This is a genomic window from Rothia sp. P100, from assembly GCF_023712425.1.
GTDB classification, from domain to species: Bacteria; Actinomycetota; Actinomycetes; order Actinomycetales; family Micrococcaceae; genus Rothia; species Rothia endophytica.
This window is the reverse complement of sequence record NZ_JAMAYG010000001.1, coordinates 804,719-862,389: the sequence shown is the minus strand read 5'-3', so window position 1 is coordinate 862,389 and position 57,671 is coordinate 804,719. Positions and strand designations below refer to the sequence as shown.

Below are 57,671 nucleotides of genomic sequence, written 5' to 3'. Positions count from 1 at the left end.
CTCTCTAACGCCCGGTGCGTGAAACCTACCTTTTTCCCTCAAACTCGGCCCATTTTACTTTGTTGGCGAACGCAGTTCATTCCCTGGCGAACAGCCCCCCGTTCCCTTGCAAAGACGCGTAATCTTTGGGGTAATAATACGTTTCCAAGGAGTGTTCAATGTTTGAACGGTTTACTGACCGCGCTCGCCGAGTAATCGTGCTTGCTCAAGAAGAAGCACGCATGCTCAACCACAATTACATCGGTACTGAGCACATTCTGCTCGGTCTAATTCATGAGGGCGAAGGCATTGCTGCCCGCGCACTGGAATCACTGGGAGTGAATCTGACGGCTGTCCGGGAGCAGGTGCAGGAAATCATCGGTTCTGGCCCCCAGGCATCCAGCGGGCACATTCCCTTCACTCCGCGCGCCAAGAAGATTCTCGAGCTGTCCATGCGTGAGGCTATTCAGCTCAACCACGGCTACATTGGCACCGAGCACATTCTGCTGGGCATGGTGCGTGCCAATGAAGGCGTCGCCAACCAGATTCTGTCGAAGCTGGGTGCTGAGCCTGCTAAGGTGCGCCAGACCGTTATGGATCTCATCTCGGGATACCCTGGCAACAGCTCTGAAGGCAACAAGGAAGCTGCCGGTGTTGGGGCGGGTAACTCACGCGAAGGCACTCCCGCCGGTTCAGCTATCCTGGACCAGTTCGGCCGTAACCTGACTGCTGCTGCACGCGAAGGTAAGCTTGATCCCGTTATTGGGCGCTTCAAGGAGATGGAGCGCGTCATGCAGGTGCTCTCCCGCCGTACCAAGAACAACCCCGTGCTGATTGGCGAGCCCGGCGTGGGTAAGACCGCTGTCGCTGAGGGCCTGGCTCAAGCTATTGTTGCTGGGGACGTCCCCGAAACCCTCAAAGACAAGCACCTCTATACCCTGGATTTGGGTTCTATGGTGGCAGGTTCACGCTACCGTGGTGACTTTGAAGAGCGCATGAAGAAGGTACTCAAGGAGATCCGCAACCGCGGTGACATCATCCTCTTCATCGACGAGATTCACACCCTGGTGGGTGCTGGTGCCGCCGAGGGCGCTATCGACGCTGCTTCTATTCTTAAGCCTATGCTGGCTCGCGGTGAACTGCAGACCATCGGTGCAACCACCCTAGATGAATACCGCAAGCACATTGAGAAAGACCCGGCTCTTGAGCGCCGTTTCCAGCCTATCCAGGTGGACGAACCGGCTCCAGAAATGGCTATTGAAATTCTCAAGGGCCTGCGCGATAAGTACGAGGCGCACCACCGCGTCACTATCTCCGATGAGGCCATTGAGACCGCCGTTAACCTGGCTCACCGCTACATCTCAGACCGCTTCTTGCCTGATAAGGCAGTTGACCTGATTGATGAGGCCGGTGCTCGCCTGCGTATCAAGCGCATGACCACTCCGCCTGAGATTAAGGTGCTTGAAGAGCGTATCGCAAAGATCAAGGGCGAAAAAGAAGAGGCTATCGCCGCTAACGAGTTTGAGAAGGCAGCAGACCTGCGCGATAAAGAGCAGAAGCTGATTGCGGAGAAGGACGAAGCCGAGAAGACCTGGCGCAATGCCGGCGACGCCTTCGGTGAGGTTACCCCCGAAGTTATCGCCGATGTCCTGGCTGCCTCTACCGGTGTGCCTGTCTACAAGATTACCGAGGAAGAGACCAGTCGCCTGCTCAAGATGGAAGACGAGCTACACAAGCGCGTCATCGGTCAGGAGAACGCTATTAAGGCGCTCTCCCGCTCCATCCGCCGCACCCGCGCTGGTCTGAAAGACCCCAAGCGTCCCGGTGGTTCCTTCATCTTCGCCGGCCCCACCGGTGTCGGTAAGACCGAGCTGGCTAAGGCCCTGGCAGAGTTCCTCTTCGGCGATGAAGATGCCCTCATCACCTTGGACATGTCTGAATACCAGGAGAAGCACACCGTTTCTCGTCTCTTCGGTGCCCCTCCCGGGTACGTGGGCTACGAAGAGGGCGGCCAGCTGACCGAGAAGGTGCGCCGCAAGCCCTTCTCCGTGGTGCTCTTCGATGAGGTTGAAAAGGCTCACGCTGACCTCTTCAACTCACTGCTGCAGATTCTTGAGGACGGTCGTCTGACCGACTCTCAGGGTCGCGTGGTGGACTTCAAGAACACCGTTATCATCATGACCACCAACTTGGGTTCACGTGAGATGGCGCGCCGTGTGCCTGTCGGCTTCCAGCAGGTGGGCGATGACGCCGGCTCCTACGAGCGCATGCAGGGCCGGGTGATGGAGTCGCTCAAGGAGCACTTCCGCCCCGAGTTCCTCAACCGTGTGGATGATATCATCGTCTTCCCGCAGCTCTCAGAAACCGAAATTCTGCAGATCGTTGACCTCTTTGTCGCCCGCCTGGCTGAGCGTCTGCGTGAGCAGGACATGTCCATTGAGCTGACCGATAAGGCCAAGGTTCTTATGGCGACCAAGGGCTATGACCCCTCGATGGGTGCCCGCCCGCTGCGCCGTGAGATGCAGCGCAACCTCGAAGATCCCCTGTCAGAGAAGATTCTCTTCGGCGAGATCAAGCACGGTGAGAAGATTACCGTGGACGTTGAGGGGGAGGGCGAGTTGCAGAAGTTCGTCTTTTCTTCAGCGCCCCTGGGTGAGTTGGACAGTGCCAGCTTTGAGAAGGCTTTCAAGCAGAACGAGGCTGAGGAAGTTCCCGCAGTTCCCGAAGCTGAAATCGCCAACAAGGTTGCCGAGCAACAGGTTGAGGCTGAGGACGCCCGCGAAGCTGACGAAAGCTAAACCCACGGTGTAAGCCTTTGGCCGCCTGCTGGCCTTCCCTTTACCTCAGGATAGGGAAGACCGGCAGGCGGTTTTTGTTCCTTTGAGGGGGCTGGGTTGAGGTTTTAGAGCGCACTAGTGCTGAGTGGCGGTGCTGAACATCCGAAAAGATATCAAACCTTAACCAACCTCTCAGGTAGTGCCCAGCTTCTTTAAACGACAGCCCAAGGGTAGTGCGCCATACTTAAGTCATACGGTTCGAGAGAGCCCCTGGAGAGTTTTAGTGTGTATGGCTCAAAAGGACAAGAAGATTCTTGTGTGTATGTGTGTGTAATGATGTAAATCAGCCCCGCAGCTTAGGCCGCGGGGCTGATTTATTATCTCTGCTCTAGACTTAGACTATGACTCAACTGCTTGTTCGCGCCGCAACCGTAAAGGACGTCCCCGCTATTCAAGAGTTAGTGCGGCCCCTTGCGCTCGATGGGATACTGCTGGACAAGGAAGCGGTGACCTACTTTGAAGCCATTCAGGAGTTCTTAGTGGCAGAAGTAGACCGCGGCGCCGGGTCTGAACTGGTGGGGTGCGGGGCGCTGCACGTGATGTGGGAGAACATCGCAGAGATTAGAACTTTGGCTGCAGCACCGGATGCCCGCGGGCTAGGAGTGGGGCACCAGTTAGTGACCGCCCTCTTGGATCGGGCGCGTAAGCTCATGGTGAGCAGCGTCTTCTGCTTGACCTTTGAGGTGGACTTCTTCAGGCGCCAGGGTTTTAGAACCATGGAAAATCAGGAGCAGCTAGACCCTGAAACCTATATGGAGCTCCTTCGCTCCCGAGACGAGGGTGTCGCCGAGTTCCTGGATCTTGCGCGAGTGAAGCCCAATACCCTGGGTAATACCCGCATGATTATTGATCTCTAAACACGGCAGTTCTCACTCTGACCTGGGCCACATAAGTCTAGATGCCATTCAGCGACGCTAGGGCTATAGCTCATAGAACGCGCAGGGGTAGGTTAGAGCGAGACCAGCCCGGCTTTTTCTTGGGCCAATCCGTCTGCCAAGAGCCCCGCGTAGCAGCGGTCAATCTGCTCTGAGGATGAGTTGAGTGCCGCGAGGGCGCGGACGGCGGGTGCCAGCTCTGCGGGGTAGGCGAAGTCCGGTTTTCCACCGCTGGTCAAGAGTTCAGGGCTTACGCCTCCGCTAGCTGCACGGAGCACCGACAACATAGCACCGCGCAATTGGCGGTCAGTGCCAGCCCATGCCTGACCTTTGGGTTGGTAGTCAGCTTCGGGTTTACCTGCGGCCACCCAGGCACAGCGGTCAAACACCGGGCACTGCTCACACGAGGGAGACTTGGCGGTGCAGATGAGGGCGCCCAGCTCCATAACCGAGACGTTCCACAGGTTTGATTCTGCAAGATCTTCTGGCATCAGTGCTTCAGCCAGCCGGGTTTCAGCGGCGGTGAGAGCCTTGGACGGCAGTGCCTTGCCTGAGATAAGCCGGGCGTGCACCCGCCGAATATTGGTATCAATCACCGTGGCCCGGCGTCCAAAAGCAAAAACTGAGATAGCGGCGGCGGTGTAGCTACCTACCCCGGGCAGAGCCAGTAACTCTTCGTAGCTGGCGGGTACCTTGCCGCCGTGACGCTCCAGGACGGCAACCGCAGCAGCATGCAGACGCTGAGCGCGGCGGGGGTAACCTAGCCTGCCCCAGGCGCGCACTGCTTCACCCGGCTCCTCAGCCGCTAGATCAGCGGGCGTAGGCCAGCGCTCCAGCCAGGTTTCCCAGACCGGCAGCACCCGCTTGACGGGGGTTTGCTGCAGCATAAATTCGCTCACCATCACCTCCCAGGGGGTGTTAGCTCCGGTGCGCCAGGGCAGGTCACGGGCATGCTGCAGGTACCACTGGTTAATACGGTCGTGCAGCAAATCTATATCGCGGGCTGAGGGGAGGGCAGAAATCTGAGAGGAAGGCACCTCAACACTCTAAAACACCTGCTCATAAACCCGCTAATACGGTACATAAATTTTTCTGACCCGTACTAAACCCGGTACTCTAGTCTTATGTCAGAAAACGTTGATTCACATGGGGGCGTAGCTTCGCCCGAGGTTTACCGTCGCCGCCGCATCATTGCGCTTCTTGTCCTAGTCTTGGTGCTTCTGCTGGGCATTAGCCTGGTGAGTTGGCTCGTAGGTCGAGGCGGAGACTCTGAGCCCACGGCCGCTACCTCGTCAACCTCAGCTAGTGCCGAGGCTTTTAGCGATTTTAGCCAGCGCGCTACCGAATCAGCAACTGCCAGCCCCTCAGACAGCGAGAGCGCTGACCCCTCTGCTAGCTCTGATGAATCCGAGAGTGCAGAGCCTACTGAGTCTGCCTCCCAGGAGCCTAGTGAGTCGGCAGAACCCACTGAATCAGCGGAGCCTACTGAAGAGGCTACCCCTGAGCCCACTGAAACTCCCGCGGTAGTTGCTGCCTGCACCCCGGCTGACCTGCAGGTAAGCCTTACCGCTGACCGTACCAGCTATGCTGCCGGCCAGAACCCTGCCCTTGCGGTGGTCTACACCAACGCTTCGGATAACCCCTGCCTGGTCACCGGCGGCGTTGCTAACGTGGATATTAACATTACCTCTGGCCCCGCACAGGTCTTCAACTACGCCCAGTGCCATGCTGCACCCGCAGAGGACGCTCAGGTTGAAGCCGGCGCCACCAACACTACCTCGCTGAGCTGGGATCGTTCACTCAATGTATTGGGTTGCGGCACCAGCGCTAAAATTCAGCCCGGGCATTACTGGGCCACTGCCAGCGTTAACGGTGTGAACTCACAGCCGATACGTATCGTCGTTACTGGCTAAGGCGACGCAGTCTTTAGATGGGGAGTGCCCTCTTGTAGGGCGCTCCCTTTTTATATGCGCTGCTGGCCATCGCAGGCTGGGATGAGTTGCCGGGTAGACTACCATTGAACATGTGCTGACAGCTTATAGTGACTCCCTACTAAAAACCCTTGCCCAAATTGCTCCCGGGACGGAGCTGCGCGAGGGGCTAGAGCGCATCCTGCGTGGCCGCACCGGCGCCCTGATTGTGCTGGGCACTGACAAGACGGTTGCCGCGATGTCCTCCGGTGGCTTCGCTATTAACACCGCTTTTTCAGCCACACGCGTGCGGGAGCTTGCCAAGATGGATGGCGCTATCGTCTGCGATAAGGACGCCTCTACCCTGTTGGCGGCTGGCGTTCAGCTTCTACCGGACCCCAGTATTGAGACCAACGAATCTGGCACCCGCCACCGCACCGCTGAACGCGTAGCCAAGCAGACTGGCTTCCCGGTCATTGCGGTCAGCGCCTCAATGTCCCTCATCTCTGTCTATGCCGAGGGCATCCGCTACACAGTAGAAGACACACAGTCACTGATGAGCCGGGCCAACCAGGCGATTCGTACCCTGGATAGCTACACCGAACGTCTGGAGCAGGTGCTTCAATCCCTCTCGTCCCTAGAGATAGAGGCTAGCGTGACTATGCGCGATGTAGTCAGCACCCTCCAGCGCATGGAAATGGTGCGACGCATCTCCGTCGAGGCCGGGCACTACGTGGTGGAACTGGGCACTGTGGGCCGCCTAGTAGCCCTACAGCTTGAAGAACTCATCGCCAACGACCTTCCCGCCTCCTGGGTGGTCTTGCGCGACTACCTGCCAGCAGAAACCCCCGCTGAGACCCTGCACGGTGCCATAGCAGATCTTGAAGCCTTGGACGACAAAGAAATCGTAGACCTGCACGCCATCGCACAGGCCGTGGGTTTCAAAGATCACTTAGAAGCCCCCATGCACCCCCACGGGCACCGCCTACTGGCCGGAATTCACTCCATGCCCGGCGCCGTTGCCGACCGCCTGGTCTACCACTTCGACGGCTTGCAAGCACTGATGGCAGCCAGCCTGGATGACCTCCGTGCGGTTGAGGGCATCGGCGAACAGCGCGCCCGCGTGATCCGCGAATCCCTTTCCCGCATGGCAGAAAGCTCCTTGCTAGAACGCTTCATGTAAAGCCGTGTTCCCTACGTAGGTCTCTGCCGTGTGCCTCGCTGTGAGCTGACGCCGCTAAAAATGTCAGCCCGCGGCTCTATGCTGGTTTTATGGCTACTCGTAAGACTTCTCGCTCCCGCTCCGCTAACGCTTTTCGCTGTACTGAGTGCGGGTGGACGACCGCTAAGTGGGTGGGGCGCTGCGGTGAGTGTCAGCAGTGGGGCACCGTTGAAGAAGTTGGGGGAGCCGTTACCGCTAAAACCACGGTAGCTTCCAGCGTGCAGAACCCGGCTCGGCCCATTGCTGAGGTGGACTCGCGGGTGGCGCAATATATGAGTACCTGCAACCCGGAGTTTGACCGTGTGCTGGGCGGTGGCCTGGTGCCCGGTGCGGTGATTTTGATGGCGGGGGAGCCCGGCGTCGGTAAGTCCACCCTGCTGCTTGATGTGGCGGCTACTTTTGCCCGTGGGCAAGGGGCTACCGGGGGAGCAGCGGCTAAACCCCACAATGTGCTTTACGTGACCGGTGAAGAGTCAGCGGCGCAGGTGAAGTTGCGGGCTGACCGTATCAATGCTGTTGCTGACACCCTTTATTTGACCAGTGAAACCGATTTGGGCACAGCTCTAGCGCATATTGAGCAGGTGAACCCATCCTTACTGGTGGTGGACTCCGTGCAGACTCTGGCTTCTAGCGAGGTGGAGGGCAGCGCCGGTGGTGTCACCCAGGTGCGCGAGGTCGCGGCGTCCATTATTGCAGCAGCCAAGAGCCGCAATATGTGCACCCTATTGGTGGGTCACGTGACCAAAGAGGGCACTATCGCCGGCCCACGCCTCTTGGAACACCTGGTCGATGTGGTCTGCCAGTTTGAGGGTGATAAGCACTCACAGATTCGCATGCTGCGCGCCATTAAGAACCGCTTTGGCCCCACTGATGAGGTGGGTTGCTTTGATATGCATGAGGACGGCATCGCCCCGGTGACTGACCCGTCTGGGCTTTTTGTATCGCGTACTCCGCACCCGGTGGCAGGCACGTGTGTCACCGTGACCATGGAGGGCCGCCGCCCCCTGCTAGCTGAGGTGCAGGCGCTGCTGGATCAGAGCGCTACTCCGCAGCCGCGCCGTGCCACCAGTGGGTTGGACGGCGCGCGAATTTCTATGTTGCTGGCAGTGTTGCAGAAGCGAGCCGGCTTCAACGTGGGCAAACTGGACTGCTATATCTCAACGGTGGGCGGCGCTAAAATTTCTGAGCCTTCCGCCGATCTTGCCTGCGTGATCGCACTCGCTTCAGCCGCTCAAGATAAACCCCTGCCCCGTAAGCTAGCCGTTTTTGGTGAGGTAGGTCTAGCCGGTGAGGTGCGGGCGGTGCCCGGCATTCGTCAGCGCATTGCCGAGGTGGGAAGGCTAGGCTTCACCCACGTCATCGTGCCAGCCTCGCCTGCCGGGGTGGGTGAGGTACCTGCTGGTGTCTCAGTACGTGAGGTCGCTTCGCTAGCTGATGCTCTTGCTCTGCTTTTCCCCGGAGCAGGTAGCTAGAGGCCTACCTTTTTTTGGAGCTGAACTCCTCTTCGATGATGGTCAGCTGGGCGGTGTTGAGCTGTCGTTGTTTCTCTACCCGCTCGGCATAAGGAGCTCTGCTCGTAGCTACTGAGGCTTGGTTGATTTGTTGTTGGGGCAGTTCTGAGGTTGCTGTACTTTTATCTTTAGCGCGCAAAACGGCAGTCAGTTGACGGGTATCAGCCCGGTGCTTATCTGACTGATTAGGCTGCTGGGTGGGGATAGCGCGAGTCTTGGGGGCATGCTCGGTAATGGAGTCGTCCAGCGGCACCAGCATAGAGGCCGCCTCGTCGTGGGTCAGCCCCGAAGCTTCAAGTAAGTCAACCACCAGGGGGCGGAGCATCAGCACCAGCGCCTCAGCTTCAAGGGAGCGAACCCCCATGATGTGGGGCTCCAGGCGGCTTGCGAGCAGGGACAGCTCGCGGCGTGCTTCTGCGCGGCTGGCTCGGCGCACATCGGCTTCGGGCTGAGACATTCCCCGCCCCAGAGCGTCAATAGCGGTGCTCACGGTACGCAGGGCATCGGCCAAGGACTGGGCAGCTTCAGAGGAGATGTGTACGTTGTTGATGGTGGACGCCATGCGCCGGTTGAGCACGCGGGTATTGCGGATCGCGTAGTCAATCTTGGTGAGGGTCTGCTGGTAGCGGTCAAGCTCCTGCATGTGGTTACGCCCCGTCCACGCAAGTTTTGCCATGCCCTTTGAGGTGATGATGTCCCGCTCGCAGACGTTGTAGAGGGGTTGTAAGCGGCGGGCGCTAGAGAGCGCGTGCCAGGCTTCCGTGCCGTCATAATGTTCCATGGCAAGGGCGGCATCGCTAAAGACCTTAGCGAAAGATTCCATGAGGGTGCTGGCGTTCTCTCGCGGTGTGCGTCGGGGGTCCTTGGGGAAGAGGAACATGAGCAAGAAAGCAAAGAGGCCACCGATGATACCGTCCAGACTGCGTGAGAAGACACCATCTGTATTGGGTGGTAGTAGAACCACCAGAGCCGATTGCAGGCCCATCTGGATGGTGAAAAGAATGCCGTTATCGAGGAAGCGTGCCAGCATGATGGAGAGGAACATCACCACTCCGGCTTGCCAAATACCGCGCCCTAGAGCCAGCATCATGAGGTCGCCCATGAGGATGCCCAGGGTCACGCCTAGAGAAACTTCGAGGATGCGGCGGGCATGGGTTGCGCCGGTGATGTAGCCCAGGGAGACGATAGCTGCGGTGGCAGCGAAGATGGGTTCTGTGTGCCCCAGTACCTTCTCGGCAAAGAGGTAGGCGCCGATGCCAGAGACCACGATTTGCAAGGACTGGAAGAAACCGTCCTGCATACGCCTGACACCTTCGTGTACGCGTGTGCGTGCACCGGTTTGTATTTTCTTCACGTTCTGCCCATAACCCATATCTACCAGTTTAGCCGGGTTAGGTAAGTGAGACCGGCCGGGAGGGGCAGCTTCCTTATGATTGGGCTGCTGGTGGATTTCTCTTATCAATAAGCCGTCTAGTGTTCACCGCTCGTTCACTTGTTTCTAGCCCTTTTAATACCTAGGTTCTCTAGAGTCAGATGCGTTAGACCACGGTTTCCTGCGCCGTCCACCACCTCTCCGGTGGGCATACAGGACCTATGAAAAGGACATACATTTGAAGGCTAAGTCATTTACCCGTTTGGGTGCTCTCACATTTGTTGGCGCACTGGCGCTGACTGCTTGCGGTTCAGATAACGCAACCGGCACCGCAGATGGTGGCTCCAACAGTGGTTCTGGCGACTCATCCTTGCCCTCCACCCCGCTGACCGGCGTTGGCGCCTCCTCGCAGCAGGCAGCAATCACCGCTTGGGAATCAGGGTTCTCAGATCTCGGTGGCCAGGTTCAGTACTCACCCGATGGCTCCGGCGCTGGCCGTGAAGCTTTGCTGGCTGGTGGCGCTCAGTTCGCTGGTTCAGACCGTGCGCTTAAGACTGAAGAGTGGGAGCAGTCCAAGGAGGTCTGTGGCCCCGAAGGTGCAATCAACATCCCCGTTTACATTTCCCCGGTAGCCGTTGCCTTCAACCTGCCCGGCATTGATTCACTCAACCTGGATGCTGAGACCATCGCCAAGATTTTCAAGGGTGACATCACCACCTGGAACGATGAAGCTATTGCCTCTCAGAACGATGGCGTGGACCTGCCTGACACCAAGATCACCGTGGTTCACCGTTCAGATGACTCGGGTACTACCGAGAACTTCACCGAATACCTTGAAGCTGCCTCCAACGGCGCTTGGGATGTTGAAGCAGATGGCAACTGGCCTTCACAGTACGCCGGTGAATCCAACAAGGGCACCAGCGGTGTTGTCTCCACCACCTCATCCACCGAGGGTGCTATCACTTATGCAGACGCCTCAGCTATCGGTGACCTGGGCAAGGTCAGCGTCAAGGTAGGCGATGACTACGTTGAGCTTTCAGCAGATGCAGCAGCTAAGGCCGTTGAGCTTTCAGAGCGCACCGGCGGTATGAACGAGAACGACATGGCGATCACGCTCAACCGCACCCCCGAGGACTCCAGCGCCTACCCGGTTGTTCTGGTTTCCTACCACATCGTGTGCTCCGGCTACTCAAGCCAGGACAACGTTGATCTGGTGAAGGCCTACGAAAGCTACGTCGTCAGCAGCGAAGGTCAGCAGGCAGCAGCAGACGCTGCCGGTTCAGCTCCTCTGACCGATACCTTGAGCTCAGATGCCAAGACCGCTATCGACGCCATTGAAGTAACCCAGTAAGAGATCCTGATGCAAGGAAGCGGTGCGGCCGGCACATTGGGCCGGTCGCACCTTCTCTTGCCTAACGTTCAAAGGCAGAAACACTCACCATGTCAATCTCAGCAGACGCTCTTAAGCCTTCCGGCAATAAGCGCACTCAGACAAAAGACCTACCGGATGTTGGTAATCCGGCAGCCGACAAAATTTTTTCCGGTATCTCTCTGGCCGCGGGCATCCTTATCCTGGTGGTGCTCGCTGCCGTAGCTATCTTCCTGGTAGCTCAGGCCCTACCGGTTTTCACAGCAGATTCAGAAGACCTGACCTCCGGTAGCTTCTTGAAATACATCTTGCCGCTAACTATCGGCACCCTGATTGCCTCGACAATAGCCCTTCTCCTGGCAACCCCCATCGGCATTGGTGTGGCACTTTTTATCTCTCACTATGCCCCTGCCCGGCTCTCCAAAGGTATCGGTTACGTCATTGACCTGCTGGCAGCCATCCCCTCCGTCATTTTTGGTGCCTGGGGCGCCTCCGTCCTGGCCCCCAAAATTGTGCCCTTCTATGACTGGCTTGCCACCTACCTAGGCTTCCTGCCCATCTTTGAAGGCCCCGCCTCACAGACCGGCAAGACCATTCTCACCGCCGGCATTGTTCTCGGCATTATGATCCTGCCCATCATCACCTCCATGTGCCGCGAAATTTTCATTCAGACTCCTAAGCTACAAGAAGAAGCAGCTCTAGGTTTGGGTGCCACCCGTTGGGAAATGATCCGTATGACGGTATTCCCCTTCGCCCGCGGCGGCATTATCTCAGCCGTGATGCTGGCTCTGGGCCGTGCGCTAGGCGAGACCATGGCGGTGACTCTGGTGCTGGCATCAGGCCCTCTGACTGCTTCACTGATTACTAGCGGTAACCAAACCTTTGCTTCTGAAATTGCTCTCAACTTCCCCGAAGCTTACGGGCTGCGTATGAGCGAGCTTATCGCCGCTGGCCTGGTTCTCTTCGTGATTACCCTCATCGTCAACGTGATAGCCCGCCTTATCGTGTCTCGTTACAAAGAATTCTCAGGAGCCAACTAATGACCGCTACTCCTGCTCACACTTCACGCCTGACCAGCGGGCAAGCACCTAAGTGGCTTCCCCTGGCGATTCTCGCGGTATCACTGATACTGGGAGCGGCTGCCTCCGCTCTTATAGGGTTCTCGATTGCCACCTTCGCCCTCTTCTCCGGCCTCATCTTCATTATTGCCGGCCCCCTGATTGTTGGTGCTATTGAGGGCCGACGCAAGGGTGCGGATGCCTTAGCCCGTTACATGGTGTACGGAACTTTCCTGATCGCCCTCATCCCCCTAATATCGGTGCTCTACACAGTGCTAGCTCGCGGTGTGCCCGGTCTTTCGGGTGACTTCCTGATGAACAGCATGAAGGGCGTCACCGGCGTCCACGATAATGCCGCAGCCAGCGGCGAAGGCAACGTGCTCGGCGGTATCTATCACGCAATCATCGGCACCCTGGAAATCACCCTGCTGGCAACCCTTATCTCGGTGCCCATTGGCCTGCTGACCGCCATCTACTTAGTGGAATATGGCGAGGGCAAATGGCTAGCGAAAGCGATTACCTTCTTTGTGGACGTCATGACCGGTATTCCCTCCATCGTGGCGGGTCTATTCGCAGCCTCCTTCTTCGCCCTAGTCACGGGTAACCCCATGAACCGTATGGGCCTAGTCGCCGCAGTGGCTCTGTCTGTGCTCATGATTCCCACTGTGGTCCGTAACGCAGAAGAAATGCTGCGCATCGTACCCAACGAGCTTCGCGAAGCGTCCTACGCCCTGGGCGTGCGCAAGTGGCGCACCATCACCAAGGTCGTTATCCCCACCGCCATCTCGGGTATCGCATCAGGTGTCACCCTAGCCATCGCACGCGTCATCGGTGAAACTGCCCCCATTCTGGTGACCGCAGGCTTCGTTACCTCCATCAACTGGAACGCGTTTAGCGGCTGGATGGCAACCCTGCCCACCTACATCTACTACCAGATTATGACGCCCACCAGTCCCACCGCTGCCGCCGTCTCTGAGACCCGCGCCTGGGCTGCCGCTCTTATCCTGATTCTGATTGTGATGGTGCTCAACCTCATTGCCCGCGCTATCGCCAAGATCTTCGCCCCAAAAACCGGCCGCTAACAGCGCCGCCCACAGACTTTTTAGACAAGGAAACCAACAGTGTCAAAGCGTATCGACGTCGAAAACCTCAACGTATACTACGGCGACTTCCTGGCCGTGGAAGATGTAAACATGGCTATTGAGCCCCGCTCGGTCACCGCCTTCATCGGCCCCTCCGGTTGCGGCAAATCTACCTTCCTGCGCACCCTTAACCGCATGCACGAGGTTATCTCTGGTGCCCGCGTAGAAGGCAAGGTGCTACTGGACGGCGACGACCTCTACGGCAAGGGCGTAGACCCGGTAGTGGTGCGCTCACAGATCGGTATGGTCTTCCAGCGTCCCAATCCCTTCCCCACCATGTCCATCCGTGAAAACGTACTGGCGGGCGTGAAGCTGAACAACCGCAAAATCTCAAAGACTGATGCTGACGAACTGGTCGAAAACTCCCTGCGTGGGGCTAATCTCTGGAACGAAGTTAAGGGCCGCCTGGATAAGCCAGGCTCAGGTCTTTCCGGTGGCCAGCAGCAGCGCCTGTGCATCGCCCGTTCCATTGCGGTGAAGCCCGACGTGATTCTTATGGACGAGCCCTGCTCGGCTCTTGACCCCATCTCAACCCTGGCGGTCGAAGATCTCATCAATGAGCTCAAAGAGGAATACACTGTGGTGATCGTAACCCACAATATGCAGCAGGCTGCTCGCGTCTCTGACAAGACCGCTTTCTTCAACATTGCTGGTACCGGTAAGCCCGGCAAGCTTATTGAATATGCTCCCACCCAGGAGATTTTCAATAACCCCAGTGAGAAGTCCACCGAGGACTACGTCTCGGGCCGCTTCGGCTAAGAGTCAGCTCACCCCCCCATAGTTTCCCCACCCTGAAAAGTACAGGCGTAGGGGCAGCAGGCACGCCGCTCGCTACCTTGCTTTCTCAAGCTGAGATGAGAAAAGCACGGTAAGCGGGCGGTGCCTTTTGTGTGAGCGGGCACTCTCTTAAACCCTGCCGTGGCAAATTCCCTTGACTGGTGCAGAGCGTCCAGCCAAGGAGGCAGAGCGTTCCAGCCAAGGAGGCAGTGGGCTTAGACAGAGAGCAGGGGCGAGAACGCCAAAAAGAGGATGGCTGAGATAGCAAAACTCGCCGGTATGGTGATGACCCAAGTGAGGATAATGCGTAGCACGATTTTGTGCCGCACCGAGGCAAAGCGCTGGTTGACGCCAGAACCTAGAGCCGCTGAAGCGGTGAGGTGAGAGGACGAAACGGGAGTGCCTAAGAGGAACTGCAGGAGCACCAAGGCTAGGGCTGCGGAGCTTTGTGCAACCGCTCCGCGAAAAGGATCTATGCGCACCATTTGGTGGGCGAAGGTGTAGCCGATGCGGGAGCTGCCACATGCCGTGCCTAGTCCTAAAATCAGTGCGAGAAAGATAGTTGCAATTATCTGCGTTGATCCCTGCATGCTGTACTCGGCACTTAACAACATAACAGCAAAAATGATGACTGCACGCTGACCTGTCTGGATGCCGTGCACCAGGGAAATCAGGGAGTTGGACAGCGAGAGAACGTTGCGGGATGCCTGGTTGACTGTGGAGGGGTAAACGCGGTGTATCAAGCCGAAGAAGGGGAAGACGGCCGCCCAGGAAAACACAAAAAGAAGGAGGGGTGCAATCACCAGGGGGATGACCGCAAAAAGGACAAGTGGTTCGTTGAAGGGGTTGAACTTGCCCAGCCCTACTGCCTGCGCGGCCCAGGCCCCTCCAGCTAGACCGCCGAGCAGGGCATGGGTTGAGGAAGAAGGCATACGATACCACCAGGTCAGCATGCCCCAGATACAGACGGTCAGCAGGCTGACGAGCGCCATACTGAGACCGATATTGTTATGGGGCACGGTGAGCCAACGAGTAGTCACCGGCATCAAAAGGGTGCCTGCAATGAGGAAACCCATAAAATTGAAAAAGGCGCTAGAGCGCAGAGCGATGCGGGGGGTGAGGGCTCTGGTTTTAACCGGGATAGCCGTCCCGTTCGGTGCGTCATGAAACCCGGTGATAAAGGTGAAACCTACGAGGGCAAGGCAGCAAAGGGCAAAGAGGGTTGCGGTCACGCTAGAATTCCTGCACGATGATACGCCCAATTTCTGTGGCAACGGATTTCATTGCCTCGGAGGCTTCAACCAGTTTATGAATAAAGACGGTGGTCTGTAAGTAGCGGGTGTGCTTATAGCGCCCCAGGGCGTCGGCGTCGTACTCCTCTGCGATGCGCACCGCCTGCTTGTTGAGCCGCAGTAGGTTAATCCAATAGTCATCGAAACTCTGTAGCTCGCTTAGACGCGGGATGATGGCGCTGGTGAGTATCGCCTGACGCTGAATAAGGTCAAGTAAGGTGGCGGCCTTGGGCGAGAAACGGACGATGGTGTAAAGGTGCATGATGTTAGCTGCCGAGGCTAACTTCTCAACGGCGGTGTTCAGCTCAACAGCGAGGGTATAGATATCTTCGCGGGGAATGGGGGTAGAGAAGGAGCTGCGCACTGCGGTCATGGTGGTGAAGAGTGTGTCTACGGTTGTTGACTCATGATTGAGCATGCGTTCTAGGAGCTCTGGGTAACGTTCCTCTGGGGAACCAACCATTTCAGAGAGAATAGCTGCTGATTCCGCCACCTGATCTGCTAAACCTGCAAGCGCTTTAAGAGAGCTGTTTTCTTGGGGAAACATGCGCTGAAGCATGGGCTGCCAGTCTCCTGTGTGTTAACGATGGTTGGTGAATTCTCTAACATGGTACAGCCGCAAAGTTAACGAATGGTTCGGTGGGTGCCCTGGCACTTCAGGGTACAAAAAACCGGGCTCCCACTCAGTGCTGATATTTGAGCTGGAAACCCGGATATTTGATGAAGTTTAGCGATGCCAGGCTGGGAGCGCCTCTCGGCGACAGGCCGCTCGAAGCGGCTAAATATTTGGAGCCCGGGGCTACCTATTATCAGCCTGGCATCTGTTACTAATCTTTCTCTTCTTCGTCTCGTCTGTCAACTTTTAGTGAAAAGTTTTTCTCGGTCTCTAGTCAAGGGTACTGGCTCGCCACTTAGCGGCAGAAGTTTCTAGCCCTATGGCTGTATTCAACAGTTTCTTCGCTCCTGCTCTTAGCCGGGTGGCACGACTGGCAGCCTCAGAGCGAACCTCTTCGGAGGGACTGAACCGGTGGAGGGTTTCGTCTCGGGCATCCGCCTGCATCTTAAGCTGTCCGTGGCGTAGACCCAGTGCAACATCGTCCTGTCCCAGGGAGAGTACTCGGCAAAAGGCCGCGAACCGTTCGAGCGCTATATCGAACTCGCCGGTGAAGGCCCCGGCGAGAATGGCGTCCACGGTGGTGCAGATTTCTTCTGCGTTAGGTGGTGAGGGGACGCCGGCGAGCACGTAGGCTGCGTAGTTGGAGTGCATACCCCGCTGGTAGTAGTGGCTGATGAGTGCGGGGTTCTTTCTGATGACGCCGCGCAGCGCGTAAATACGCCAGAGGGAGCCAGGCAGGGTGATAGGCGCTGCTTGTGCCCAAAGCTGCGCAACCGCTTCGAGGCCGAACTCGTCAGTGAAGCGCACCAGGCGTTTAGTGACAGAAGGGTCTGTGCTGGCGCGTCCGCGGTCAAGAATGAGCCGCGCAGAGGTGTGCGCGGCGCGCGTTGTTTCCTCGGGGCTGGTGCCACCGGGGTAATAGTCGAATTGGTCGGGGGAGAACTTCACCGGCCGGTGATACCTTGCCTGAGATGCCATAGCGTTTAGTTTAGCTTGACTGCGATATCGGCGCGGAGGGAGAGGGGGTAGCCTTTTTTGTGCCCAGCAGGGGTTGGGTGTATAGTGGTTTCTGCTGAGTTTTGCTCAGTGGATGCGCCTTTAGCTCAGTTGGTAGAGCATCGGACTTTTAATCCGTGGGTCGTGGGTTCGAGCCCCACAGGGCGCACATATTACCCCTCACCTAGCAGGATAGGTGAGGGGTTTTTCTTTACTCTGGGCAGGTCCCTTTCAAGCTCGCTTAAGCGTTTCCTTGCAGGGATTCAATGAAACCGACCACAAGAAACAGAATAAGGATGCTAGTACTACCTAGGAGGAAAGTTATGATAGCGGTCTTAACCATCTTCCCTAAGGCGAATAAGAGGGAAGATAGCAAGAAGAGAGTAGTAATGCCGACTGCTGTGATTAGGGTTTCCTGTGGCGAATGGGTCCCAGTGAAGAAAATCCCAATGTACCAACCTAGCGTAGGAATGAATATTGCTATAGCCAGTTTCTGATAGGTGCCCTCCCGCAATTTCATGACTGATTCCTGATTATCTCTTGTAGCTTCTTATGAAAAGGGGTTGCATACCGGATGCATAAAAGCAAGCTTTACGGCTGCTGCCATGGCCCTTTCTTTGCTTCCCATCCTGTGGGAAAAACGGTCGATTTCTGCCTTGAGTTGAGCATCGCAATAGCAACTGAGATAGCCGCGTTGTGCGTAGCACTTGTCATGGCGCATGCAAAGTGTATCAAGTGTATCTACGGGGGCGCCGGGGCCACTATGTCCAGGGCCACACCAATTACCCCAAACTGGAATCTTAATGCCTTGCGGTTGTGCATAGCGTTCAGAGCTGTAAGAGTTGCTTGTGTGAGCTGGTTGCGGTGAGGAATCGTGATTCTGGGCTTGCTGGATACGATTAAAATTCTGGCCAGCCTGGATGATTTGGCTGTGTTCACCAGCAGCTAGGGCCGCCTCTGTATTGAATGCTACACCTGAACTGGTTGGGACTAAATATCTTTCGACACCTGAGGTTAACTCACCGAGTTCAAGATTGGCGGTGCTGGACGCTGGTTGATCAGCAATAGGTAATGGAAAGGCGAAAGCAACCTGATGAGAGATGGCAACAGGGGCAAGCGCTATACAGGCAATAGCGAGTGCTTTGAGGCTTATTCAAAAGGGGTCTTCTGGTGAAGCAAGATCAGCTCACCAGAGACCCCTCTCGCCCGGTCTCATAAAAGGCTATGAGGAGGAATCGAGCTTAACCAGGGAGAGGTCAAATTCAAGCGTAATTTTATCGGCAACCATTACGCCGCCGTTATCAAGCACCTGGTTCCACTTAAGTCCCCAGTCTTTACGGTTAATACGGCGGGTTCCCTCTAGGCCAGCGCGCGTGTTACCGAAGGAGTCTTCGCTAATACCGGTGAGTTCTAGCGGAATTGAGATAGCCCGCGTAACCTCACGGATGGTAAGGTTTCCGGTCACGATAAAAGCGCCTTCATCAATTTCATCAACAGTCGTTGAGGAGAAGGTGATCGTAGGGTAGGTTTCAGCATCAAAGAAGTCAGCACCCATCAAGTGCTGGTCCCGATCACCGCTACGGGTTTCGAGGCTGTCGACGTGAAGCACAATATTTACTTCGCTTTCACCCTGCCCGACATCTTTAATATTGGCCTTACCTTCAAATTGACCAAATTCGCCACGTACTTTAGTGACCATTGCGTGACGAGCTGAGAACCCAAAACGGGAGTGCTGAACGTCAACATCCCATTGTCCGATGAAATCCGGATTCATAATCTAATTTAATTCTTTCGTTTTAGGGTTCGCGTTTAATTTAGGTTTACGCAGCTTTTAAATTCTAGGTCTTACTTGGGACAACAGGTACAGGTAAGACATCAAAAATCTGCATGTAATTATAACAATATAAACCGCTTCTCCCCTACCTGTAAATACACTGAGACGTACTGAGGCTTATTCAAAAGTAGGAACACACCCACACCCCACCAACTAGACAACGGCCCCACCAGCGGCAAAAATAAGAGGATTAAATCACTACAAATAACCTCAAGCCATACCGGAAGAACCGTTGCTCCACCAGCGTACAACAGGACTCACACCTCAGCAATTCACCGTGCTCCTGACAGACCTCACCTCTCATATCACCTGGGCAAAACCAGGCGGAAGGCCGCCAGCGCTCACCCTAGCCCAGGCGCTGAAAGTGACCTTGCTTTATCATCGACACAACCTCACCGAAGAACTCCTCGCAGAAATCTTCAGCACCTCCCAGCCCACCATCTCACGGACCCTCAACACCGTTGAAAAAGCACTTGAGAAAGTCTTCAGGCCGCTGGGACAGTCTTTAGAAAACAGCCTGAAGATCCCTGGTTCACTGGTTATCGACGGCACACTGATTCCCACCTGGAACTGGCGTTCATTAGGGAAAATAAACTTTTCTGGTAAGCATAAACGTGCTGGTTTCAACCATCAAGTGATTTGCACCCTGGACGGGAAACTACTGGCCATCACTGACCCAGTCCCTGGCGCTAGGCATGATGTCTATGCCTTCAAACATCATGACCTGCAGAAGTATCTTGATGAGAGCACTTTAGCTGATAAAGACTACATCGGGTTGGGGCTGGCCACCCCAGTAAGACGCAGCAAAGCCCGCAGGATGCCTACAGATGTGAAGGTGGTGAACAGGTTCATTAATTCACGCCGATCGGTGGTGGAGCGGGTTATCGCGCAGGTCAAGACGTGGCGGGTTTTGCATACAGGTTTCCGGCGGCCGCTGAGCGTGTATGGGCGGGTGTTTGCGGTGGTTCGGGGGTTGGTGTTTTATGCGGCTGGGAGGACTTTTGAATAAGCCTCTTTGCGTAGCTTCTGAGTAATCATGACTCATCCAAAATAGCTGGGCTATGGTGCTCTTAGCGCATATCTAGATAGTAGCACATTGTAGTGATTTATATCAACATTATACTTTTGGGCTATGTGTTTGAGCCTGTCGATGATGGAGTGGGGGACTGAATGGTTCTCGTCTCTGACTCCAGATACTGAGTTTTATGGTAGTGAGATGATGAATGGGTACGTCCCGTGGGAAAAGGTGGGCGCTCGTGCGAAGCTTGCAATGTTTCGGAAGATATTCACTGCAATTCATGAGGCTGTAGATTGGAACTTTTAATCCGTGGGTCGTGGGTTCGAGCCCCACAGGGCGCACAGTAAAAGCTCCTCACTTGGTAAAACAGGTGAGGGGCTTTTTTGGTGGGAAAATCTCTACGTGAGAAGTTGCATGGGGTCCGTGCCTTAAATAGTTCTTTACATGCGTTCAATAAAGCTAATGATGAGAAATGAGATCAGGATACGTGTGATAGCGAGGAGGAAAACTGCGCTACTGGTCTGTTACCTCCCGGGGTAGATGTAGTAGAATTTGATTCTAAAAAGATAGTCATATCGATCATTCACTCACTCGCAGAGGATATTATGTCGCAACAATCCCGCCGTAGCATCGTTAAAGGGGCGGCTTGGGCCGCTCCCGCCGTCCTAGCAACAGCCACTATACCCGCCTACGCCGCCTCCATGCCCGCCCTGGATGGTTGGGTGCTAAATACAACTAATTGCTCTCGGTATGGTGGAATGACCTACACCATCAATGGTCAGGGTGCTTACCCCCAACGCGGGCTATGGGTTTCAAACGCCCCAGCTTCAGCACAAATCGGCGCAACCAAAGTAACCCAGTATATTTCCAACGCCGCTGGCCAACCCCAGTTTCAAAAAGGCGGGACCGCGAATGAATGGTCAAACCTCGTCTATGACCCCGCTGCCCCCGCCAAAACCGGCTACCGTGCCTACACCACTACGTTTAATGGAACGTGGAAATACAACGCCACCAATAAGCTGTGGTTCCCCAGCACCCTGCCTTACTTCACAACAACTGTGGGCAAATGTATCACGGCCCTGCAGGTCATTACAGCGCGTTCTGTCACCGTTAACGGCACGGTCTATTCCTTTGAACGTGCGGGTACTCTACAGCCAGCATAACTGTGTCTATCTAGCGCTTTTGCTCGACCGGGCGGACGCCTGCCGGGTCAGTTGCGCCCCACTCCGCCCAGGAGCCGTCATAAACAGCGATTTCAGTGTAACCAGAGACATAGGCCGCAAGTGCCCCAATGCAGGCAGTAACACCTGAACCGCAGCTAAAGACCAGGGTCTGTCTGCCTCCGGCAGCGGCGTCCACTGCCTGACGCAGCTGCTCTGGGGCAACAAATGCACCCTGATCATCCAGTAGAGATGTGAAAGGCAGATTAACCGAACCGGGGATGTGCCCTGCCCGCAAACCCTCCCTGGGTTCGGGCTCAACCCCTGCAAAGCGGCCAGTGCTGCGCACATCAATCACCTGCGCGCTCTCGTGCTGGGCGAGGGCTTTGGTGGTCAGGGCGTCCACAAACAGTTCCCGATCCTCAGCCACAAAAGAGCCGGTGGTAAAAGGCCCACGGTTAAGCGGGAGCTCGTTGAAGCCAGCTTCGAGCCAAGCCGGTAGCCCGCCGTCCAGAATTGCCACATTATCGTGGCCCATCGCCACGAACATGAACCAGCCGCGTGCCGCAGAAAAGAGCCCCTGCCGGTCGTAAATTACGATGGCTGAGTCTCGATTCACTCCCAGTGCACGTACCCGCTGTTCAAAGACGTCCGCCGATAGCATGGTGTGCACCCCTTCATCTGCGCTCAGAGGCCCGTCAATATCAAAGCGGCGAGCGCCGGGAACACCCGTGGTAGCGCCAGAGAACTCGCCCACAGAAGCGTCCAAAATAATCAGGTTGGGCGCCGCAAGGTGAGCGGCTAGCCACTGTGCCCCCACGATGGGGAAGCGAAGGGTAAGTGCTTCTAGCGAGGTGGTCATCATGCTACTTTCTCTCGGGTACGTGCCTCCATGCTACCTCCCTTACCGCGAGCCTCGCAGTTCACCTGTGAGGCTACGCTCTGCCAGGTGAAAAAGTTTGAGCTGGTTGAAGTGGATGTTGCTGACCCGAGACTGATGACTCCCACGCAAAAGCTCAAGCGGGCACTCTTTGCACAGCGATGGTCTAGTGCGGTTGAGCGCATGTACCGCTAGAGCCGCATAATAGAACCATGACAACTCTTAACATTGCGGTGGTAACAGCCGGGGCGGCACGACACTCCGCCTCGGCATTACTCGCTGAGAAGCTACAGCAGAGCGTGAAGGATGCGCTACCGGCGGGAACCTCCATCAAATACTCCACCCATCACCTGGGGCAGTACACCCATGACATCGCTGATTACCTGGAAGGGGATGCCCCCGGCACCCTGGTAGCCCTCTTTGAGCAGTTGCGCGCAGCTGACGCGATTATCACCGTAACCCCCATTTTTAAAGCGAGCTATTCCGGGCTCTTCAAGCTCTTCTGGGATCTAGTGGAACCAGATGACATCAGGGGAAAACCCCTGCTCATGGCTGCTACGGGTGGCAGCCACCGCCACATGCTCGCCTTGGACTACGCCCTGCGTCCGCTCTTCAGCTACCTGGGCGCAGATACCTGTGCTACCGGGGTCTACACCACCCCCGGCACCTTGGATGAGGCGCGAACGCTAGACCGCATCCGCCGGGCAGCCGGTGAGCTAGCCCAAAAAATCAGCTAGAGCCCGACCTCACCCCTAACGCCCTAGAATAAAATCCCAGCGCTAAAAATCTGAGAACAAAAGAGGATTATTATGACCATCAACAATGCCTCCACCGTTACCTTGCTGACCACCGGGGGGACCTTCGACAAGGTCTACTCCGTTGCCGGCGAGCTAGAAATTGGTGAACCTGCCGCCCCGGAGTTGCTCAGCTTTGTGCGTACCGATACCACATTTGAAATCCAGAGCGTCCTGAAACTCGATAGCCTAGATATGACCGATGCTGACCGGGCAGAACTGGTCAGGGCCCTGGACGCGGTGCACAACGACCGTATTATCATTACCCACGGCACCGACACCATGCCTGAAACAGCACGTTACCTTCAAGCCCATGCAGCGCTGGGGCAAAAGGTCGTGGTGCTCACCGGCGCCATGCAGCCTGCTGCGATGCGCGCCTCGGACGCGTCCTTCAACCTGGGGGCGGCGGTGACTGCCCTCAACCTTCTAGAACCAGGCGTGTATATTTCTATGAGCGCGCGAATCTTCCCTGCCTTAGACGTCAAAAAAGATCGCTCTCGCGGCATTTTTGAAGCGAACTAAGGTGAGGGGAACGGTGCAGAGATCACCTCTCCTGCTAGATTAAAAGGAACATGTCCCACTCCACCAGCTGATCGAGAAAGCAAAGCTATGAGCGAGAACAATTACGGCACCTACCCCAACCAGCAGCAACCGCCCAGCTACTCGTCCACTCATAGCGGGGGTGCCTACGAGAACTACGCACAGGTCTATGGCCAGGAGCTCCCTCAGTATATGGAAAAGCCGGCTGTCCCCGGCACCATTAAAATGGCAGCGAACAGCATTTACGCCATTGTGTTGCTCAATATTGTGAGCACCGTGCTGGGCCTTGTGTATTGGAAAGAGCTTCTGCAGTCCTCGATGGACGGCGTGATGGGCATGTTCGGCAGTGTTATCCCTGAAGAAGATAGAGCCACCTTGGAAGCGGAACTGGCTAACGCACCGACGGAGCTCAGCACCTTTGAACTGGTAACCTCCCTCGGTGGCACTGTACTGTTCTCCGCTGCTCTTATCATCCTGGCAATCTTCCTGGTGAAGGGCCATAACTGGGCACGTATCGTTCTGACCGTTTACGCGGCTTTCAAGGTACTGGGTCTGCTCGGCATCTTCTCCTTCTTCCTCTTCTTCCACTGGACCATGCTGGTGGGCCTACTCGCATCAGTCGTCGCGATTGCTCCTCTCGTGTTGATGTGGCTACGTCCCAGTAATGCCTACATTCGTCAGATGCAGGTCTACGGTCAGTGGCTTAAGCAACGCGCTTACATGGGCTCCTAGCTGGTCTATTTTTAGAAGATACCCCCTGGGGCCACCGGCTGTTATTCAAGCCTCTAGGTGACCCGGGGGTATTTGCGTTAAAAGGTGAGAGTCGCAATGTTAGGTGACAAGGGGGTGGGCTAGTAGGCTTAAGCAGGGGCGACTAAGCCAAACAGCCCACACCTCAGCACACCGCACCATGAAAATACTCCTTCTTACACACTATTATGAACCCGAAATAGGGGCACCTCAGCGCCGCTGGTCCGCTTTTATAGAGCATTGGACATCCGCCGGTCATGAGGTGCGCGTGGTGTGCCCTCCTCCGCACTACCCAGACAGGCAAGCTGCCGCCCAGTGGCGCGGCCAGTACAGTTTTTTCAAACCCGCCCCCGGCGCTCTAGGAGAGACCGTGGTGCGCACCCCCTACCTGGTACATGGTTTTTCGGGGACTGTGCGGTTACTTGATCAGCTAGTAGTTGCTACCTGTTCCTTGGTGTGGACGCTGTCAGCCGCAGCTGGCGGGTGGCGTCCGGACGTCATTGTGGCAACAGTGCCGGGTCTGCCGTCCTTACTGGCTGGCAGTGCCGCCAGCAGGGTTATCGACCGCCCATTGATAGCGGAGTTTAGAGATGCCTGGCCCGATGTAGTGACCGGTGACATGAGCACCCAGGTAGCGCGTCAGTCTTTGCCTCGGCACCTGCTAAAAGCCGCAGTTTTTAGAAGCGTCACCGCACTGCAGAAACAGGCTGCTACCTGTATTACCACCACTGAAGGCTTTGCCACCACCTTGAGAGAGCGGGGCATCAAGCACGTTGAAGTGATCTCTAACGGCGCTGAAACAGCGAGCTTCATGGAGCTTGAGCACACTGACCGCGGCGATGGCATCTTGCGGGTTCAGTACCTGGGCACAGTGGGGCGCAGCCAGGGTCTGAGCGTACTGCTTGACGCTCTTGAGGAGCTGTACCAGCGTGGATATAGAGAACAGGTGAAGCTTCGTATAGTAGGCAGCGGAGCAGACCTGCCGGTACTTCAAGCGGAGGGTGCCCGCCGCTCCCTGGACGTTGATTTTCAGCCCCCCGTATCTCGTGCTGACTTACAGAAAACCTATCAGTGGGCCGATGTCGAAATTGTCTCGCTGAAAGACACTAAACCTTTTCGGCACACCGTACCCTCCAAAATCTTTGAGTTGCTTTCTACCCAACGCAGAATCATCGGTCTAGTGGCCGGTGAAGCAGCCATGATTTTGCAGCGTTCAGGGGTCAGCACCGTTGTACCGCCGCAGAACGCCCAGGCTCTGGCTGATGCCCTGGAACAACTAATTGGTAACTCCACAGAGTTAGCGGTGGGCACCACCGGGCGCTACCTGCTCTATAACGACTACAATTACGGAACACTTTCACGCCGCTACCTTGCCAAGCTGGAGCGCGCAGTAGACCGTTGGCGGCAGGGGAGGGGCAAGCATGATTGAGATACAGAAAAAAGTGGGGCGGGCAGTAGGTCTGGCTCGTAACCTTATGTTGGTAGCCCAGGTCACGGTCCGTCACACTATTGATGACCCTGCCCTCCTTGCTCTACAGGTCACCCGTAAACTACCGCACCGGGCAGGCGTAATGGCTGGTCGGGTGCTCAGCCGGCTACCCGGCGCCGGAACCAGGGCGCTGGGGCAACAGATTATGGGTGCGGCGCAACTGCCAGAAACTGCTGTGCGCCTGCTGGCAGAACCGGACCAGAATTTTCTTGGCTCCCTCCAACGTCGTATAGCCGCTGAAGTGGCAGTGGGCTACGGCCTCATTGATCACCAGGATGTATCTCTACCCGCCACCGTGCGCGCACGCGCCGCCTGGGATGCCGGGGCTGTCAGCCAGGCGATAGCCACCGCGCAACAGAGCCCCGGCACTAGGGCCTACGCCCGGCGTTTATGCGGTGAAGCCACTGCCCTTAACCGCACCTTCTCTCTCACTTCACCAGCACCGAAGGTGCCCTCACCGGCGTCCAACACAGGCGAGTTAGCGGTATTGCATTTGCTGACTAACTCACTGCCCGCCACCCAGTCAGGGTATACACTGCGCTCGCACCGATTACTGAGTGCGCTGGTAGATGCCGGGGTGAAAATTACTGCGGTCACCAGGGTGGGCTACCCGGTGATGGTGGGTGGTCTGCTGGCAGAGGGAACAACTCAGGTAGATAAGATTATCTACCGCCGCCTTTTGCCCTGGCGCCTGGGAGCCACCTTGCCCCAGCGCTTGCAGCAGAGCGTTGCCGCAATTCTTAGAGAGGCTGAGGGGCAGCAGATTGACCTGGTGCACACCACCACTAACTACCAGAACGCCCTAGTGGCGCAGGCAGTGGCACGTAGCCTAGGGGTGCCCTGGGTGTACGAGGTGCGCGGGGTAATGGAAGAAACCTGGGTTTCGGGCAAGAAAACTGAGGCCGCCCGCCAGCAGGCAGAAGCCAGTGAGCGCTTCTCGCTCCTGAGGGCCAGAGAAACACAGTTTTGCACGGAAGCCGATGCCGTGGTGACCCTGTCTCAGACCATGAAAGATCTTTTGGTTGAACGCGGTGTGCCGGCAGAAAAGATTGCGCTGGCTCCTAATGCGGTATCTGAACAGCTCTTTGAGCAGAACCTCACTTCACAGCAGGCACGTCAGCAGCTGGGGCTGGACGCCAAAGGGCAGTGGGTAGGTAGCGTCACGTCTGTGGTGCCCTATGAGGGGCTTGATACCCTGCTGCGTGCTGTTGCTCTGTTGCGGGCAGCCGGAGCGGACGTCCGAGTGCTGATCGCGGGGGATGGCACGGCTAGAGCCTCCCTAGAGTATCTGGCTGCGGAGCTCAACCTGGGTAAAGCAGCGGTCTTTACCGGTAAGTTGGCACCGGAAGATGCCCTCCTTGCCCATCAGAGCTTGGATATTTTTGCTGTTCCGCGCACGAATGACCGGGTGTGCCGTTCGGTCACCCCTCTTAAACCTATCGAAGCGATGGCGGTGGGGCGCCCTGTGGTGATGAGCGATATTCCACCCCTAGCTGAGTTAGTCCATAACGCTGTGGCACCGGGGGCAGGTAAACTGTTTGAAACTGGAAACCCCGAAGATATGGCGCGGGCTCTCACTGAATTTCTGACTGACCCAGAGGCTTGTGCTGAGACGGTGGAACGGGGCCGCCGTTTTGCCCGCACCCGCCTGTGGTCACACAACGCCGAAACTCTCTTAGCCCTGTACCGAAAGACCCTGAGCAACTATGGCTGAAAAAATTTATTATGCCCGTGAAGGGGTCAGCGGCGAGCTCACTGACGTGGTGCCCCACGTGCATTCGGGGCGCCTTGCACCGGTGGGGGTGCGCGTGGGTGCCTGGCGTTACCTCAAAAACGTGTGGGACCGCCGCCAGTACATCTGGTTTGATTCACATACCAAGGTACGCACCCAGAACAGTAACCACCGACTAGGATCTCTCTGGCTCTTGGCTAAGCCGGTTCTTGACATTGCTTTCTACGGAGTTTTGTTTGGGCTGGTGCTGCAAGTATCTCGGGGCATGGATAACTTCCTTGCCTATCTGATCATCGGTATTTTGATGTTCCAGTATATGTCTGGGGTTCTCAACGGCGCGGCGTCGGTCATGATTCAGGGTAAGCCCATGATGCGAGCCTTCTCTTTCCCGCGCATGGCGCTGCCGATTTCGATGATGGTGCGGCAGACTATGCAGATGGGCGCTATTGTGGCCGTCATGCTAGTAGGTATAGCTGTATTACCGCCGCACGTGCTCCCCACCGTCTCCTGGCTGGCTTTTGTGCCAGTTTTCGCTTTGAATGCCCTGTTCTTAACGGGCTTGGCGCTAGTGATTGCTCGGTATGCGTACGTGGTGCCTGATATTCAGCAGCTCCTGAGCTTTGTGACCCGCGTTCTGCTCTACGCTTCTGGGGTTATCTTTCCTATTGAGCGTTTTGTTGAGCATCCGCTAATCACCCAGATTATTCAGGCTAACCCCTTCTACATTTTTATTGACCTCTACCGTGAAGTGCTCATGAGGGGTAGTTTTGGCAACCTTGAAACTTGGCTAACTGCTGCCGCTTGGGCTGTGGGAGCGGCTGTAGTGGGTTTCTTCATTTTCTGGCGTGCTGAGGAGGTCTTTGGCCGTGAGCTCAACTAAGCGAACGATTATTCCGCGGGTGGCACCAGGTAACCCCCGTATTGACCCGCTCAGCCAGCAACCTAATATTTTGGTTAACCAGGTATCGGTGGACTACCCCGTTTACACTCAGCGTGGTTTGAGGGGGCGCCGCGTGCGCAAGATAGTTCATGCGGTTCAGCCCCTTTCTTTCACTGCCCATGAAGGCGAATTCATTGGTCTGGTGGGGCGCAACGGTTCGGGGAAGAGCTCCCTGTTGCGCGTGATTGCCGGTCTGGAATCGTCCACCACAGGCACGGTTTACGCGTCTGCGCGGCCTTCGCTGGTGGGCGTGGGTGCAGCTCTTAACCAGGAGCTGACTGGCCGCCAAAATATTGCTCTGGGTTGCCTGGCTATGGGGCTGAAAAAGCACCAGTTAGTTGAGGCTGAACGTAAGGTCATTGAACTTGCGGGTATCGGTGAGGCGATTGACCGCCCCATGCGTACCTACTCCTCTGGTATGGGAGCCCGCCTGCGGTTTGCTATCTCGCTGGCCGCTAAGCCCCGCATCATGCTGATTGATGAGGCGCTTTCAACCGGCGATGCTGCCTATGCTGAGCGTTCTGCCCAAGCGATGCAGGAGGTGCTGGATGATGCTGGCACGGTGTTCCTGGTGAGCCACGCTGCGCAGACCATTGAGGATCTCTGCAACCGAGCTATCTGGCTGGACTTTGGTGAGTTTGTCATGGACGGGGACGCCCGCGAAGTAGCCCGCAAATACCGCTGGTTTGCCCACAACCTAGCCCAGGGCGATGAGGCTAAAGCTGCCCAGCTACTGGCTGATGCGAAAGCGTTGGGGGCGCAGGGCTACGTACAGGACAGTGGGGCGTGAAATCTGAAAGCCAACAGAAAATGTTCCTCTAGGCTACTGCTTGGTGCGGAACTTATCTTTACACTTCATTACAGGTCAGCAATCTATAAAAAGTATAAAGAGGTAAATTTATAACTGCCCCTCCGTTGCCCCTGTTTAAACTCCCTATATCCCCCTAACAGATGTAAACAAATCAACAGACTTGGGTCCTTAAAATCTGCTACAGGTATCTCTGCCAGATGTAACAGCTTCTTGCCGAATACCTGCCCTTATTTGAGACGCTCGTTTGGTCGCATCTGCACACCTAGAAAGAAATATCGCAAGACATGATAAAAATTATGACTGTCTATGGCACACGTCCGGAAGCTATCAAGGTAGCCCCGATTATTAAGGCTCTAGAAGAGTCAGATAATTTTGAGTCTATCCCTGTTGTAACTGGTCAGCATCGCGAGATGCTTGATTCTGTGAATAAACTCTTTGGTATCGAGCCTGTGCGCGATCTGAATATCATGAGCGCAAAGCAGGGGCTGAATGGAATCGTTGCCAAGGTTATTGATGGTCTTGACGCAGTCTACGCTGAACTTGAACCAGATGCTGTCATTGTTCAGGGCGATACTTCAACGGTTATGGGTGCTGCTATTGCTGCTTTTAACCGTCAAATTCCTGTCGTACATGTCGAAGCCGGGTTGCGGTCGGGTGATATTAATTCGCCCTTTCCTGAAGAAGCTAATCGCAAGCTGACCTCGCAAATTTCTAGGCTTCATTTGGCGCCGACCTCAACTTCTAAAGCAAATCTCTTGCGCGAAGCTCTACCCGAAAAAGAGATTGTAGTCACCGGCAACTCGGTGATTGATGCCTTACTTGAGGTGGTTGAGAAGCCTGTAGAGTTCACCGACCAGACTGTAGCTGAGCTCGTTGCCCAGAAAGACGATGCCCCGATTGTTTTGGTGACTACGCATAGGCGTGAAAACCTGGGGGAGTCAATGCAGAATATTGGCCGTGCTGTAGCGACTTTGGCAGGTAAGTACCCCGGTTACCGTTTCTTGCTCCCTGCTCATAGGAACCCGTTGGTGCGTGAGAATGTTCTCCCTCATCTTGAGGGGTTGCAGAATGTTTTCGTTACTGAGCCCCTTGCTTATGCGGAGTTCGCGCATGTTATTGCGGCGTCTCGTATTGTGCTCACTGACTCAGGCGGGGTTCAGGAAGAGGCCCCAAGCCTGGGTAAGCCGGTGCTTGTGATGCGAGAAAATACTGAACGCCCTGAGGCTGTGGATGCAGGTACTGTTCGACTGGTAGGCACAGACTATGACCGCATGGTCGAGGAAGTATCTGCCCTAATCGACGATGAGAAGCACTTTGCGTCAATGGCGAACGCTGTGAACCCTTACGGTGATGGTAAGGCTGCTGCTAGGACAGTGGCCGCGATTGAAGAGCTCTTCGGGCTTGGTAAAGCGTTGCCCGACTTCGGTGCTTAGATAGAATTAACTTCAAATATATTATCTGCTTAGTAATTATAAGGAACAGAGCATGAGAATAACTCCCAATCCCACAGGCATTGGAGATCTTTTAATTAAAGACTCTTTAGTCATTGTAAACGAGTTTCATAGGGAAAATCTTGGCTTAGATTTTATCAGTGATAACTGTGAAATTCGCGAATTCGTTCCTACAAAGCTGAATATTCCCAGTATTGATAATCTTACGATTGTTGATTCTCGCCCAGAGGTATTTGCAGAGGTCCTGAATAAAAGTTCTCAGCTATTTCAACGTCCAAAATTCCTTCTTTGGTGTGTTTTTCCCAAGAACCATGCTCACCTGGTAGATTGGATTATAAATCAGAAGTCGATAAGCAATCTATCAATTCGTGATTACATAATTAGTGACCAGGCAATTTCTCTTTCGATTGGTTTAGTGGAAGAAAATGATTTGGACGCTACTGCGGTTTTCTTGGGCATCAAAATTGGTTTGGAACTAAATGGCCAAGAGCTATCTATCGCACCGGACCGTAGTCAAGAGAAGAAATTACGGGAACAACTTGTTTCTATAGTTAAAAGTTTGGAACTAGTTAATTTAGAGCCAGTCAGTACATCAGAGAATAACTTGTTAGAGACTGAGGTTCTGAAGATGTCGGCGCAAGACAGGGGCTATATTGCAGAGCTTGAAGGCCGGGTAGTTACTCTCCAAAGAAAGCTTGATGCTATTCAGCGGAAGTATGATGCTCTCGCAAATTCTAAATTGGGAAAAATTGTTTTAACACGTTGGGACAAGAACCGAGGTAATGAAAATGACTAGAGATTTAGCAACCAACCAAGATTTGGGGCGCAGCCTGCTTCTTGACTCAGGAGCTCGAGCACAACTTGTGAGCGAAAACGAAAAGGTTCTTTCAAGTCTTGAGAAGATAGATTTAGGGAATTATGACAGAATTCTCGAATCCGGCATCTCGGTTATTATCGCTACCTATGATGGTGCCGATCGAATCGGTACGGTGCTTGAGTCGCTAGCCAATCAGACGCTCGACTCACGTCGATACGAAGTTGTCTGCGTAGTGAATGGTGAAGATAACGGAACAACTGACGTTATTACAAAATTTCAAAAAATTTACCCTAATCTGAATCTTCGTAAGTTCTGGTTGCAGAAAGGTTCTGCGGGTGGGGCGCGGAACCTGGGACTAGATCTTGCTCGGTACTCCCGGATTACTTTTGTTGATGACGATGACGATGTTGAGTTCAGTTTTTTGGAAACAGCTTTAGCATCATCAACGGGTACCAATATTGTCTTGTCACCCATCATCAATATCTCTCCGGACGGCATAGTGGATGCTGATAATACTTTGAACCAGCGTGTTCATAAACTGCGTGGTCAGACAGTTCCGCTTTCAGATGTACCTTGGGCACTAGGATTTAATGCATGTAAACTGTTTCCTCGAAATTATGCGCGTCGAGCACGTTATAATCCTGAGCTTTCAAGCGGAGAAGACCTCGTTTATTTCGCAGAACTGCTGAAATATCCTGAAATTAAAGTGACCATTCCACAAAATCTCGATTCGGCAGCTTACTTGCGCTACACACGAGATCAATCGGTCTCTCGGCGGGAGCTTTCATTTAATTTTGCGGTAGAACAAAGAATTGAATGCATAAAATCGTTGGAAAATATTGAAGTTGCTCCTGATACCCCTCGAGCTTCGGCTTTATACCAACTAAAATCAGCTCAAGCAGGATTTATCGAGCGTTACCTCAAAGCTAATAGAGACGATAAAGAGAAAGTATTTTCTGCAATTGAGAAGTCGGGAGTGAAAGAGTTCCCTTGGAAGATGGTCCAAGTTGACCAGGCAAAAGATTTGGCGTTTGTGTACTGCTTTGCACCATTCTCAGATACCAGTGCTGTTGTAGCTGCGAAAGCGATTGTTGAACGTGGTCGAGTAACAGACATCATCACAAATGATATGTCCAAGGTACGCCATTATGATTATGCTGTCTCGGCATTAGCTGATAGGTGGATTGCTGACCGCGAGATTATTAAGAGCCCACCTTCATTCGCTGGCTGGGATCCTATTTGTGATTTTGCAGAAAAGGCAATGACAGTAGCAGAGAAGAAGCACGCGATTAACGGTTGCTATGAAAATATATACAGTCGTGCATTGTGGGTCGGTTCGCACGTAGCTGCTGCCATGTTTAAAAACCGTCACTGGAATGTGAAGTGGACTGCCGAATTCTCTGACCCTCTACGCCGTGATGCTGAGGGCAAGGAACGTCCTGGGACTTTGACTGATAACGCGACTAGCGAGTATTTAAAGTCTTGCATCGCGGCCCGCGGGTTTAGACATTTGACCATTAACACCCTGTTTGATTTGGTTGAGCTTGTCACAATGGTGACTGCGGATGAGTTGATTTTCACGAACCAGAATCAGATGGACTATATGTTGTCATTGTATGAAGACAAGGCTCTAACTCAATTGGTGGAACATAAAGCTACTGTCCGTCATCACCCCACTCCTCCGGACTATGCTTACGGATTAGTTGAGACTTCTTATCGAGTACCTAAAAATGTCGTAAATATCGCTTACTTTGGTAGTTTCTATAGTAACCGAGGCATTGGGGACGTCTTACAAGCATTACTCAATTCATCCGAAAACGTAAGGAATAAATTACGTCTTCATATTTTTAGCAATAAGCCTCAAGAAGTTGAAGATAACGTTCGAACCCTTGGTTTAGGGCCTAATGTTTATAGCAACCCTTATCTGTCTTATATGGAGTTTTTGACAGCAACTAAATTATTTGACGTTTTGTTAGTAAATGATGTCAAGCGTGACGTTAATATGCCAGTTAATCCTTTCCTGCCCTCAAAGTATTCTGATTACTTAGGGTCAGGTAAAAAACTTTTAGCTCTTGTAGATGAGGGTTCACCGTTATCTCAAATTAATCTTGACTACAAAGTATCAGTGGGAAATATCCCTCAATTAATTAAAATTTTGCAAGAAATTTCAGATATGACTCCAGAAGTAATATAAAATCATGAAACACGCATTCAATAGAATCAATACAAAATGTATTATTGATATAACTGATTAAACTTAGAACTTTCTAGTGCGCATATGTCTGCAGGATCAAGGTAAGCCTATGCGGTTTCTAAGTTAATGAGTAACAACTCTATCTCAGGTGCAAACGAGCATTTCTGTAAATTTTATGAATTAAACGTTGTGTCAGTATCGGAAATAATATTTGGATAGGTATCGTTACTTTTATTGGTTCTGGAGTTACTATTGGGAACGGAACAGTAATTGACGCTAGAACTGTTGTTGTAGGGGTGTTCCGATCGTAAAGTCAACTACTCAATTTGTTGAACATAGATTTAATCCCAGGAAAATTAAAAATACACAAAACACTTCATGGTGGTAGTGGTTACTAGGAAAAATCAACGCTTCTTTGCCACCAATATATGAGAGCGTAGATTTGCTTATCATAAAATACGGAAAAGATTAGGTGGAATAAATGTCTTTAGATAAACCTCTCAGTTCTACAAGTTTGGATGAAATTGGGGTAATTTTTTCTTCAGATGCATCATCTCTAGCCCACAATTATCTTAAATCATATGAACAAATTTTAAAAATTAGTCGAGATACTCAGTCTGAGATAATGATTATTGGAGCAGGAACTCCAGGCAACATATTTACCTGGCGAGATTACTATCCAAGAGCCAAATTTATTATTGCAGAACAGCGTTCTGAAGCATTGGATCTTGCTGATCAAAGAACTGAAATCGTTGTCCCAAAGTATTATGACTTTAGTTTATTTAATAACCTTTCCTCTAAATACTCTCCCTTGCTTATAATAGATGATGGGAGTCATCGCTGGGATCATCAAAAGATAGCTTTTAATACCCTTTTTTCGGCATTGAGACCTGGAGGATATTATATAGTAGAAGATCTTCACACAAATTTTGGTGACCTTTCAGAAAAATATGATGGAGGAGAAAATCAGAGCTTTTATCAGTGTTTTGAAGAAATAATGTCAGGTATGGCCTCAGGAGATTTGAATAGAATTACCAATTCAGGCATACATGAAGATATGTACAATATGATAGCTAGCATCACTGTGTTGAAAAAAGCGATAATTATACATAAATGTGATGATGTGCCCTACTCCTATAAAGTATCTTCTATTTCTTCTTTGACGGAAAATCATATATTACTTGAAACAAGTAGCTATAAAAGGTTGCCTGCTTACCTGGGGAATGCAAATCTTTATATTAAAAACACCTTTGATAAACTATCTGATAAATCGCAAGAAGTTTCGATAGGAGATGTTGTCTCTGGAACTTTATCTGATGTAACAATTATGGGAGGTGGAATGGTTTTTGCTCAAGATAAAGTTGTTAGTGAAAGCCTCAACTGTATTAGAAACCTCTCTGAGTATAGAGGATTCCGCCGTAACATCGAAGGCAGCTCCTGGTCTGGTGAGTATATCAATCCAAGAATGGTTATCAAGGTAATTGCTGGTCGACAACATGTTCTTTTAAAATCAGCTTGGGATGCTAACTACGGTCATTGGCTATGGGACACGCTTACAAAAATCCATGTTTATAAGAAAAGCAATAGTAGGCTGAAGCCAATTTGGGTTATTAACAAACCTTCAAAAACAATGAGAGATGTAGTATACGAATCACTTAGCCTTGCGGGAATCTGCAGTGAAGACATTATGGAACTTGACTTTCAAAGTTACCAGTTCGAATCCTTGTTCGTGCCGGGTTCTCTCACGGAACACCCGACGATAAAGGCCCCTGAGGCAGTAAGATACCTCGAGAGAATTGCCGAAAAGATAGAACCAGCTAGTTACGAACGCGTTTATCTTACAAGAAATTCCTATGGGCGTCGTGAGCTTTTAAATGAAGATCAGATTTGGCCCTTCTTTCAAGAGAAAGGATTTATAAAAATTACCCCAGAAAAACTTTCATTAAATGAACAAATCTCTATTTTCAGAGGTGCTAAAGTTATAGCTGGAAATATGGGAGCAGGTTTTTCGAGTTTAGCTTTTAGCCCCTCAGGGGTTGAAGTAATATCATTAGCTACTCCTGCAATGCCCCACGATTTTTTCTACGATATCGTATGTCATAAAAATGGTTCCTATTTTGGATTACAGGGTGCAACCTCCGATAAAACCCCATCCATGTCATCCAACTTCACTATAGATGTCGAAACCTTAAAAGCTATTCTTCAAAAATTTTAAACATTTTGAGTAAGAAAAGGGACGGTAATAGCCACCGTCCCTTTTTTTAATTTAAATTTAGCGCCAAATGCCCTTGGTGTCTACAATCTGTTTGCCCGCTAGCGCTGTAGCTGGCACCGCTTTGAAATCTTCGTGATCCACCAATAGGACCACTACATCTGCGCGCTCAATAGCGTTTTCATAAGTGTCAAACTCAAGATTTCCGATACCCTCAAGTTTTGCCGGTAACGCAGAAACATTAGGTTCAACCGCAAGTACAGTCGCCCCAGGGAGCTCCTGGGCGAGACGTTGCGTGATATCCATAGCAGGTGACTCTCTAAGGTCATCAATATTAGGCTTGAAAGCCAAACCAAGAGCTGCCACAACAGGCTGAGGAGCCGAACCTGCAGCGTCACGCACCTTATTGATTACCCATTCAGGCTTACCATCATTAACTTCACGTGCGGTACGAATCAAATTTGAGTTCTCACGGTCAGCCGACACAATAAACCAAGGATCAACTGCAATGCAGTGCCCACCCACACCAGGGCCAGGCTGCAAAATATTCACGCGCGGATGATGATTAGCTAGGCGGATAAGCTCCCAAACATCAATGCCAAGCTTATCGGCAATCAGCGACAGCTCATTAGCGAAGGCTATGTTCACATCGCGGAAGGAGTTCTCGGTCAGCTTCGCCATCTCAGCTGTCACATCATCAGTGGGCAACAGCTCGCCGGTGCAGAAGCTACCGTAAACCTCGGTCGCGATTTCAGTTGCCCGAGGAGTCTGGCCACCAATAATGCGGTCGTTAGTAATCAGCTCCTCCATTGCATAGCCCGGCAGAATACGCTCGGGGCAGTGGGCGAAGTATAGAACCGGCTTGTTCTCGGGGTTCTCCGCGCCATCAGCAACAAGGTCAGGGCGCAAAGTCAGAATGTGCTGCGCCATCTTCTCCGTGGTCTGGGGGGGAGAAGTGGATTCAAGAATAACAAGTTCGCCGCCCACTAGCTGGGACGCAATGTTTTCCGCAGCTGCCATAATGTAGGACAGGTCGCCTTCGTAGTCATCTTTGAAGGGAGTGGGTACGGCAAGGATATATACATCAGCATGGACCACCTCGGTGGTTGCCTTTAAATTACCCGAATTAATGGCTTTTTGCAGTTGCTCTTCGAGGCCGGGTTCAACGATAGTGACCTCGCCGCGATTGATGCGCTCAACGTTGGCCGCGTTAATGTCAATGCCAGTCACTTTGAGGCCATGATTAGCCATAACAACAGCAGTGGGGAGACCGATATAACCGAGGCCTATGAAGGCAATAGTGGGGGAGGGCATGCGTTTCCTTGGTTTCTGTGTGTAGCAGTGATGGGTGTTCTAGTCCACGATAATTCTATATGAGCTAAATGAAAATAGAGACTATAGATGGTCTAGCTCTCACCATAAAAAGTGTGAGGTTGAGCTGGTTATAAATACACAAAAATGCTTATCTGGCAAATATGTAGAAGTTGGTGACTGGCCATTCGCTACCCTCAAATTTAGAGTGAACCCCCTTGTTAGATGACGGTTTACGGTTGAAGGTAATGAAGAGAAGAGGGGTGTTGTTTCAAGCAGTTGCGCTATAGAGCTCTTTATGGAGTTCTTACCTATTTCTAGTCATTAAACTATAGGTTTATCTAATACAGAAGAAGTCATGTCCAGAAAGCGGACTCTACAAACTCTCTGAATGTTTATAAGCCCCTAAAAGAAAATGTGCTCTTGGCTCAAACCAAAGTGATGCACCTGAGCATTGGCAAGAAGCTCAGCGTCACTTACCCGCCAGGTGTGCTCACTGCCCTCTCCGGGGGCACGGCGAACCTGCACAAAATTGAAACGGTCAGCAGCGTATATGCAGCCGCCAGAGGCAGCTACTCTTTCTAGAAAAGCGGTGTCTTCGCCCGTGTTGACCGCCTCAAAAGGGTGAGCTTCAAAGACTTCGCGGCGCGCAGTCAGGGTGGGCCCAGCCAGAAAGTCCGTAAATCGGTGTTCCCTCTCGCCAGCACGCAAGACCGTGGCTTTGCTACCAGCCAAGTGCATGTAGTAGGCCTGTTTGCCCACCACATCAGCGCGGGAAAAATCTAAAGCATGCAACTGATCCTCCAGATAGTGTTGACCGTAAAAATCATCGTCATCCATCTTCGCAAGAATCTGACCATCAGCCGCAGCCACCAGAAGGTTAAGGCACTCACCCAGAGAGGTTTCTGCGCTGGCGCTGAGCTTGCGCGCGTCTACCAGCCCGGCGTCTTCGGTCAGCTGAGCAAATTCAGTGTCGGTCAGTTCAAAACCGTGGGTCAGCACCACCAGTTGCGCGCGGACAGTCTGTTGAGCCACCTGGCGCATCAGGTGGGGCAACTGCTCCGGGCGGTTAGTGGGAGCCAGGACGCTCACCGTCGGTTGCTGACGCTCACCCACCAGCTGCCTGCCGGTCAGCTGAGCTACTGCGTCCAGTAGCTGCTGCGCCCTGTGGGTATAGGTGTGCTTTCTCCAAATCTCCCGCTGCGCCAGATGTACGCTGCGATCGCGCAATTCACCGCTGCGTAATAATGAGCGCACAGCAATCTCGGCTTCTGCCTTGTTCTCAACAACAGAAATCATGCCGGGCGAAAAATAGTTGCCGATCGCTGCTGAAGCGCTGGTCACCACGGGTGTACCGCTAGCCAAAATCTCAAAGATCCGGCGGGCACACATGCTGGGGGAATCAACCACTGAGTTCACGTTCAAGAACACCTTATAAGCCTTATAAGCCACCAGCATCTGCTCATAGTTCTGGCTACCCACCACGTGTTCGGTTAGCGGTGCGGGGAACTGGTAACGCTCATCCTGCCCCAAAAACCGCGAGAAAATCTCGAAGGGCTCCTTGGTTTTAGCTGCTGCTGAGCGGGCAGCACCCAGGAGGAAACCCATCTGCTCCCGGCGCTCCGGGTACTTATGAGCAAAGTAGCTACCGGCGAAAGCCACCCCTCGCTCGGCAACCCCGTGGTGAGGGCGCACCGGGTTGTGCACTGCGCTCTGAGCCGCAAAGGCTAGAGGGTAGATACGGTCATGCCCCAGGCGCTGGCGGTAATCAGCAATCTTGTTGGAGTCCGAGGTGAAAACGATGTCGAAGAGGGCAGCTGTATCGATGAAGTCCTCAAAATGCGGGGGGTCCTCCTTATTCCAAAAAACAGAAGGGATGTTCTTTTTTCGGGCGTAATCCAGCATCTCCACTAGCGCTGGGCGTGGGGCGCTCTCACCCGTTAAGTGGTACTGCCAGGCGCCATCATTACCCGCCCACGCTGATTCAACCAGCAGAAAATCCGGATGCTCAGCTTCAAACACTTCCTGCCAGTTGTGCGGAGTCACCGGTAAGCAATTAAACTCATAACCCCAAGCCACCGCAGAAAAATCATCAAGAACGGTAGCTACCTTCAAGCCTTCAAACACCGGTGCGTAGCGAGGGTAATCCAGGGGCAGAAAATCTAGCGAATACCCCGCCGGGCTCTTCTTACTTTTAGCCACAGCCGGCACCGCCCCCACTGCCTCCTCGCTCGCTAAACCCACGCCCCGGCGTCCTGCTGTGCCACGTGATGCAAAAGCAGCCCCGCCGAAATGTGAGGACATCAGCTGGCGGCGGCGAAACTTCTTCAACTGTTTAACGCCGCCGTGCCGCAGGTGCCAGAATGCTCTGCGTACGTCTGAAGCAGAAAACTGGGGAGGCAAAGGGACTCCTTCGCTAAAATGGAAAAGGGTATACCTAAAGTTACCCCACACCAGCCCACAGGGAAGAGTAACCCATGACCACAGAAACAGAAGTGCACCCAGTCTTTGTGTACGGCTCCTGCGTGGCACGGGACAGCTTCGAGTACTTCCCCAACAGTTACCGCGTCTCCCAGTACGTTGCCCGGCACTCCCTGCTAGCTGATGACACCGACGCTAGCTACAAACTCCCGGCTGACCTCAAACTCGCTAATGCCTTTCAAACCCGCATGCTCCGCGCTGACTGGGCAGCAGAGGCACTGAATCTACTGCGCAGCAATGCCAGCCACTTCCACCTCATTCTTTGGGACATCTTCGACGAACGCCATGGAGTGCACTGGTTCAGTAGCGGTGAGGTAGTGACCCGGTCTATTGACCTCGTCAGCTCAGAAACCGCCATGAGCTTGATTGAACCAGGCACCCACGTACCCTTCGGCGCAGACGAGCACTTTGAGGAATGGGCAGAAAAAGCCACCGACCTGGTGCAAAGTTTCAAGGAGCAGGGTGCCTTGGAACGGGTTCGTCTTCTCAATGTGCCCTGGGCAGAGGTCAATACTGAGGGTCACCCTACCCCTGTGAGCATGGGCGTTACCGCAGCCGAAGCCAACCAGAAAAGCCAGCGCTATTACGCACATCTAGCCGAGCTGGGCGTCCCCACCCTTGAAGTACCCGCAGAACTAGCCGTTGCAGACCCCAATCATCAGTGGGGTGAGGCTCCCTTTCACTACGTGCCAGCTGTCTACGAGTACGTACGCGACGCCCTCACTGACTAGAACTCCCTGATGCGGGCACCGCACCTTCCATGGGCCGATCACTAGTACACACCTAATGGAACTCAGACCGCCTAAACTCACTTATGGGAGACTGGAACCATGACCTCACCCCTGCACCGTGAAGCCCTGGAGCTTCTGCACAAGCTCACCGCTAACCCTGCGGCCCACTTCCACCCCGGTCAGTTTGAATCTATCGAAGCGCTGGTGGAGCACCGCCGCCGCGCTCTCGTTATTCAGCGGACGGGCTGGGGTAAGTCTGCTGTTTACTTTCTCTCCGCCCTTCTGCTGCGACGGCGCGGGGCTGGACCGGCGCTGATCGTTTCACCCCTACTTGCTCTCATGCGGGATCAGGTAGAAGCTGCCTCCCGTGCAGGTGTACGGGCGGCGATGGTCAATTCCTCCAACGTGACCGAGTGGGACGAAGTGCGCGAGCGCTTGGCTGCGGGTGAGATTGATGTGCTCCTGGTAGGGCCAGAACGCCTCAACAACCCTGCCTTCCGCGAGGAGTGGCTGCCCACGCTCTTGCGCACCATCGGTCTATTGGTGATTGATGAGGCACACTGCATCTCTGACTGGGGCCACGACTTCCGCCCCGACTACCGCCGTATCCGCGACCTCATCACCCACCTGCCCACCGGTGTGCCGGTTCTGGCTACTACGGCCACAGCTAATGAGCGGGTCGTGCAGGACATCGCCGAACAGCTGGGCGCGAGGTCCCGCGATACCGGCAGTGCTGCTTCTGCCGGGGGAGAGGGCCTTATCCAGAGTGCTGCGTTAGATGATGTCTTTATTCTGCGGGGTCCGCTCTCTCGTGCGTCCTTGCGCTTGGGAGTTTTGAAATTACACAATTCAGAAGCCAGGCTGGCCTGGTTACTGACTCATCTGGGGCAGTTACCGGGTTCGGGCATTATTTATACTCTTACCGTTTCTGCAGCTGAAGATACCGCTGCTGCTCTGCGCTCTGCCGGCTATGATGTGCTGCCCTATACGGGCAAAACCGATGCGGATGAACGCCAGGAGGCAGAGGCCGCGTTGAAGGGTAACCGGGTCAAAGCTCTGGTGGCTACCAGCGCCCTGGGCATGGGATTCGATAAACCCGATTTAGGTTTCGTGGTGCACCTGGGTGCCCCCTCCAGCGCTGTTGCCTACTACCAGCAGGTGGGCCGAGCTGGTCGCGGTGCCATTAAGGCTGATGTGCTCCTACTACCCGGTGCTGAAGACCGGGAAATTTGGCACTATTTCGCCACCGTCTCTATGCCCACCCCAGAGAACACCTCAGCAGTTCTTGCTGCCCTGGCTGAGTCAACAGCGGCAGGCCAGGAGCTATCGGTGCCGGCTCTTGAAACCCGGGTGGACGTGCGGCGCTCTAGCCTGGAGCTATTGCTCAAAGTGCTAGCGGTTGAGGGCGCTACAGAGCGCCGCAGCAAGGGCTGGGTGGCGACCGGCGCCCCCTGGCAGTATGACGCCCCGCGCTACCAGCGGGTGCAACAGGCCAGAGTGCGAGAGCAGGACGCCATGCTGGCCTACCAGAGCACTCAGCAGTGCCGCATGCAGTTTCTGGCCTTTGAACTCGATGACCGTACCGCTGAACCCTGTGGGATGTGCGATGTCTGCGCTGGGCCCTGGTATTCAGCAGATATAGACCCCGAGCTGGTAGAGGGCGCTCGCGGTGCCCTAAGTGGCACCGGGGTGCCCATTGAGCCGCGCGGCATGTGGCCTACCGGCCTTGAACGGGTAGCACCTGGCGCTGTTCACGAGGTAACGGGCAAGCCCCTGCGCGGGCGAATCGCCCCCGAAGAGCGTGCTGAGACTGGCAGGGCACTGGCCCGCCTTACTGACTTAGGCTGGGGCAACCGTCTGCGTGAAATCTTTACCCTGGACGCTAACGGCCAGCCCCAGGATGGCCCAGTGCCCGCTGATCTGGGGAGAGCCTGCCTCAAAACTCTTGCTGAGTGGGGGTGGGAGCAGCGGCCGGTGGCACTGATTGCGTTGCCTTCACCGGTACACCCTGTGTTGACTGATTCGCTGGCGCGGGGCCTTGCCCAGGCAGGTAAACTCGCCGATTTTGGGACCTTTGAACTGGTAAAAGAACCAGCACATTTTGGCGGTAACAGTGTCTTCCGGTGCGGTGGCGTGTTGGGTGCCTATCGCCTGCCTCAGGCTGCCGCTGACTACCTCGCTACCCATCCCGGCCCGGTTCTACTGGTCGCTGACCGTGTTGATTCCCGCTGGTCCTTTGCCATCGCCGCCCGAACCCTGCGCGCCGCCGGTGCCACCGCCGTCCTGCCCTTTGCCCTGGCAGCTACGCACTAGAAGAAAGGCTCATATGAAGAACTCCCCCTTAGAGCTCGCAAGCCGCCAGCCTTTCTCTGACCGGCCCCGCAATCTGTGCCATGAAGAACTCATGCGCCTGGCATTAGAACAGGCACGTTTAGCCTTGAAGGAGGGGGACGTTCCCATCGGGGCGATTGTAGTGGATGCCCAGGGGCAGGTGATTGGCCGGGGCTACAATCGGCGTGAGGCAGACCATGACCCCACGGCCCACGCCGAAGTGCTGGCGCTGAGGGAGGCAGCCTCCCACCTGGGTAGCTGGCGCCTTGACGGGTGCACCTTGGTGGTTACCCTTGAGCCCTGCCTCATGTGTGCTGGCGCTATGCTTCTGGCACGCTTGCCCTACCTGATAATGGGCGCGTGGGAGGAGAAAACCGGGGCTGCCGGTAGTGTCTACGATGTTTTACGCGACCGCAAACTCAACCACTGGGTAGAAGTGCATGCGGGGGTTTTGGCAGACGAATGTGCCAGCCTTCTCAAGGATTTCTTTCACTCTCACCGACCGTGATAATAGATCCCTCCCAGGACCCGTAGGGTGCACAGACGCGCCCACTTTTGCTGTATCTTTGAAAAAGTAAACAATTTTCTTCAAATAAGAATGGAGTGGGTGTGGTCGGCGAAACTCACAGTTCAGTGATATATGCGCACCAAGTGCCCGTGGTTGAGGCATCAACCAGGCGCCCAGGCCGGACCAACAGAACCCAGCTCAAGTTATTTGAAGCTGCCATGGACATCATGAGCAAGGACGGCCCCACCGCTACCACGGTAGAGGAAATCGCTGAAAAGGCAGGGGTTTCTAAGGGCACCGTCTACTACAATTTCGGGTCGAAGAAGACCATGATTGACCAGCTACTGCAGTACGGTGCCAAGCTTCTTCTAGCTGAAATGTCGGCAGCAGGCGACCACGAAGACCCCAGGGAGGCCCTGAGTAATTCCCTGCACGCCGCGGTGCTCTATCTTGAAGAGCACCCCGGCTTTGCGCGCCTGTGGGTCTCTGAGCTGTGGCGCAGTGATGAGAACTGGTCGAAGACCACCGATGAAATCCGCTCGGATATCATGCGGTTTGTCTGCTCTAAGGTCTCAGCTCTTTCTACCCGCTACGATGTGCGCAAAGAACAAACCATCGAAGGCCTGGCCCTGGTCATTTTTGGGGCCGTCTTCATGCTAGCGATGGACCACACCAGGCACGGTGTTCGCCGCCCCGCCAGCGTCGCTACAGCCACCGCCATGCTAGCTGTTGACGGCTATATTCTCTAGCTTTCCAAGTTGAGATGAACCGCCCCCTAGGGTAGTATTTCGTGAGATGGTGACGTGTCCGAGCGGCCGAAGGTGCAACACTCGAAATGTTGTGTACGGTAACCCCGTACCGAGGGTTCAAATCCCTCCGTCACCGCCAGTTAACCCTGTTTGTCCTAGTGAATCTAGGGTGAGCGGGGTTTTCTTTTTAGATGCGTCTCTTACAGCGGGGCGCAAGGACGACGGAAGGCGCTTTCTCCATGCGTATTAAAGTTCTCAACCACCCCCTGGTGGACCACAAGATCACCGTTCTGCGGGATAAGAGCACCCCCTCACCGATTTTCCGTCAGCTAGTGGATGAGCTAGTTACGCTACTTGCCTACGAAGCGACCCGCGATATTCGTGTGGAACCCCGGGAGGTAGAAACTCCGGTTGCTAAAACTGTAGGATCACATATCGCTAGCCCCCGCCCCCTCATCGTTCCCATTCTGCGCGCCGGTCTGGGCATGCTCGAAGGCATGACCCGTTTGATTCCCACCGCCGAGGTGGGCTTCTTGGGCATGGCGCGTAATGAAGAAACCCTGGATATTGTTACCTACGCCGAGCGTCTGCCAGAAGATCTCACCGGCCGTCAGGTCTACGTACTTGACCCGATGCTCGCCACCGGTGGAACCCTCATTGAGGCCATTAAGTTCCTGCGCGCTCGCGGTGCTGAACACATCACCTGCGTTTGTGTGCTGGGTGCTCCTGAAGGTATTGAAGCCCTTGAAAAGGGCATCGATGGGCTTGAGAACGTTGATCTCTTCTTGGCGGCACAGGATGAGCGCTTGAACGAGAAGTCTTACATCGTGCCCGGTTTGGGCGACGCTGGTGATCGCCTCTACGGAGTAGCCCACTAGTTCTTGATGATGGGCTCGTTCTGGGGTGTAGTTGCTGAGAGCAGTTGCACCCCATTTTGATGCCAGATAATCTCGCTCCGCGATCCTCTAAAAAAGAATTATTGACTTTTTGCGATGCCTTGTTCTAGTCAGATTGACCCTGACCGGTAGTAAAAATATTCAGGTTTTTTCACATCACTTATTCGTACTCAAGGTATTAATTGGAAGAATATTCAGAACATAGATATTTTTTGCATAATGAATTCTCCTTGCCGGTGCTATAGTTTAAGAAGAGCCGCATAGATGTCTTAAATGTTACTTGCTTTATCCGCCGTATCAGACAAGGATTAAAGGAAAGACGGGCAGCTCACGTTTCACACACATGAACTCGTGCGTCTCTAGAGGTCACACACTCGATGCCCATCGAATAGGGGAGAAAAAATGTCAGGTGCACCGGGATATGTTCACATATCACAGCGAAGCCGCTCCACCGCCCAGCGCCCTCATGTAGCTGGTGTGCAGAATGGCGGTCAGAATAAGCCTCATCCCACTAACCTGCGCCCCATGACTTTCAAACCCGAGCCCCAGCGCACCGTCGCGCAGGAAAACGAAGCTCGCGGCTTCGTGGTCTACGTAGGTTTGAGTGAAGAGGCTGCAGCCTCAAACGGCACCTCCCTGGTGCGCATTGTGCAGGACCTACGAGCTTACGCCCATAACCTGGCACCCGAAGCTGAATCTTACGCCGCCGTTGCCCTGGCTCCTGCCGGCGCAGAAGGTAGCGACCTTGAGGTGGTGCGTAACGCCCTGGGTGATCCTACCGCCGTGCACTACCAGCCTGAGGCACTGCCTACCGCACTGCATCAAGGCTCGGAGGATGTGAAGCCCACCCACTCAGTCGGTGTGCTGATTGATCTTTCCCGCCGCGAGGTCTTTCTGGACGGCGAAATGTTGAACCTGACCTACAAAGAATTTGAGCTGCTCAACTACCTGGTAGAAAACGCAGTGCGTACCGTAGCCCGTGAGGAGCTGCTGGTGAGCCTGTGGCGAGATGCTGAAGAAGTGCCTAACGAACGCACCATCGACGTCCATATCCGCCGCTTGCGCTCTAAGCTGGGCCGTCTTTCCAACACCGTGCGCACCGTGCGCGGTCAGGGCTACCGCTTCTACGAGCACCCCGAGGTTGTTGTCTGGGCAGCACCCGAATACTCTATCTAATCCGCTGACGCAAACGATGCGCCACCGTCTGGCTGATGCCCGGCGGTGGCTTTTTCTTGCCCCTGCCTAGGATGTTTTTGGGGTGCTTACCGACGCTTCACACCCTGCCGGTAGAGTAAGGGATATGACTGTTTCACCTCTCTTTACCTCCCTGGTCGGTTCGGGCCCCATCAAAGCGGTGTTTCTGCACGGGTTGCTGGGCCGCGGCAAAAACTTCACCCGTATTGCCAAGGGCCTCGGTGACCAGGCTCAGACCCTGCTCATTGACCTCCCTAATCACGGTGCTTCACCCTGGACGGAGGACTTTGATTACGTGCAGATGGCTGATATCGCTGCGGTGACGGTGGAAGAGTTTGCTAACGGTCAGAAAGCGGTGCTTATGGGTCATTCCATGGGCGGCAAGATTGCTATGCTGCTTGCACTGCGCCACCCCCATTTGGTGGAAAAACTGGTGGTGGTTGATATTGCGCCCGGGGAGTCAAAGGGTAACTTTGAAGTGCTCATGGACGGCATGCTGGCGCTTCCCATCGATACTTACACCACTCGTTCCCAAGCCGGAGCTGACCTTGCCACTAGTGTACCTTCTGAGAGTACCCGCGCTTTCCTGCTACAGAACCTCATCATGGGCAAGGAAGGTAACCGGTGGGAACCTAACCTGGTAATGCTGCGTGAGAATCTGCCCCGCATCATGGCATGGCCGGGAGCTACGGGCACCTTTGATGGCCCGGTGCTCTGGATAGCGGGCGGTGATTCGCCCTATATCACCGACGCTGATACCGCCCCTATGCGTGCGCTTTTCCCCCGCGTCCGCAAAATTTCAATTAAGGGAGCCGGTCACTGGGTGCACGCCCAAAAACCGGAAGAAACGGTTTACTTTCTGCGTCAATTCATAACGGCCTAGGCGCCGCTCACTGCGCTTGCCAGCAGAGTTTGCTAGCCCGTGAACGAGCCAACTGAGCCTCCACATATCGATTCTTGGCCCAAAGAGTAGTACAGTCGATAAGTCAGCAAACTTATAATTAACGGAGCACGTGTATGGACGCCCAGCACCCCAAACCCGCGCATAAAGATCTCACGGTAGAGCCCATTATCTCACCTACCTCAGATAAGGGCCCCACCTTCTCTTACAACAATCCCGCCACGGGAAAGCTACGGCAGGTTGCCCCCGCAGGTTCGCAGAAGGCAAAGGAAACCGCCAAAAAACGCACCACCCCACAGATTTTTCGCGACGTTATTTACCCGCATAACATTCACCCCGCCCTGGTGCCCGGTATTTCTGTTGAAGAGCAGAAAATCAAGTACGGGGTTGATAAGCCCATTCTGGCAACGGTGGGTGCCCTGATCATCGGGTTTGTTATTTGGGGTGTTCTGGCACCTGCTCATGTGCTGGAAACATCAACCACAGCACTCACCTGGGTCATGAGCAACCTGGGCTGGATTTTTACCTCCCTGGCCGCCGGTCTCATGGTGCTGCTACTTCTCATCGCTTTTTCTCGCTACGGCAAAATACCGTTGGGCGTGGACGGTGAGAAAGCTGAGTTCTCAACAGCGTCCTGGGCCTCTATGCTCTTCGGTGCTGGGATCGGTATCGGCATTATTTTCTTCGGCCCCTATGAGCCCCTGACCTACTACCTCTCACCGCGGCCTGGTGCCTATGATCCCGCTACTGCTGAAGCGATTACCGGTGCCATGGCCCAGGCCGCCCTGCACTGGGGTGTTAATGCTTGGGCCATCTACGCCATCGTAGGTCTAGCAGTCGCCTATGCCTCCTACCGCCGAGGGCGTGTGCCGCTCATGAGTGCCATCCTTGAACCGCTGTTTGGCAATAAGAGCGGATCCTTTGGTTCACGCCTCATTGATGGCATGGCTATTATCGCCACCCTCTTTGGCACCGCCGCCTCCCTGGGTATCGGTGCGCTGCAGATCGCTCACGGCACCAAGCTGGTCACTGGCTGGAGCGCCACCACCAATAACGTTGCCCTCATCATTATCGTGGTGCTGACCGTGGGTACCATCCTTTCTGCGGTATCCGGTGTCTCCAAGGGCATCCGCTGGCTCTCCAATATCAACATGGGCCTTGCCGTGCTTCTCGCGGTTTTCGTGTTTATTGCCGGCCCCACCGCCTTTTTGATGAACATCATTCCCGCCACCATTATCGAATACGTTGGCACCATGCCTGACGCACTTTCTGCCAACATGGCAGAGAGCGAAGAAATGCAAGCTTTCCTCTCATCGTGGACCACCTTTTACTGGGCTTGGTGGGTCAGCTGGGCGCCCTTCGTCGGCGTGTTCGTTGCCAAGATTTCGCGCGGACGCACCATCCGCCAGTTCATCTTGGGCGTGCTCTTCATCCCCTCCACCATCATCGTGCTTGCCTTCACCATTATGGGCGGCACCGCCATCTGGATGCAGCGAGAAAGTAACGCGATTGCCCCCGATGGCACTGCGGCAACTATCCCACCGGCCCAAGAAATCTTCTTCGTGGTGCTGGATCAATTGCCCGGTGCGTCCATCATTGCTCCCGTGGTCATTGTGATGCTGGCAATCTTCTTCATCACTACCGCTGACTCTGCTTCGCTCGTGAACTCTCAGCTCTCCCAGCGCGGCAACCCCTCACCGAAACGCCGTATCACCACCTTCTGGGCCCTCTGTATGGCGGGTATCGCCGTGGTTATTCTGATGACTGGCAGCGAAAATGCTCTGCAGGGCCTGCAGAACCTAATCACGGTTACAGCTCTGCCTTTCTCGATTATTCTCATCCTGATCTGCATCGCCTTCCTCAAAGAGCTACGCACCGACCCCATGGCTATCCGCCAGAAGTTCGCCGCAGTCGCTGTTGAAAACGCAGTGCACCAGGGAGTGAGCGAGCATGGGGATAACTTCGCGCTCAAGGTTGAGAAAACTCAGCCCACCAGTGACTACGCCACCGGTGCTGATTTTGATTCAACTGCTAGTGAAGTAACTGACTGGTATGTACGCCGCGATGAAGAGGGCAACGAGGTGGACTACGACTACAAGACGGGTGAATACACCGGGGAAATCCCCATTGTTGAAGCCCCCAATAGCCCCAAGAATAGCTAGGTGCTCTCGCGCCGCCTGCCCTGCCGGCGCGTTACACTGGGGGTTATGAGCGAGTTTTCCCTACCGCGTCACGACGCTAAAACACTGATCATTATGCGCCACGCTGAGGCTGACTGGGGGTTGGACGATTTCAACCGCCCCCTGACACGGCGCGGACATGCGCAAGCATTGAGCGCAGGGCAGTGGCTGGTGCAACAGGGCTTCGTGCCCGAGATGTTAGTGAGCTCAGCCGCTTTGCGCACCCGCCAGACCACCACCTGGGTTTCTGAAGCGCTGGGGGAGAAAGCCCCCACCGCTAGCTTGGATGAGCGGCTCTATAACGCCCCGTCATCTGCTCTGCTCTCAACCGTTCATCGAGCGCCGCAGGGGGTTCAGGCGCTCATGCTGGTGGCACACTTACCCGGTGTGCAGGACGCTGCCTTAGAACTTGCGCGCCCCGATTCTGACTATGAGGCCCTTATGGATGCCTCCCACGGTTTCTCTCCATCATCGGTAGCTGTTTTTGATGTTTTTGGCGACTGGTCAGAACTCACAACCGCTGCCGCTTTCCTCAAAGCCTTCAAAGCTTTCTAAATTTATTTATATATTGCAAAAGGAACCATTATGAGTAGTAAAGAAGTTATCTTTTCGGAGGATGCGGTGAGTGAGGGGGCTAGTTTTGCTGAAGCTGAAAATGAGCTAACTGCGGAAAAAATTGAATCTCAGATACCGTCCGAAACTTTGGAAGAGGAGCAAGAGACAATAGCTTTTGCCACAAAGTTCATCTCAACGGTGATGCGCCTCAAAGCGGTTAGAATTGACCGTAAAAAATTTTTGCAGGCAGAACTTCTGAAAGCTGGAGTTGGAATACATCAAGTAGCTGAGGCAATTGAGACAACTCCCGCGGAAGCCGAAATTTCTGCATCTATTCTAGAGAAAATTGCCCGCTCTTCTATAGAACTTGAGACCCGTAAATCAACGGTTATTTCTTTTGCAGCGGGTGTCCCTGGCGGATTCGCAATGCTAGCAACCGTACCCTCCGATCTTTTGCAGTATTACGCTCATATTTTCAGAATTATGCAGAAGCTTGCCTACATCTATGGGTGGAAAGATTTTTTGGGTGATTTAGATGAGCTTGATGATGAAACGTTGTCAAAGTTGGCCCTTTTTCTTGGGGTAATGACTCAGGTAAGCGGCGCGACCACTGCCCTCAACAAATTCGCACAAGAAACAGCCAAGATCTCGCTACAAAAACAGATTGCTAGCAAGGCTTTGACTAAAACTTGGTACTACCCCATTGTTAAAAAGAGTCTCAAATATGTTGGGGTCAGCGTCACTAAAAAGAGCTTTGCGCAAAGTATTACCAAAGTAGTTCCAGTGGTGGGTGGGGTCATCGCCGGAGGGATGACGTATTCAACGCTGAAACCACAAGCTCTTCGACTCATGAAACACCTACAAGCGCTTCCTCAAGCAGGTTCTTTAGATTCTCTTCAGCAGGACGTGCTTATTGAAGAGGAAGAGACTAAAACAAAGAAGCTCAAAACAAAAACCGCTGGTGCATTTGGGCGCTTAAAATCATCTGTTCCGCGTGTATCAATCTCTATGTCTCGAAGCGAGGCGCAACCGAGTGAAGTAGAAGAAGAAAAATAAGGCGTTTCGGTAGTAGTCACTGTGACCACTGTTCTGGTTTGGGGTGTTCTCTCGGCAGAGCTAGCTTCCGCCCAAGTCAATCCGTCAACCTTTTCTCTTTACACCCACGGTGACACCACTAACCAATACTATGTCTATGCAAATAGGATTGACTGGACGTAGCCGGTGAGTGTGGTCTTCTTCTTTGACGGCGACTTACAGCACCTCCTTCGGTTCCCGTGTAGAAGAGTCCAATGATCCCGACATTACGCGTATGACCGATCAGGCTAATGTCCGCAATTACCTCTTCGTGCCCGTCGTATCATCGGAAAAAGATAATGAAGAAGATAGAACCCCTTGGTTGCACTCTCTTGACTCTAACGGGGCAGGCGGTAACAAGAGAATAGTTCGCTCCGCGCTCTCGAAATGAGTGGCTTCAGTACAGAAAAACCCCGTCTGACCTAGATTTCACTAGGTCAGACGGGGTTTTTTCTGATTGGCGGAGACGGGGGGATTTGAACCCCCGGTCGAGTTTAATCCCGACCCTTCATTAGCAGTGAAGTCCATTCGGCCGCTCTGGCACGTCTCCATGTAGCGTGCGCATCCAGCTCGTCAACGTTGCTTTCAGCATCACAGCTCCCCCAATACTAGCCGCAAAAGGAGCAAGGGTCAAAACGCTGCGTGGTATGTGGCGTCTTCGCCTGGGCTATAGGGCTAAGTATATTTGCACAGAAATCAGCAGTCATCCGGTTACTCGTAGCGGGGCAAGGTGTGAACATTTTTTCTGAACATTACTTCGTGATCTGCCGGCCCTGTGTGATCCAAGGGGGGGCATACAAAAAGCCCCGCTTCTTTCGAAGCGGGGCTTTAGTTTGCGGATGGTGTGGGATTTGAACCCACGAGACGGGGTTGCCGCCTACTGGTTTTCAAGACCAGCTCCTTCGGCCGCTCGGACAACCATCCAGCGTGCTGAGCACTCAAACAATACTACACACCCAGCATAACTTTGCAAAACATAACCGGTGTGTGCTCACTCTCGTTAGAGTGGGGGTAAGAGAAAAATAAGGAGCAGGTATGCGTGCAATACGGGAAATAGACCACGGTGGGCCAGAGGTTCTGGTGGTGAGTGACGCACCCCAGCCCTCTGCTGGGCAGGGGCAGGTGGTGCTCAAGGTTGCTGCTAGCGGCATTAACCGGGCCGACGTCATGCAGCGCCGAGGGTTGTATCCACCCCCACCGGGTGAAAGCGATATCTACGGGCTAGAGGTGTCAGGCACCGTGGTTGAAGTGGGTCACGGGCTTCCGGAAGAACTGCTGGGCCAAGAGCGAGTAGCACTGCTGGCTTCCGGAGGCTATGCCGAATATGTTGCTGTGCGCTACGACCATACCCTGCCGGTACCCAAGGGTGTCAGCCTGGTAGAAGCCGCTGGCTTGCCGGAGGTTGCAGCCACCGTCTACTCCAACCTGGTGACAGTCTGCGGTGTGAGCGAGAGCGCTGATGATAACGCCGGGCGCACCCTGTTGATTCACGGCGGGACCGGGGGGATTGGCTCCCACGCTATCCAACTGGCGCAAGCTCTAGGGTTGCGGGTTCTAGCGACTGCTGGCAGCGACAAAAAGTGCGATCGCATTAAGCAGCTAGGTGCTGAGCCCATCAACTACCGCACCCAAAACTTCCGCGAAGCGGCACTAGAGCTTACTGAGGGTAGGGGAGTGGATGTCATCTTGGACGTGGTGGGCGGCTCTTACCTGGATGATAACCTCAAGACCCTGGCTGTAGACGGTTCGCTGGTGATTATTGGCCTGCAAGGTGGGAATAAAGGGAATGTTAATCTGGGCTACATGCTCTCCCGGCGACTCAGCGTCCATGCCACCTCTCTGCGTACGCGCAGCTCGGCGGATAAGGCCGCTATCGTTGCTGGTGTGGGTCGGGTCACCTGGCCCCTGCTGGAAAGCGGGGTCATTTCACCCCACCTGGACCGTGCCTTTTCCCTTGATGACGCGGCAGCTGCCCACACCTACTTTGACTCTGGGGAGCATGCCGGCAAAATCCTGCTGGTGCCCTAAAGGTCAGAGCCGAGGAAACTCTTTGTCATACACGGCTTAAATATGGAGAAAAATGTGAGACAGGTCTAATGTGTGAGTACGCACATCATTCTCGGTTACACACCGGGCACACAGTATGGAGATTTTTGTGGAAGTCCACTCCCCATCGACTATTGATAACGAGCGGCCGGCGGCCTACGTCGATCCCGAAAAACTAGAAACAGATCACGTTACGTGGACGCCCAAGAAAATAGCCATTTGGTCAGTTATCGCTATTATTGGTGCGGTCAGCTGGTCCATGATCGCTATCTTCCGCGGCGAAACTGTGAACGCCATTTGGTTTGTTTTCGCAGCGGTCTGTAGCTACCTGATAGGTTACCGTTTTTACGCCCGCTTCATTGAAGCCAAACTGGCCCAGCCCGACGACCGCCGCGCAACCCCAGCGGAGTACGACGCGGACGGTAAGGACTACGCGGCCACTGACCGCCGGGTGCTCTACGGTCACCACTTCGCAGCTATCGCGGGCGCTGGCCCCCTGGTTGGCCCCGTGCTGGCAGCGCAGATGGGCTTCTTGCCGGGCACTATCTGGATTATTGTGGGCGTTATTTTCGCCGGTGCTGTTCAGGACTACCTAGTTCTCTTCTTCTCCATGCGCCGCGGCGGGCGTTCCCTGGGCCAGATGGCTAAGGAAGAACTAGGAACCGTTGGTGGTTACGCCGCGATTCTGGCAACCCTCGCCATCATGATCATCATTACCGCCATCCTAGCCTTGGTCGTGGTGAACGCACTGGGCGAATCGCCCTGGGGTGTTTTCTCCGTGGGTATGACCATCCCCATCGCGCTTTTCATGGGTGTTTACCTGCGCTACATCCGCCCCGGTAAAGTCGGCGAAATCTCTATTGTTGGCTTTATTTTGCTCATGGCAGCCATCATCGGTGGTGGCATGGTGAGCAACACCGAATGGGGCGTGCAGTATCTCACGCTGGACCGCGTCACCCTGGCCTGGGCTGTTATCATCTACGGTTTTATTGCCGCCGTTCTGCCGGTCTGGTTGCTGCTAGCACCCCGTGACTACCTTTCTACCTTCATGAAGGTGGGCACCATCATCCTGTTAGCAGTCGGCATCATCGTGGTCCGCCCCGAGATCACCGTTCCTGCGGTCAGCGAATTTGCCTCCCGCGCGGACGGTCCGGTGTGGTCAGGCTCCCTCTTCCCCTTCCTCTTCGTCACTATCGCCTGTGGCGCCCTATCAGGCTTCCACGCTCTCATCGCATCGGGCACTACCCCCAAGATGGTTGAAAAAGAACGCCAGACCCGTTTCATCGGTTACGGTGGCATGCTCATGGAGTCCTTCGTGGCCATCATGGCGCTGGTTGCAGCCGTTACCATCGACCGCGGTATCTACTTCGCCATGAACTCGGCAGCCGGCGTTACCGGCGGTACCGTTGAATCGGCTGCGCTCTTCGTCAACTCACTGGGGCTGACCGGGGTGCACATCACCCCCGAAATCCTGCAGTCCACTGCAGATGCCGTGGGTGAGCAGTCCATTGTTTCGCGTACCGGTGGTGCCCCCACCTTGGCGGTGGGCATGGCGCTGATCCTGAACAAGATGATTCCCTGGTTCGAACTCACCAGCTTCTGGTATCACTTCGCCATTATGTTTGAAGCTCTCTTCATCCTGACCGCTGTGGACGCCGGCACCCGCGTGGCTCGCTTCATGCTCTCAGATACCCTGGGCAACTTCTTCCCTAAGTTTAAGGATCACAATTGGCGTGCCGGTGCCTGGATTACCACCGCTGTGATGGTTGCTGGCTGGGGTAGCATCCTGATTCTTGGTGTTACCGACCCTCTAGGTGGTATCAACACCTTCTATCCGCTCTTCGGTATCGCTAACCAGCTACTAGCTGCGGTCGCTCTGGCGGTCTGCCTGGCTATCGCCGCTAATAAGGGTAAGTTCAAGTACCTCTGGATTATCGCCGTGCCGCTGGTCTTTGACCTGGTCGTCACCGTGGTTGGCTCCTACCAGAAAATCTTCTCATCTAACCCAGCCGTGGGCTACTGGGCTAACCACTTCCGCTACAAGGATGCGATTGCCGCAGGCGAGAGTTCACTGGGTGCCGCTGCAACCCCCGAAGCCATGGACGCAGTTGTTCGCAACACCTTCGTGCAGGGCTCCCTCTCCATCCTCTTCGTTGTGCTGACCCTGACCGTGGTGGCTACCGCTGTGATTGAGGTATTCAAGGCGAAGAATGGGCATGCCCAGGAGAGCAGGGAGAACCCCTATATTGAATCCAAGATCTACGCACCGGCCGGCATGCTGGCTACAGCTCCCGAGAGGCAACTTGAGCAGGAATGGAAGAAATTCTACGCCAAGTACCCCGATCAAGTCTCGGGCTCAGCCGGGCACAGTGGGCACTAGCGAAGCAGGTGAATATGTCACTGCGTGATTTCTTCTCCCGAGCGCGCTGGCTGGCTAACGGTGTGCTGGGTGCTGACAAGTACCAAAAGTATCTGGCTCACCACCGTGCCACCGGCTGTGAGCACCCGCCCATGACCGAACGCGAGTTCTGGCGTGATCACACCGACCGCATGGAAAAGAACCCGGGTACCCGCTGTTGCTAGAGTGCACAAAGAAGTCTGCCGGAGTTGCCTAAAGGGCAGCTCCGGCAGTTTTCTTAGGGTAACCTAAGAAGACACCTGTTGAGGGACGACGAGAGGAGCTGTGCCTTGGGAATCAAAGATTTTCTGCAGTCACGCCGCGATGACGCCGAGCTCGGCACCGGCCTCTGGCGCAGAGCCCATGACCGCTTTGTGCGCGGGCTAGACCGTTTTCACCAAATCCTTGAGCGCATGCCCGCTACCGATACCCTCGAACACCTCATCCCGGTTGCTAACGACCTGGCAGACCTATTGCCCCGGGTGCGATTTGTTGCGGCACAAGCTCAGAACATCGCACCCAGTAACGGTACCGATGTACCGGCGTCCCCTACCGGGGTTTATTCAGACCTGCACCGCTCTCTTTCTAAGGCGGGTAACTCCCTGGCGCTCTGCGCTGAAGCTCTAGCCATGACACGGTGCGCGGGCACCTGCGAGCAAAGCTGTGACCGTGAAACCGTGGTCTCCCGCAGGGTGCAGACCGTAGTTCAGCATATTGAAACAGCAGAAGAATTACTGGGCCGGGCACTAGCTGAAAAGGCAGAGCTGGCCTCTGCCTAACCCAATTACTGCTGGAGCTCCGGGAAAGGGGCCCGGCCTAGAGCAGGTTCTCAGCGCGGGCAGTAGCCACAGCGGCCGTGCGGTTATCGACGCCCAGCTTGGAGTAAATATGCACCAGGTGGGTTTTAACCGTTGATTCAGAGATAAAAAGCCGTTGCGCCATCTCACGATTGGTTGCCCCCGTTGCCAGCAGCGTAAGGATCTCGGTTTCCCTCTGGGAAAGGGTAATCACCGGCCGGTGCATACGGTCCATGAGAGTAGCTGCGATATCGGGGGAGAGGGTGCGACGGCCTTCTGCTGTTGCCACTACTGCAGCCTGCACTTGCTCGGGCGGGGCGTCCTTCAGCAGGTAGCCCAGCGCCCCCGCCTCAACAGCTGCCACAATATTGGTCTGGGTATCAAAGGTGGTGAGAACCAGCACCGGGGTGCGGAACTGCTCGGTGATAGAACGGGTAGCGATGATGCCGTCCACCGGCTTCATCTGTAGGTCCATGACTACGGCATCCAACGGGTGCCCCTGCTCTGCAAAACGGGCTACTTCAGACAGCGCTGCACCGCCGTCTGCTGCCTCAGCGACCACCGTGATGTTCTCAAATTCCTCAAACATGGCTCGCAGTCCTGCCCGTACTACGGGATGGTCATCAACCAATAAAACACGTATGGTCATGCTTTCTCCTGAAGGTGTAAAGGAAAGGAGACGGTTAGTGCAGTGCCTCCGGTGCCGCTTTCGAGTTCAAGGGAGCCACCTAGTGCCTGCACCCGGTTGTGCATGGCGGTTAAGCCGAAGCCGGTATGGCCTTCTGTTGATGGGGTGCGGCTCTCAGCAGCTCCGGGGTCAAAGCCCCGCCCATTATCCAGTACATCTAGAATAACTTTCTCAGGCCACAGCGTCAGCGTCAGCGCGCTTCGGGTGGCCTGCGAATGCGCGACCACGTTAGCCAAAGCACCCTGAGCACACCGCATCACCGCAGCCGCCACCTGCGAAGGGAGCTGCCGGGCGGCGTCCTCGTTACCCTCAAAGGTGAAGGTGCAGACAAAGTGCTCAGCGCCCGGCTGGCTCTTGCCCAGCGCGCGCCGGGACTCGGCTGTGGTGGTAGCTAGCCGTTGCAGAGCAGAGACGAGGGAATCGTCCAGGGCGGGGGAGGACAAATCTTTGATGAAACGGCGTGCCTCCGCTAGGTTCTCTGACGCGCTGGCGCTAATGATGCTCAGCTGCTCGGAGGCCCGCGCCCGGTCTCCCTCCTGCAGGGAGCGCTCTGCCGCCCGTGATACCAGCACGATGGAAGACAGCCCCTGGGCTAGGGTGTCATGAATTTCTCGTGCCAGACGCTCACGCTCTTCTACCTTGCCAGCACTGTACTGTTGCTGCACCAGCTGCGCCTGAACCGCCCGTAGCCGCTCTGCTAGTCGGTACTGGTGGGCGGCGTCCTCCCGCAGAGCGCGGTAGGTAAAAGAAATGACGATAGCAAGCAGAGCGCCCAAGGTGGGTCCGATTAGGTAGCCCGGGGCAACACCATCATGAAGCACCGCGCTCAGCCCAAAACCGGCAGGGCCCACCAAAGGCAGAGCCACCGCTAGGCAACAGAGCAGAAGCGTGGCCAATACACTTCTGACCGGGCGCAAGAGGTGCAAATAAAGAAACATGATGGGGAAAACAACCCAGGTGAAAGAACTGCTCAGCAGCATTAATACCAGCCAGAGCAGGGTGATGCAGCCCAGCCAGAGAGCCACCGGCAGGGGCGTACCGGTCTGTTCAGGCCGGTAGGGGGCGGACGCCTTGGCGCGGCTAAAGACCTGATGCAGGTTAGAGGGCAGACCCAGGCGATTCTCAAAGATGGTGCCCCACAGGTAGATCCCGCCCAGAGCTAGGGAAAGCACCGCTACCGCGGTGTGCTTGGCCGCTGGGGCTTCAGATAACAGGGTAGCTACTGTGCCAAAAAGTACCAGGAAGGCAAACAT

47 protein-coding genes and 4 tRNA genes (1 of these 51 cut by a window edge) are annotated in these 57,671 nt (G+C 54.6%); 38 read left to right on the top strand and 13 right to left on the bottom strand.

The genetic code is table 11. From position 1 onward, the window contains the following. Positions 1 to 158: 158 nt before the first annotated feature. On the top strand, positions 159 to 2,777 hold the full coding sequence (locus M3668_RS03950) for an ATP-dependent Clp protease ATP-binding subunit (RefSeq protein ID WP_251379488.1): 2,619 nt from the start codon (positions 159 to 161) through the stop codon (positions 2,775 to 2,777). 380 nt (positions 2,778 to 3,157) lie between these two features. Next, entirely contained in the window at positions 3,158 to 3,673 is a 516-nt protein-coding gene (locus M3668_RS03945) for an amino-acid N-acetyltransferase (RefSeq protein ID WP_251379487.1), read from the top strand. 92 nt (positions 3,674 to 3,765) lie between these two features. On the opposite strand, the gene M3668_RS03940 is transcribed toward M3668_RS03945, so the two are convergent. Further along, positions 3,766 to 4,728, bottom strand: coding sequence for an iron-sulfur binding domain-containing protein (locus M3668_RS03940; protein WP_251379485.1), 963 nt, complete (start codon positions 4,726 to 4,728; stop codon positions 3,766 to 3,768). An 87-nt stretch (positions 4,729 to 4,815) separates the two neighbouring features. Between M3668_RS03940 and M3668_RS03935 the strand changes: the two genes are divergently transcribed. The 3 genes from M3668_RS03935 to radA all read left to right on the top strand — a co-directional run bounded on the left by M3668_RS03935 (position 4,816) and on the right by radA (position 8,295). After that, positions 4,816 to 5,604 carry a hypothetical protein gene (locus M3668_RS03935; protein ID WP_251379484.1) on the top strand — a complete coding sequence of 263 codons (789 nt, stop codon included), beginning with the start codon at positions 4,816 to 4,818 and terminating at the stop codon, positions 5,602 to 5,604. Between the two features lie 112 nt (positions 5,605 to 5,716). Then, the gene (gene disA / locus M3668_RS03930; RefSeq protein ID WP_251379483.1) at positions 5,717 to 6,784 is read left to right on the top strand and encodes a DNA integrity scanning diadenylate cyclase DisA; all 1,068 of its coding nucleotides are present in this window, start codon (positions 5,717 to 5,719) and stop codon (positions 6,782 to 6,784) included. 89 nt (positions 6,785 to 6,873) lie between these two features. Further along, a complete protein-coding gene (gene radA, locus M3668_RS03925) occupies positions 6,874 to 8,295 on the top strand; it encodes a DNA repair protein RadA (protein WP_251379482.1) in 1,422 nt (473 codons plus the stop codon). Between the two features lie 4 nt (positions 8,296 to 8,299). Here the strand turns inward: radA and M3668_RS03920 are convergent, their stop codons facing one another. Next, a complete protein-coding gene (locus M3668_RS03920) occupies positions 8,300 to 9,706 on the bottom strand; it encodes an FUSC family protein (RefSeq protein ID WP_251379481.1) in 1,407 nt (468 codons plus the stop codon). Between the two features lie 238 nt (positions 9,707 to 9,944). Here M3668_RS03920 and pstS point away from each other — a divergent pair, with 238 nt between their 5' ends. The 4 genes from pstS (at position 9,945) to pstB (ending at position 14,034) form a co-directional block, all read left to right on the top strand. Beyond that, on the top strand, positions 9,945 to 11,057 hold the full coding sequence (pstS, locus tag M3668_RS03915; RefSeq protein WP_251379480.1) for a phosphate ABC transporter substrate-binding protein PstS: 1,113 nt from the start codon (positions 9,945 to 9,947) through the stop codon (positions 11,055 to 11,057). Between the two features lie 89 nt (positions 11,058 to 11,146). Beyond that, the gene (pstC, locus tag M3668_RS03910; protein ID WP_285835638.1) at positions 11,147 to 12,115 is read left to right on the top strand and encodes a phosphate ABC transporter permease subunit PstC; all 969 of its coding nucleotides are present in this window, start codon (positions 11,147 to 11,149) and stop codon (positions 12,113 to 12,115) included. After that, a complete protein-coding gene (gene pstA / locus M3668_RS03905) occupies positions 12,115 to 13,215 on the top strand; it encodes a phosphate ABC transporter permease PstA (protein ID WP_251379479.1) in 1,101 nt (366 codons plus the stop codon). The genes pstC and pstA overlap by 1 nt, the downstream gene beginning before the upstream one ends. 39 nt (positions 13,216 to 13,254) lie before the next feature. Next, on the top strand, positions 13,255 to 14,034 hold the full coding sequence (gene pstB / locus M3668_RS03900; protein ID WP_251379478.1) for a phosphate ABC transporter ATP-binding protein PstB: 780 nt from the start codon (positions 13,255 to 13,257) through the stop codon (positions 14,032 to 14,034). A gap of 233 nt (positions 14,035 to 14,267) precedes the next feature. On the opposite strand, the gene M3668_RS03895 is transcribed toward pstB, so the two are convergent. The 3 genes from M3668_RS03895 to M3668_RS03885 all read right to left on the bottom strand — a co-directional run bounded on the left by M3668_RS03895 (position 14,268) and on the right by M3668_RS03885 (position 16,938). Then, a complete protein-coding gene (locus M3668_RS03895) occupies positions 14,268 to 15,284 on the bottom strand; it encodes an inorganic phosphate transporter (protein ID WP_251379477.1) in 1,017 nt (338 codons plus the stop codon). A gap of 1 nt (position 15,285) precedes the next feature. Then, positions 15,286 to 15,903, bottom strand: coding sequence for a DUF47 domain-containing protein (locus tag M3668_RS03890; RefSeq protein WP_251379475.1), 618 nt, complete (start codon positions 15,901 to 15,903; stop codon positions 15,286 to 15,288). A gap of 327 nt (positions 15,904 to 16,230) precedes the next feature. Continuing rightward, entirely contained in the window at positions 16,231 to 16,938 is a 708-nt protein-coding gene (locus M3668_RS03885; protein ID WP_251379473.1) for a hypothetical protein, read from the bottom strand. 114 nt (positions 16,939 to 17,052) lie between these two features. Here M3668_RS03885 and M3668_RS03880 point away from each other — a divergent pair. Continuing rightward, positions 17,053 to 17,125: transfer RNA gene (locus M3668_RS03880), tRNA-Lys, on the top strand. A 1,053-nt stretch (positions 17,126 to 18,178) separates the two neighbouring features. Here the strand turns inward: M3668_RS03880 and M3668_RS03875 are convergent. After that, a complete protein-coding gene (locus M3668_RS03875) occupies positions 18,179 to 18,730 on the bottom strand; it encodes a YceI family protein (RefSeq protein WP_251379472.1) in 552 nt (183 codons plus the stop codon). A 292-nt stretch (positions 18,731 to 19,022) separates the two neighbouring features. On the opposite strand from M3668_RS03875, the gene M3668_RS03870 reads away from it, so the two are divergent. Both M3668_RS03870 and M3668_RS03865 read left to right on the top strand, forming a co-directional pair. Beyond that, positions 19,023 to 19,799, top strand: coding sequence for a transposase family protein (locus tag M3668_RS03870; protein WP_251379470.1), 777 nt, complete (start codon positions 19,023 to 19,025; stop codon positions 19,797 to 19,799). Between the two features lie 614 nt (positions 19,800 to 20,413). Then, positions 20,414 to 20,971, top strand: a complete 558-nt coding sequence (locus M3668_RS03865; RefSeq protein WP_251379469.1) for a hypothetical protein — start codon at positions 20,414 to 20,416, stop codon at positions 20,969 to 20,971. A gap of 10 nt (positions 20,972 to 20,981) precedes the next feature. Here the strand turns inward: M3668_RS03865 and M3668_RS03860 are convergent, their stop codons facing one another. Continuing rightward, positions 20,982 to 21,833 (bottom strand): sulfurtransferase, encoded by an 852-nt coding sequence (locus M3668_RS03860; protein ID WP_251379467.1) that lies wholly within the window; start codon positions 21,831 to 21,833, stop codon positions 20,982 to 20,984. A gap of 227 nt (positions 21,834 to 22,060) precedes the next feature. Here M3668_RS03860 and M3668_RS03855 point away from each other — a divergent pair, with 227 nt between their 5' ends. The 11 genes from M3668_RS03855 (at position 22,061) to M3668_RS03805 (ending at position 35,581) form a co-directional block, all read left to right on the top strand. After that, the gene (locus tag M3668_RS03855; protein WP_251379466.1) at positions 22,061 to 22,585 is read left to right on the top strand and encodes an NAD(P)H-dependent oxidoreductase; all 525 of its coding nucleotides are present in this window, start codon (positions 22,061 to 22,063) and stop codon (positions 22,583 to 22,585) included. Between the two features lie 72 nt (positions 22,586 to 22,657). Then, positions 22,658 to 23,164 carry an asparaginase domain-containing protein gene (locus M3668_RS03850; RefSeq protein WP_251379465.1) on the top strand — a complete coding sequence of 169 codons (507 nt, stop codon included), beginning with the start codon at positions 22,658 to 22,660 and terminating at the stop codon, positions 23,162 to 23,164. 87 nt (positions 23,165 to 23,251) lie between these two features. After that, positions 23,252 to 23,914: a hypothetical protein gene (locus M3668_RS03845; RefSeq protein WP_251379464.1), complete on the top strand. Its 663-nt coding sequence runs from the start codon at positions 23,252 to 23,254 to the stop codon at positions 23,912 to 23,914. Between the two features lie 178 nt (positions 23,915 to 24,092). Continuing rightward, complete coding sequence (locus M3668_RS03840; RefSeq protein WP_251379462.1) at positions 24,093 to 25,361, top strand: glycosyltransferase family 4 protein; 1,269 nt, start codon at positions 24,093 to 24,095, stop codon at positions 25,359 to 25,361. Further along, a complete protein-coding gene (locus M3668_RS03835) occupies positions 25,354 to 27,135 on the top strand; it encodes a glycosyltransferase family 4 protein (RefSeq protein WP_251379461.1) in 1,782 nt (593 codons plus the stop codon). Before M3668_RS03840 ends, M3668_RS03835 begins: the two co-directional genes overlap by 8 nt. Beyond that, positions 27,128 to 28,033 (top strand): ABC transporter permease, encoded by a 906-nt coding sequence (locus tag M3668_RS03830; RefSeq protein WP_251379460.1) that lies wholly within the window; start codon positions 27,128 to 27,130, stop codon positions 28,031 to 28,033. Before M3668_RS03835 ends, M3668_RS03830 begins: the two co-directional genes overlap by 8 nt. After that, entirely contained in the window at positions 28,020 to 28,883 is an 864-nt protein-coding gene (locus tag M3668_RS03825; protein ID WP_251379459.1) for an ABC transporter ATP-binding protein, read from the top strand. The genes M3668_RS03830 and M3668_RS03825 overlap by 14 nt, the downstream gene beginning before the upstream one ends. A 305-nt stretch (positions 28,884 to 29,188) precedes the next feature. Beyond that, positions 29,189 to 30,337: a non-hydrolyzing UDP-N-acetylglucosamine 2-epimerase gene (wecB, locus tag M3668_RS03820; RefSeq protein ID WP_251379457.1), complete on the top strand. Its 1,149-nt coding sequence runs from the start codon at positions 29,189 to 29,191 to the stop codon at positions 30,335 to 30,337. Between the two features lie 52 nt (positions 30,338 to 30,389). After that, complete coding sequence (locus M3668_RS03815; protein ID WP_251379456.1) at positions 30,390 to 31,151, top strand: hypothetical protein; 762 nt, start codon at positions 30,390 to 30,392, stop codon at positions 31,149 to 31,151. Beyond that, positions 31,144 to 33,366, top strand: coding sequence for a glycosyltransferase (locus tag M3668_RS03810; protein ID WP_251379455.1), 2,223 nt, complete (start codon positions 31,144 to 31,146; stop codon positions 33,364 to 33,366). Before M3668_RS03815 ends, M3668_RS03810 begins: the two co-directional genes overlap by 8 nt. A 481-nt stretch (positions 33,367 to 33,847) precedes the next feature. Then, the gene (locus M3668_RS03805; RefSeq protein ID WP_251379454.1) at positions 33,848 to 35,581 is read left to right on the top strand and encodes a glycosyltransferase family 61 protein; all 1,734 of its coding nucleotides are present in this window, start codon (positions 33,848 to 33,850) and stop codon (positions 35,579 to 35,581) included. Between the two features lie 57 nt (positions 35,582 to 35,638). Here M3668_RS03805 and wecC read toward each other — a convergent pair whose 3' ends face one another. Together wecC and M3668_RS03795 are read right to left on the bottom strand one after the other, a co-directional pair. Beyond that, a complete protein-coding gene (wecC, locus tag M3668_RS03800) occupies positions 35,639 to 36,892 on the bottom strand; it encodes a UDP-N-acetyl-D-mannosamine dehydrogenase (protein ID WP_251379453.1) in 1,254 nt (417 codons plus the stop codon). A 402-nt stretch (positions 36,893 to 37,294) separates the two neighbouring features. Beyond that, on the bottom strand, positions 37,295 to 39,292 hold the full coding sequence (locus M3668_RS03795; protein WP_251379452.1) for a glycosyltransferase family protein: 1,998 nt from the start codon (positions 39,290 to 39,292) through the stop codon (positions 37,295 to 37,297). Between the two features lie 74 nt (positions 39,293 to 39,366). On the opposite strand from M3668_RS03795, the gene M3668_RS03790 reads away from it, so the two are divergent. From M3668_RS03790 to M3668_RS03740, 11 genes are all read left to right on the top strand, one after another. After that, positions 39,367 to 40,101, top strand: a complete 735-nt coding sequence (locus M3668_RS03790; protein WP_251379451.1) for a DUF6270 domain-containing protein — start codon at positions 39,367 to 39,369, stop codon at positions 40,099 to 40,101. A 99-nt stretch (positions 40,102 to 40,200) separates the two neighbouring features. Next, positions 40,201 to 42,414 carry a RecQ family ATP-dependent DNA helicase gene (locus M3668_RS03785; protein ID WP_251379450.1) on the top strand — a complete coding sequence of 738 codons (2,214 nt, stop codon included), beginning with the start codon at positions 40,201 to 40,203 and terminating at the stop codon, positions 42,412 to 42,414. A gap of 13 nt (positions 42,415 to 42,427) precedes the next feature. Continuing rightward, positions 42,428 to 42,940, top strand: coding sequence for a tRNA adenosine(34) deaminase TadA (tadA, locus tag M3668_RS03780; protein ID WP_285835637.1), 513 nt, complete (start codon positions 42,428 to 42,430; stop codon positions 42,938 to 42,940). 95 nt (positions 42,941 to 43,035) lie between these two features. Continuing rightward, positions 43,036 to 43,689, top strand: coding sequence for a TetR/AcrR family transcriptional regulator (locus tag M3668_RS03775; RefSeq protein WP_502948951.1), 654 nt, complete (start codon positions 43,036 to 43,038; stop codon positions 43,687 to 43,689). Between the two features lie 48 nt (positions 43,690 to 43,737). Further along, positions 43,738 to 43,828: transfer RNA gene (locus M3668_RS03770), tRNA-Ser, on the top strand. A gap of 100 nt (positions 43,829 to 43,928) precedes the next feature. Continuing rightward, positions 43,929 to 44,567, top strand: coding sequence for a uracil phosphoribosyltransferase (gene upp, locus M3668_RS03765; RefSeq protein ID WP_251379448.1), 639 nt, complete (start codon positions 43,929 to 43,931; stop codon positions 44,565 to 44,567). 420 nt (positions 44,568 to 44,987) lie between these two features. Continuing rightward, positions 44,988 to 45,761 (top strand): winged helix-turn-helix domain-containing protein, encoded by a 774-nt coding sequence (locus M3668_RS03760; protein ID WP_251379447.1) that lies wholly within the window; start codon positions 44,988 to 44,990, stop codon positions 45,759 to 45,761. Positions 45,762 to 45,885: 124 nt separating this feature from the next. Beyond that, positions 45,886 to 46,662: an alpha/beta fold hydrolase gene (locus M3668_RS03755; protein WP_251379446.1), complete on the top strand. Its 777-nt coding sequence runs from the start codon at positions 45,886 to 45,888 to the stop codon at positions 46,660 to 46,662. Between the two features lie 134 nt (positions 46,663 to 46,796). Further along, on the top strand, positions 46,797 to 48,842 hold the full coding sequence (locus M3668_RS03750) for a BCCT family transporter (RefSeq protein WP_251379445.1): 2,046 nt from the start codon (positions 46,797 to 46,799) through the stop codon (positions 48,840 to 48,842). Between the two features lie 45 nt (positions 48,843 to 48,887). After that, positions 48,888 to 49,415, top strand: a complete 528-nt coding sequence (locus tag M3668_RS03745) for a SixA phosphatase family protein (protein WP_251379444.1) — start codon at positions 48,888 to 48,890, stop codon at positions 49,413 to 49,415. A 30-nt stretch (positions 49,416 to 49,445) separates the two neighbouring features. After that, on the top strand, positions 49,446 to 50,471 hold the full coding sequence (locus tag M3668_RS03740) for a hypothetical protein (protein ID WP_251379443.1): 1,026 nt from the start codon (positions 49,446 to 49,448) through the stop codon (positions 50,469 to 50,471). A 476-nt stretch (positions 50,472 to 50,947) separates the two neighbouring features. On the opposite strand, the gene M3668_RS03735 is transcribed toward M3668_RS03740, so the two are convergent. Together M3668_RS03735 and M3668_RS03730 are read right to left on the bottom strand one after the other, a co-directional pair. Beyond that, a tRNA-Ser gene (locus tag M3668_RS03735) sits at positions 50,948 to 51,039 on the bottom strand. Between the two features lie 286 nt (positions 51,040 to 51,325). Next, positions 51,326 to 51,413, bottom strand: a tRNA-Ser gene (locus M3668_RS03730). Between the two features lie 111 nt (positions 51,414 to 51,524). On the opposite strand from M3668_RS03730, the gene M3668_RS03725 reads away from it, so the two are divergent. The 4 genes from M3668_RS03725 (at position 51,525) to M3668_RS03710 (ending at position 55,712) form a co-directional block, all read left to right on the top strand. Continuing rightward, the gene (locus M3668_RS03725) at positions 51,525 to 52,517 is read left to right on the top strand and encodes an NAD(P)H-quinone oxidoreductase (RefSeq protein WP_251379442.1); all 993 of its coding nucleotides are present in this window, start codon (positions 51,525 to 51,527) and stop codon (positions 52,515 to 52,517) included. A 115-nt stretch (positions 52,518 to 52,632) separates the two neighbouring features. Beyond that, positions 52,633 to 54,915: a carbon starvation CstA family protein gene (locus tag M3668_RS03720; RefSeq protein WP_502948950.1), complete on the top strand. Its 2,283-nt coding sequence runs from the start codon at positions 52,633 to 52,635 to the stop codon at positions 54,913 to 54,915. Positions 54,916 to 54,929: 14 nt separating this feature from the next. Beyond that, entirely contained in the window at positions 54,930 to 55,118 is a 189-nt protein-coding gene (locus tag M3668_RS03715; RefSeq protein WP_237202853.1) for a YbdD/YjiX family protein, read from the top strand. Positions 55,119 to 55,223: 105 nt separating this feature from the next. Continuing rightward, a complete protein-coding gene (locus M3668_RS03710; protein ID WP_251379441.1) occupies positions 55,224 to 55,712 on the top strand; it encodes a dehydrogenase in 489 nt (162 codons plus the stop codon). 37 nt (positions 55,713 to 55,749) lie between these two features. Here M3668_RS03710 and M3668_RS03705 read toward each other — a convergent pair whose 3' ends face one another. Together M3668_RS03705 and M3668_RS03700 are read right to left on the bottom strand one after the other, a co-directional pair. Continuing rightward, positions 55,750 to 56,379 (bottom strand): response regulator, encoded by a 630-nt coding sequence (locus M3668_RS03705; protein ID WP_251379440.1) that lies wholly within the window; start codon positions 56,377 to 56,379, stop codon positions 55,750 to 55,752. Beyond that, positions 56,376 to 57,671, bottom strand: the 3' portion of a protein-coding gene (locus M3668_RS03700; RefSeq protein WP_251379439.1) for a sensor histidine kinase. 93 nt of this gene lie beyond the right edge of the window; only the last 1,296 of its 1,389 coding nucleotides appear in the window; its start codon lies off the right edge, out of view — the gene reads right to left on this strand; it ends in the stop codon at positions 56,376 to 56,378. The genes M3668_RS03705 and M3668_RS03700 overlap by 4 nt, the downstream gene beginning before the upstream one ends.

Bases quoted from the DNA above. Each gene is read 5' to 3' on its own strand.
- M3668_RS03875 (WP_251379472.1), bottom strand. From the start codon at position 18,730: ATGAATCCGGATTTCATCGGACAATGGGATGTTGACGTTCAGCACTCC.
- radA (WP_251379482.1), top strand. From the start codon at position 6,874: ATGGCTACTCGTAAGACTTCTCGCTCCCGCTCCGCTAACGCTTTTCGC.
- M3668_RS03885 (WP_251379473.1), bottom strand. From the start codon at position 16,938: ATGGCATCTCAGGCAAGGTATCACCGGCCGGTGAAGTTCTCCCCCGAC.
- M3668_RS03810 (WP_251379455.1), top strand. From the start codon at position 31,144: ATGACTAGAGATTTAGCAACCAACCAAGATTTGGGGCGCAGCCTGCTT.
- M3668_RS03705 (WP_251379440.1), bottom strand. From the start codon at position 56,379: ATGACCATACGTGTTTTATTGGTTGATGACCATCCCGTAGTACGGGCA.
- M3668_RS03840 (WP_251379462.1), top strand. From the start codon at position 24,093: ATGAAAATACTCCTTCTTACACACTATTATGAACCCGAAATAGGGGCA.
- M3668_RS03850 (WP_251379465.1), top strand. From the start codon at position 22,658: ATGACCATCAACAATGCCTCCACCGTTACCTTGCTGACCACCGGGGGG.
- M3668_RS03805 (WP_251379454.1), top strand. From the start codon at position 33,848: ATGTCTTTAGATAAACCTCTCAGTTCTACAAGTTTGGATGAAATTGGG.
- M3668_RS03760 (WP_251379447.1), top strand. From the start codon at position 44,988: ATGTCAGGTGCACCGGGATATGTTCACATATCACAGCGAAGCCGCTCC.
- tadA (WP_285835637.1), top strand. From the start codon at position 42,428: ATGAAGAACTCCCCCTTAGAGCTCGCAAGCCGCCAGCCTTTCTCTGAC.
- M3668_RS03725 (WP_251379442.1), top strand. From the start codon at position 51,525: ATGCGTGCAATACGGGAAATAGACCACGGTGGGCCAGAGGTTCTGGTG.
- M3668_RS03720 (WP_502948950.1), top strand. From the start codon at position 52,633: ATGGAGATTTTTGTGGAAGTCCACTCCCCATCGACTATTGATAACGAG.
- M3668_RS03935 (WP_251379484.1), top strand. From the start codon at position 4,816: ATGTCAGAAAACGTTGATTCACATGGGGGCGTAGCTTCGCCCGAGGTT.
- upp (WP_251379448.1), top strand. From the start codon at position 43,929: ATGCGTATTAAAGTTCTCAACCACCCCCTGGTGGACCACAAGATCACC.
- wecC (WP_251379453.1), bottom strand. From the start codon at position 36,892: ATGCCCTCCCCCACTATTGCCTTCATAGGCCTCGGTTATATCGGTCTC.
- M3668_RS03745 (WP_251379444.1), top strand. From the start codon at position 48,888: ATGAGCGAGTTTTCCCTACCGCGTCACGACGCTAAAACACTGATCATT.
- M3668_RS03860 (WP_251379467.1), bottom strand. From the start codon at position 21,833: ATGATGACCACCTCGCTAGAAGCACTTACCCTTCGCTTCCCCATCGTG.
- wecB (WP_251379457.1), top strand. From the start codon at position 29,189: ATGATAAAAATTATGACTGTCTATGGCACACGTCCGGAAGCTATCAAG.
- M3668_RS03815 (WP_251379456.1), top strand. From the start codon at position 30,390: ATGAGAATAACTCCCAATCCCACAGGCATTGGAGATCTTTTAATTAAA.
- M3668_RS03750 (WP_251379445.1), top strand. From the start codon at position 46,797: ATGGACGCCCAGCACCCCAAACCCGCGCATAAAGATCTCACGGTAGAG.
- M3668_RS03945 (WP_251379487.1), top strand. From the start codon at position 3,158: ATGACTCAACTGCTTGTTCGCGCCGCAACCGTAAAGGACGTCCCCGCT.
- M3668_RS03785 (WP_251379450.1), top strand. From the start codon at position 40,201: ATGACCTCACCCCTGCACCGTGAAGCCCTGGAGCTTCTGCACAAGCTC.
- M3668_RS03790 (WP_251379451.1), top strand. From the start codon at position 39,367: ATGACCACAGAAACAGAAGTGCACCCAGTCTTTGTGTACGGCTCCTGC.
- M3668_RS03835 (WP_251379461.1), top strand. From the start codon at position 25,354: ATGATTGAGATACAGAAAAAAGTGGGGCGGGCAGTAGGTCTGGCTCGT.
- M3668_RS03855 (WP_251379466.1), top strand. From the start codon at position 22,061: ATGACAACTCTTAACATTGCGGTGGTAACAGCCGGGGCGGCACGACAC.
- M3668_RS03845 (WP_251379464.1), top strand. From the start codon at position 23,252: ATGAGCGAGAACAATTACGGCACCTACCCCAACCAGCAGCAACCGCCC.
- M3668_RS03740 (WP_251379443.1), top strand. From the start codon at position 49,446: ATGAGTAGTAAAGAAGTTATCTTTTCGGAGGATGCGGTGAGTGAGGGG.
- M3668_RS03920 (WP_251379481.1), bottom strand. From the start codon at position 9,706: ATGGGTTATGGGCAGAACGTGAAGAAAATACAAACCGGTGCACGCACA.
- M3668_RS03755 (WP_251379446.1), top strand. From the start codon at position 45,886: ATGACTGTTTCACCTCTCTTTACCTCCCTGGTCGGTTCGGGCCCCATC.
- M3668_RS03865 (WP_251379469.1), top strand. From the start codon at position 20,414: ATGTCGCAACAATCCCGCCGTAGCATCGTTAAAGGGGCGGCTTGGGCC.
- pstA (WP_251379479.1), top strand. From the start codon at position 12,115: ATGACCGCTACTCCTGCTCACACTTCACGCCTGACCAGCGGGCAAGCA.
- M3668_RS03890 (WP_251379475.1), bottom strand. From the start codon at position 15,903: ATGCTTCAGCGCATGTTTCCCCAAGAAAACAGCTCTCTTAAAGCGCTT.
- M3668_RS03950 (WP_251379488.1), top strand. From the start codon at position 159: ATGTTTGAACGGTTTACTGACCGCGCTCGCCGAGTAATCGTGCTTGCT.
- pstC (WP_285835638.1), top strand. From the start codon at position 11,147: ATGTCAATCTCAGCAGACGCTCTTAAGCCTTCCGGCAATAAGCGCACT.
- M3668_RS03830 (WP_251379460.1), top strand. From the start codon at position 27,128: ATGGCTGAAAAAATTTATTATGCCCGTGAAGGGGTCAGCGGCGAGCTC.
- M3668_RS03715 (WP_237202853.1), top strand. From the start codon at position 54,930: ATGTCACTGCGTGATTTCTTCTCCCGAGCGCGCTGGCTGGCTAACGGT.